Below are 57,671 nucleotides of genomic sequence, written 5' to 3' on the forward strand. Positions count from 1 at the left end.
GTAGTATTTTTTCATTATAAATTTTTAGTTTCACTCAATAATCATAAGATTTTCAGTGGCCTCCTTTAGGATTAGGAGCTTTTATTACAAATATCTCAAGAGTTTCATCATCTTTATTATTCACATTCATTAATGTTTTGTATGGAATATTAATAATACTACCTTTCTCATATTTATGCTCCTCTTGTTTGTCTAATTGTAGAGATAACACACCCCTTATCACAATCATATAAACATTTGAATTTGCATTATGTTGAGGTAGACCTTTATTCTTAGAAAATATCATATGATTCAAATGTAGATTTTTATCATTTATAATTTTTTCTATCTTTTTATCATTACCATTATCATATTCAAATAATTTTTCAATCATTAAAAATCCTCCTTTATATTTAGTTATACATCAATTATAATTATTTATATAAGTAATTTCTGTAACTATTGTTACGAAAGGATGATTTTTTATTATTAATAAAAATTTCTTAAATATTATTCAATCAAATCCATTATTTAATGATATTTCTAATGATAGACTAAAAAAACTATTTGAATCTAATGAACTTTCTACAAAAAAATATTCAAAGGATGAAATAATATACTTTCAAAATGAAGAATGTTCATCCTTCGATATATTAATCTCTGGAAAAGTTTCTATTCAAAAATTAGATGAAAATGGTAATATATTGACAATTACTAATTTCTATCCAGGAGATTCCTTTGGAGGACAGATGATATTTGCTGACAACAATTATTATCCAATGAATGTTATATCAAAGGATGAATCAATAATATTAAATATAAAAAAATCACTAGTTTTAGATTTATGTCAAAACAACAAACAATTTTTGTCTGAATTATTAAAGTCAATTTCTAACAAAACTCTTATAATAAGTAATAAAATCCATGATATATCTCTAAAAACTATTAGAGACTGTATTTTAGATTATTTAAAATACGAATATAAACTTCAAAATACTTTGACATTGAAAATGAAAATCACTAAAAAAGAATGGGCAGAAAAAATTGGTGTTCATCGTCCTTCCCTTTCTAGAGAATTAATGAAAATGAAACAGGAAGGACTAATTGATTACACAAGAAATACTATTACTATAAAAGATATTAAAATTTTATAATATTATTTTAATTCTTTTTGTTTATTCATATAATAATAAGCTTTTATTTTTGGATAACATATAAACGAAATTCCTAATATCATTTATTATTTATGCATAAGCACTTATAGAAATAGCCCTTATAATATATATATTATAAGGGCTATTTAAAATTAAATATCATTTTATCTTTTCAGCAAAATCTTTCCCAAAGTTTTTACATCTTTCTATTTGAACATCATCTGGATTCCATAATTCTCTTATGCCTTCATTTACAACATCATATTTGGCATCTTTTAATTCGTCATTTATTATCTTAATGCCTTCTCCACTCCAACCATAACTTCCAAAGGCTGCAAATTTTTTGTTTTTATATTTCATACCTTTCATCATTTCTAATAATCCTGAAATAGAATATAAAAGTCCATTATTCACGGTAGAAGACCCAATTAATACTGCTTTAGATTTAAATACTTCTGTTAATATATCATTCTTATCAGTTTTTGCTCCATTAAATAATTTTATTCTAGTATCTTTTTCTACATCTTTAATTCCTTCTGCTATTGCCTCAGCCATTCTTCTAGTTCCATGCCACATACTATCATATATTAAAGTTATCTGGTTTTCTTGATATCCATCAGCCCATTCTAAATACTTTTCAATTATTTGAACAGGATTATCTCTCCATATAACTCCATGACTTGTACATATCATATCTACAGGCAATTTAAAATCTAATACCTCTTTAATTTTTCTTGTAACTAGAGGAGAAAATGGTGTTAATATATTAGCATAATATTTAATAGCTTCTTGATATAATTCTTCTTCATTTACTAAATCATTAAACATTGGATCAGATACATAATGCTGTCCAAAAGCATCATTGCTAAATAACATATTATCTTTAGTCATATATGTAAACATACTATCAGGCCAATGTAACATTTTTGCTTCTATAAATACTAATTTACTTTTTCCTATATTAAGTTCATCTCCGGTTTTAACTTCAACAAAATTCCAGTCCTGATGATAATGACCTTTTATCGAATTTATCGCAGCTTTAGTACAATATATTGGAGTATTAGGAATTTCCCTCATGAGTTCTACCAAAGCACCACTATGATCAATTTCTCCATGGTTGGCTATAATATAATCAATCTCATCTAAATCAATCTCCTTTTTTAATCTTTCTATATATTCTTTAGCAAAAGGCATCCAAACTGTATCAATAAGTACAGTTTTTTCATCTCTGATTAAATATGAATTATATGTAGTTCCCCTATGAGTAGAATATTCATCTCCATGAAAATCTCTAAGTTCCCAATCCTTTATTCCTACCCATGTAACTTTATAATTTACTTTAAAACTCAAAATAATCCCTCCTATCTTTTTCTTATATGAAGTATACCCAATATATAGTTAAAATAAAAGTCTTAGTATTAATCTCTCATTACACATCTATATCCATATCCCCAAATTGTTTCTATATATGTAGGTTTAGAAGAATTATCTTCTATTCTATATAATATTATCTATAATTTAATATAAACCTTAATTCAAAACTTTACTCCAATACTCCAAATTCATAACCTTCGCTTTTAAGATAATCTATAACATCAGGTAACATCTCTACTGTAGATGTTTTTGTAGGTGCATCATGCATTAATATAACAGCTTTTTCTTTTCCCTCTACAGTATCCTTTATATTTTCAATCAATTCATTTACACTAAATCTCTTTTTTTCTGAATCTCTATTTAAAGCATTCCAATCTATATACTTATATCCATTATTTAATACTGCGGTTCTAAAGGGAGATTTTTTCTCTCCAAAAGAACCTCCTGGAAATCTAAATAATTTACTATTAAAATCTTCTCCTAATATTTCTTTTAATATATTATCCGTTCTATCTATTTCATTTAATAGAATATTAACATTCGAATATATTTTACTATAATTATGAGAATAAGTATGATTACCTATGCTATGTCCATTATCATATATATCTCGAATTATATTATCATTTTTTTCAGCCAATTGACCTAATACAAAAAAAGTTGCTTTAACATTTTTTTGATTAAGTATTTTTAAAATCTTTATGGTATTCTTACTAGGTCCATCATCAAACGTTAAAAAAGCCATTTTTCTACCATCTTTTAAATAAGCTTCTTCACTAGGTACTGAAACATGTGTACTATATGAAACTTTTTTAGATTCTTCATGATCTTTTGATTTATTTTTTTCAATTTTTTTATCTGAATTTTTTACTTGATTCTCCTCATCATCTTTATCTGACTTTTTCTCTTTTTCTGCTTTTTCTTTTATTATTTTTTCCTTAGCATATTCTTTTTCTTTACTATTCTCTTTTTCACTAATGGTTGTCCATTTCCCAAACAAGGTCAATATTCCTAATATAAATATTATACATAAAATAATAAACCTTATTCTTCGTAATCTTTTGTTCACTTTTTTACTCATTTCTTGTCCCCCTACAGTATAAAATGTCGAATTTTAATTCCTAGATATACAATTATTCTACACTATTTATTAGACTTTTGGGTTACAAATAGGTACAAAAAAGTTACAAAAATATTACAAAATTCCTAATATTATATTGTTTTTTATGACTATCTACAATACAAACATATATGACAACTAAAAAAGATAATTTCTATATTTTACAGAAATTATCTTTTTAACTTAATAATTAATTTTACTTATTCTATTATTTTAAATTCTTTACCTTTAATTGTCACTACTTTTATATCTTTTACATCTTCTATATCTTCTATTTTAATAATTTTATAAGGATAAGTTATTGCTTGAGTCACCATATCATCTGTTTTAGGCTTATATTCCATTATAGTTATTTTAGTAATATTATCATCTTTCTCAACCTTTTCTATGACAATATCATATCCACCAGTGTTTTTTTCTCCTAAGCCTATATATATGTACTTTCCATTTTCTTTAGATTCTATTACCTTATATCCTTGATTTTCTTTAATATCTTCTATACTATTTTCTATATTCCGAGGAACATTTTCTACAATCTCATACTCAATTCCTTTTAATTTATTCACTCCACTCACCTCTTTAGTTGATGATGAACATCCTAAAAAGATTATTGAAATAGCTAAAATTATTAGTCCAAAAGTTATTTTTTTCATATGTATCACTCCACCTATTTATATTTCATTTTTTTCAAATAATACTTTTTATTTAATATATACTCTCATCTTTATTATAACATAAAATAATACTAATATTTACCTTTCATCCCTTTAATTAGATCCCTTTTCATTCAAAAGTCTCCTTATATCATTATTGATTTTATCTATATCAATATTCTCAATTGTTTCATCCTTTAATTCATACTTACCTTTCAATTTCAATATTCTATATATACTCTTATCAATTCTTTCCTCTGATATTCTCCCATCTTTTACTGCGGTTCTTAATTCCTTTAATACATTTATTTGATTTTCATATCCATGACAGACTAAAATAATATCACTCCCAGCATCTACAGACTTAATGGCTGCATCTTCTATATTATAATTTTCTGTAATCGCTCCCATTGTCATATCATCTGTAACAACTAAACCATCAAATCCTAACTCTTTTCTTAAAAGATTATTAATAATTTCTTTTGACAAAGTAGCTACATTTTCTGCATCTATGTTCTCAAAAATAATATGAGCAATCATTATTGAATCTGTCTTATTATTTATAGCCTCTTTAAAGGGAACAAGTTCAAAATTCATTATCTCTTCTATATTTTTTTTAATAACAGGTAACCCTACATGAGAATCTATCGATGTATCTCCATGTCCAGGAAAATGTTTAACTACAGATATAACTCCCTCTGACTGAATTCCTTTCATTGTTTCAATACCTAATTCACTTACGATTTTTTCATTAGAACCAAAAGCCCTATCACCAATTACTGGATTATTAGGATTACTATCTATATCTAAGACTGGTGCAAAATTCATATTAAATCCCATAAGCTTTATTTCTTTTGCAATTAATTTGCCTACATTATAAGAAAAATCTTTATCTTCAATATGTCCTATTACTTTATTAGAAGGTATTTTTCTAATTTCATCTGGCATTCTACTTACTCTACCACCTTCCTCATCAACAGACATAAACAATGGAATATCATTATTATTAGAATTTATAATCTTTAAATTATTTGTCAATTTTAAAAGTTGATATGAATCTTTTATATTTTTACTAAATAAAATAAATCCTCCCACATAATACTCTTCTATCAATTTCTTTGTATTATCATCTAATGTATAATCATCAAATCCTACTATAACCATTTGTCCTATCTTCTCTTCTAAAGTCATTTCTTCAATTTTCTTAATTATAGGATCTTTTTCTTCATCTGGTTCTATTTTCTGTAATGGTGGAGTTTCTTCTATATATTCTTTTTTCATATTTAAATATCCTATAATAACCACAACTAGCACTATTAAACCTACAATAATAAATAAAATTTTTTTATTCATTAATTTTACAACCTTTCTCACTTATTATATATACTCTTATAAATATTAATCTAGATTTATTCAATAATGTTCCAATGCATTAGCATTTTAAGTTTGAACTTGAATGTTGATATTTATAATATATATTCCATTATCTACCTATTATACGCTATTAATACTATCTTTTAGACAAATATTGATACTTTTACAAAAATACTAAGAATTCTCAATTCTATAAATTTAAAATAGACATCCCAAATTTTTGAATGCCTATTTTAAATTTGTCTTATAAATATTTTTTTATTTCTTCTGGTTTTGCTACTTTCCCAACAATCTTTACATCTTCATCTATCACTAAAGCTGGAGTCTTCATTACGCCATAAGACATAATATCTTTAAAATCTGTAACTTTCTCAATCGTAGCATCAATACCTAACTCATCCACAGCCTTTTTAACATTTTTCTCTAATTTTGTACAATTAGCACAACCTGAACCTAAAATTTTAATAATCATAACACACGCTCCTTTTTATAATTAATATATTTATATTTAATTTAAATAAATAAATATCCAAAGGCATTAAAAATATATCCAATAATAATTATTCCAATCGTTACTATTCCAAAAAACATTCCTAATAACTTTGGTTTAACAACCTTTGAAAGCATAATCATGGACGGCATCGACAGAGCAGTTACCCCCATCATGAAAGATAATGCTGTTCCTAAGCCTACTCCTTTTGTTATCAAAGCTTCTGCAATAGGCAATGTTCCAAATATATCTGCATACATAGGTACTCCTACAAAAGTTGCTACAAGAACTGAATACCATTTATCTTTGCCCAATATTGCAGAAATAATGGATTCTGGAATATAATTATGAATAGCCGCTCCTATTCCAACACCTATTAATATATATAGCCATACTTTTTTAATAATATCTAATACTTGATTCTTTGCAAATTCTATTCTTTCATAGGAAGTTAACTCTTCTTCTTCACTTTCAATCATTTTATTATTATAAACAAAAGATTCAACATACTTATCAAGTTTTAACTTACTAATAATTCCTCCTCCTAAAACTGCTAATATTAAGCCTACAATAACATATGCTATAGATGTCTTCCAATTAAATATACTAGCAAGTAAAATAACCGATGCTAAATCTACCAAAGGTGAAGAAATCAAAAATGAAAATGTAGTACCTATTGGTAACCCTGCATTAGTAAATCCAATAAATAGTGGTATAGAAGAACATGAACAAAAAGGTGTCACAGTTCCAAGTAAAGCGGCTAAAATATTTGATGTAATTCCTCTAAACCTTCCTAATATTTTTTTAGTTCTCTCTGGTGGAAAGAAACTTTGAATATAAGATATTACAAATATAAGTACTGAAAGCAAAATAAATATTTTTATTACATCATAAATGAAAAAATGTATGCTTCCTCCTAATCTTTCCTCAATAGACAATCCAAACACTTTTTCCACTAAAAACTTAATAAGTTTATGAAGCCATGTCATTTTTAATAATTGATCATTAAGAGTACTAAATACACTTGATATTATATTCATCATAATCACCTGCCTTAAATATTTTGGGATTTGATTTTTTCATTAATACATTCCTCTGCTATAGGAAGTCTTTCTATATCTTTTTTTAAAACAGAATAATCATCAATACTTGAAATAATATTATCTAATATTCCTTTAAGCATTTGATTTTCATTATCTAAATAATAAAATATAAATTGCTCTTGTCTTTCATCTTTAACAAACCCTTTATCTTTTAACTTACTTAAATGCTTTGATATCTTAGGCTGACTCTCTTCTAATATTCCTTGCATTTGACATACACATAATTTTCTATGATAGAGTAAATTTAAAATTCGTATTCTTGTTTCATCTGATAAAACTTTGAATAAATTCACTAATTTATCCATACAATTACATCCTTTCATTAAAAATATAATACTTATATACTCATATGAGTATATAAGTATTATATTTTTATATTTATTATTTGTCAATGATTATATAAAAGATTTAAAAATATATAATTAATTCATTATATGAATTTTTTCTAGAAATTCTTTATATTCTAAAATGAAATGAAAATTTTCTTTATTCTTTAATTCATTTAATATTTCTGTAGCTTGTCCCTGTGTATAATCAATTTGCATTTCATTCTTTAAAAAATAAATCGGAATTTTAGTTTCCTTTAATACTTGGAGATTAATCAAATTTCCTTTTCCATAAGGAACATTTGTCACCAAAACATAATCTGATTGACGAATAAATTCTAAACTTTCAGATGCTTCCTTTGAAGTAAAATGTGAAAAAGGAGGTGCATCTACACAAGGAATCTTTAATATATTACATATCTCCCAATCACTATCCCCCTGATTAACTACTCCAGCTGATACTTGAAAGCCAAGAGAATTTAATTGTTCTAATATCTCTCCTCCAGTATCACCACCACATATTACATGAATCTTTATATGTTTTCTATTTATTTCTTTTTTAATAACTCGCAAAGGAAGAATCTCTTTTTTACCTAATATTTTATTATTCCGCACAATCATCTCCATATCATAAACCTTAGACAGATTTTCTTCCTTCACAACCTCTTCTGGATTACCCTGTGCAAGAACTTGTCCATTATGCAATAAAATTAATCTATCACTAAATCTAGCAGCCATATTAATATCATGCAAAACAGCCACAACTGTTATATCTCTTTTTTCTTTCAACATATAAATAAGTTCCATAATTTCTAATTGATGATGGATATCTAAATGAGAAGTAGGTTCATCTAATAGAATAATACTAGATTGTTGCGCAATTGCACGAGCTACAATTACCCTCTGTCTTTCACCACCACTTAATTCATTAAAAAATCTATCTTTAAATTTCCAAGTATTAGTCATAACCATGGCTTCCTTAACTACTTCATAATCCTTTTTTCCTAGTTTGTTTTTTCTAGCAATATGAGGATTCCTTCCCATCATCACAATATCAAAATTAGTAAAATCATACTCAATATTAAATTCCTGAGGTACAACTGCTACTAATTTTGCTAATTGACGTTTTGATAAATTTGTATGCTTATTTCCCTTAATAAAAATCGAACCATTCTCAGAATCAATAATACTAGTAATAGCTTTAATTAATGTAGACTTTCCTGTTCCATTAGGACCGATAATTCCTACAAATTCTCCTTTATAAATAGATGCATTCAATCCATCTATGATTTTTTTATTGCCATAAGCTACAACAAGATCCTCAATTTTTAATACTTCTTCCTTCATCTATATGCCTCCACGTTTTCTCTTTTTTAATAAATAAACAAAGAATGGTCCTCCAAATATAGAAGTAATCACTCCAACTGGTATCTCTTGCTTCATTAAAGATCGAGCAATAGTATCACAAAAAATAAGAAATACTCCACCTAACATAAAAGAATAAGGATACATTTTTTTATGTTTGGGTCCTACAAAAATTCTAACTATATGAGGAATAACTAACCCCACAAATCCGATAATACCAGTAACACTAACGGTTGCTGCCGTTACAAAAGTCGTAACTACTAAAACTATCAATTTTAATCTATCTGTATTTACTCCAAGCTGTGAAGCTGTATCTTCTCCTAAAAGCATAATATCCATTTGCCTATGCAATATATATAAAATAATAAATCCAATAATTGCATATGGAAAAATTAACATCATATCTTCCCAACTTTTCCCATTAAAGCTGCCCATAGTCCAATAAATAATTCTACTCATTTGATCTGAAAAAATCATCAAAATAGAATTCATTGCAGATAAAAATTGGGATAAAGCAATACCACTTAATAGCAAAGTAGAAACAGGTACCTTTTTTCCCACTCTCGAAATATTATATACTACTACCAAAGTAAGCATAGCAAAAATAAAAGCAAGTATAGAAATCATATCTACTCTTAGAAAAGAATTGTTCAATCCAAGAATTATTCCAATGCTTGCTCCTAAAGCTGCCCCTGATGACACACCTAATAGGAAAGGATCCGCCATTGAATTCTTAAATATGCCTTGATAAGAAACACCACACATAGATAGAGAGCCACCTACAAGTAAGGCTAGCAAGACTCTTGGAAATCTTAAATTCCATATAATTGATATAGTAGAATCTTTTACTCCTTCTATATTACCTATACCTGTAATCTTATGAAACAAAATTTGAATAGTTTGACTAACAGAAATATCTGCAACTCCAATAGTAGTACAAATAAATATAGTAATAAATGCAATAATTATAATAAAAAATAGAAAATATTTTTGAATAAATCTCTTCATGACATCTCCCTTTTCATTAAAAGGGACAACCCTAAAAGGTTGTCTCTTTTATATTTATTCTTCAAATACTTCAGGATAAATAGCCTTTGCATAAATCTCTAAACCATCTATTACTCTCGGTCCTGGACGCTGAATAATATCATTTTCTGGTGTCCCGGATGTGATTTCTACAATATCATCATTTTTAAATGCATCAATAGCCTGAATTCCCTCTAACTTTTTAATATCTTCTGCTGATGTAAATGTAGATATATAAATGTCTGGATTAGCCTCAATTACTTTTTCTAAACTCAATTGAGGATATGGAGTATCAGCATCTGATGCAATATTGCTTGCATTTATTTCCTGTAACATAGAATCAATAAAAGAATCTGGTCCTACAGAATAAAAATCACCAAGATCTATAAAGACTTTCTTACTTTTTACATCCTTTAATTTAGTAATAATTTCTTCTCTCTCATTCTTCATATTATCAATTACTTCATCAGATTTTTCTTTTACATTAGTTATCTGCCCAATAGTTTCAATACTCTTAAAAACATCATCAATACTAGATGAATTAAAAACTACTAACTTTATTTCAGAGGCCTCTAAAAGCTGTTTTATATCTTCTGGAATAGATCTAAAAGCAAAAACTACATTAGGGTCTAAATCAATGATTGCTTCCGTATTTGGTCCATCATAATCTCCAACAACTTCTATATCTTGTGCCTCCTCAGGATAATTACTATAATTATCTCTACCAATAACCTTATCCCCTAATCCTAAAGCAAATAATATTTCTGTATTACTAGGTGAAATAGATACAATTTTTTCTGGAGCCTTTTCAAATATAACTTCATTTCCTAAATCGTCAACAACAGTCAATGGATATACTGTTTCTGTTGATTCTATATTATTATCTCCATTATTAGATGTATTATCTTTACCATCACTATTAGAACAAGCTGTCCACGTAAAAACCATTAAGACAACCATAATTAAAATAAGTACTTTTTTTAATCCTTTCATCATTCTTCCTCCTATAATTATATTTAAAATAAAAAAAGCCCTCTACAATAAGAAGGTTTACGAATTTAAACTATATTTATTTACTCCTCCCCTCCGTAGGTAATTTATAATTCTCTAAGGCAGGTCTCCTGACTTGTGCTTCATTCTCTGCTCATCCTTCCCATTTTTAAAAAACAGTGGTTTTATGAGTTTGTCCACACTTACAGTAGCGGGGGCTGTCATGGCTTTTCACCACATTCCCTATTAAGTATAATACTACACCTTAAAAATTTATTTAATTTTCATATAATCATGTTTCCATATTACCATGCTTATCTTAAAAAATCAAGTAAAACAACAATCTATTAATACAATTTAACTTTCTAAATTTTTATTAAAAATAAGCATCTAATAGTAAAATTACTATCAGATGCTTACAAAATTCTTTCATCACAATACCTATATATACTTATTTTTTTCTTATTAATTTAAAAGCATTTTTTAACTTAATAGGATTGCCATACATAAGAGTAGCCATTCTATAAATTTTAGAAGCTAAGATTCCTATTAATACCGTAGATACAGTTAATATAACTAATGAAATAATTATCTCAATAGTTGATACAGTTCCCATTGATACTCTTACAAACATTGACATAAATGAACTAAAAGGAATAAAAGAAGTTACTTTTAATACCATACTTTCAGTATTATACATTCCCATCATAGCTGCACCAAACACACCAATAAATATTATAGTTATTGGTGTAGAACTAGAGCTCACATCTTCCGTTCTTGAAACTAATGCTCCTAAAGTTCCAAAAATAAATGTATAAAAAAGATAACCTAATATCCCAAAAATAGAAAAAGTAAGAAGTACTTCTGAAGGTATCTTAAATACAAAATCTAATTTATTATCCCAAGCATCGGCATTTAGATTATAGGTAGTCATAGATATTAAAATAACTAATCCAACCTGTATTATTCCAGCTAATGCTCCTCCTATAACTTTACCAAATATTAAATTACTACTATCTGTACTAGTAACTAAAACTTCCATAGTTCTATTACTCTTTTCACTAGCTACCGATGTTGCAACTAATTGACCATAAATGATTATCATAAAGTAAAGGACAAATACTAAAATATAGGTATAAAGATAATTACTACTACTATCTTTTCCTAAAATATCTGTATCATATTCCATATTAGGAGAAATTAATCCTTCTACTTCACTATATTCAATTCCCAATTGTTTAAAACCGCTCATCCTATATGCTCTCATTAATGCTTCTTCAAAGAATGTTCTATTAGAATCTAACATCTCATTATTTTTTATAATATATCGATATTTAGTAGGAGTTTCTATAATATATCCAGCTTCTATTTCTCCAGAATTTATATCCTTTTCTAATTTCTCTTGATTTTCATATTCTACTAATTTTCCTACAAAAAAGCTTTCTTCTAAATCTTTAATATTTATTAAAGATTCATCCCTATTTATATAACCATATATATCATCTGAATCAACGGAATCTTCCCCAGTATCCTTTTCAGAATCAAAAAATGTATCCTTTATAGTAGGTATGGATAATCCAACAATTAATAACACGCAAATAATTATCGTGGATATTAAAAAGGTCTTATTTTTCAAAAACCCCATAAGTTCAAATTTTAATACAGTGAAAAAATCTTTCATTAACTATCACCTACCTTTTTAACAAAAATATCTTCTAACGTCGGCTCATATACTGAAAAGTTCTCAATATCTAGATTTAATTTTACTACAGCATTAAATAAATCATTTTTCGTCTTATCTTCTAATAATTCTATTATTAAATAATCTTTCTTTCTATCCACCACTTTAGCAATATCTCTTAAATCATCTATAAAAATTTCCTCTAATTTATCAGGAGATAAATTTACTTCTTTTATAGTTAATCTATTCATACCATATTTTCTTTTTATCTCTTTTAAATTTCCTGTTAAAACTATTTCTCCTTTATTTATTAAAGCTATTTCTTCACAAAATTCTTCCACATAATTCATTTGATGACTAGAAAAAATTAATAACTTATTATCATTTATCAATTCTCTAATAATTTCCTTTAAAATTTGAGAATTCACTGGATCTAATCCACTAAAAGGTTCATCTAATATTATAATTTCTGGGTTGCATATGAATGTTTCTGCTAATTGAACTTTTTGTTGATTTCCTTTTGACAATGTTTCTAACTTCTTGTTTTTATATTCTTCTACTCCTAGCCTTTTTAACCAATATAATGTATTCTCCTTAGCCTCCTTATTACTTAACCCTCTAAGTTGGCCTAAATATATTAATTGCTCTAAAACTTTTTTCTTGGGATATAATCCTCTTTCTTCTGGTAAATATCCTATCTGATAATTTCCCGCTACAAATTTTTGTCCATCTAAAAGAATATCTCCACTATTTGCATTAAATAAATTCATAATTATTCTAATAGTAGTAGTTTTTCCCGCTCCATTTCTTCCTAATAAACCTAGAGCTTTACCACTTTCTACTGAGAAAGATATCCCATGTAGAATTTCTGTATATGAAAAACTTTTACGTACATTCTTTACTTCAAGTTTCATAATAACACCTCTTTTCATTAATTTCACCCGTTCCAATCATACTTCTACATAATCCCCCTTTATTCCTTCTTAATTTTTTATATTTTAAATATAAATCTCATTAATAAGTATATTACACATTGTAAAATAGAAAAGTCTATAAATGCATATGCATTTATAGGCCTTTCTATTAATATATTTATCAGTTAAACTCTAAATTTTTTAATAACCGACTGTAAATCCTGAGCTAAACTTGCCAAACTCTCACTTGCACCTGCAATCTCTTCGATAGAAGCAGTCTGTTCTTCCATTGATGCCGATGCCTGCTGAGTAGAAGCAGAGTTTTCTTCTGCAATAGCAGAAAGATTCTGAAGAGTATCAAGGATTTTATTTTTCATATTATTCATTTCATCACTTGAAATATTCAACTCTTCAACGGCTATTTCTGAATCTTTCATAGAATCTGCTATCATCTCATATTTATTTTTACTATTAATGACACTTTTTGTTTGTTGCTCAACTATAGTGGATATTCTTTTTATTGTATTAACAGCATCATGAGAATTATTTTGTAACTCTTTCACTATTTCATCAATAGCCTTTGTTGACACAGAAGATTCCTCAGCTAATTTTCTGATTTCTTCTGCCACTACCGCAAATCCTTTTCCAGCATCCCCTGCTCTTGCTGCCTCTATAGCTGCATTTAAAGCTAAAAGATTAGTCTGTTCTGCAATAGATGCAATCACATTACTTGCTTCACCAATTTTATTAGAACTTTCATTAGTCTTTAAAATTGCTTCATGAATCTCTTTTGATGCTCCATTACTTTCCTTTGTTATTTTATATAAATTCTCAATTTCTTCTAAACCATCATTAACTACTGTTACAACATTATTTGATGCTTTATTTAAGTTCTCCATGTGAGCCTGATTTTTTTCAATCGCATTTCCTAATTGTATAGCCTTATTAGAACCTCCTTCCGTATTTTGGGCCTGTTCAGAAGCTCCTCTTGCAATTTCTTCTACTGTTTTGGATACTTCTTCTGCCGCAGTAGCTGATTGTTGTGATGTAGCTGTCAACTCTTCTGAAGCAGCAGATACTTGTTCTGAAGAATTACCTATTTCCTTAATAATATCTCTAAAACTATTTGTTATATTTTGCAATGCCCTTGATAGATATCCAAGCTCATCTTTCTTTTTAAGATATTTTTCATCTACATCTTGTGTAATATCAAGCTTGGCTATTTTTTCTGAATAATCTACTGTTTTTATAATTGGTTTTGTCATTGAACTACCAATTATATAAACTATAAAAATACTCACTATTAAAATAATGATTGTAGCTATCATAATACTTCTTTGAAGTCCAGGAATTGCTTCTAATACTTCTTCTTGATCAGCAGTAATAATAAATATCCAATTCGTACCTTCAATAGGTGAATATCCAGCATATAGATTATTACCATTAAAAGAGTAATCACTTACTCCCTTTTTTTCTTTTAATATTTCATTAAATAATTCTGCTAATGATGTTAAGCTTTCATCTTTTTTTACTTCCTCCGTTGGATTAAATTCATTCATTACCTTATCTCTATCGGGATGAGCAACTACTGTTCCATTATTATTAATGATATATCCATATCCACTTTCTCCAAAACCTGTATCATCTACAATATCACTTAGAGCCTCCCCATTGCTACGACTAATTAATGCACCTACTACATTACCATCTCTTTCAATAGGTACTGCATACATTAAAACTAATTCATTTGTTACACGACTAATCAATAAATCTGATATACTAATTTCACCATTTAAGGCCTTTTTTATATAATCTCTATCACCTAGTTCATTGGTTGTACCATCTGAATACTGAGCAAAACCATTAAGATCAACAACAGCAATATCAATAAAATTTGTTTTCTCTACTTGTCTTTGTAATATAGGCTGTTGTACTTCCCAATCCATACTTTGTATTTCTTCCATTTGTGACATTGTTTCTAATGTTCGACTTTGAGTTTCAATTCGACTTTCTGTTAATCTTGATGCTTCATATGATAATGAGGCTAATGACTCTTCTGATTTTTTAGTAAGAGAATTAACAGCATTTCCTAGAGAAATAGCTCCTGATGCAATAGATGCAGCTAAAATTAATATAGAAAAATAAGCTATTAATTTTGCTCTAATACTTTTAAATTTAAATCCAAATTTAAATTTTCTTATATTTTTATCTTTAATTTTATATTTTGTTTTTTCCATTTTAGTTCCTCCATTAAATTTAATATTTAATTTACATTTTTTTCACCAATAAAAAGAAGTTCTGTCAAATCTAATAATATTATGACTTCTTCATCCATTCTACCTATCCCCATAATATATTTTTCATCAATATTCATAGCTATATCTGGTGAATCATCTATATATTTCTGATGTAGGTTTACAACTTCAGAAGCATCATCAACAACTATACCAATTTGCCTATTATCTATATTTATAATAATTATCCTACTATTTTCTTGAACCTCCCATTCTTTCATATTAAACTTCTTTTTTAGATTAATTACAGGAATAATATCTTCCCTCAAATTAATAATACCTTCAACAAAAACTGGTACATTAGGAATTTATGTGCTCTTTTCATATTCTGTAATTTCTTTTACTTTCATAATTTCTATTCCATATTTTTGATTCTCAAGTTTAAACAAACTATATTGCTTATTCAATTTTATGTCACCTCCTTTTAATTTTTATTTAAATTAAACCCCCTTTATGTTTACATAATGTAAGCAAAAAGGGGGTTAATCTACCGTATTCTGCAACCGGCTAACCTATTAATTTATAATTTAGACCCTTGGCTTTGCGTCCTTACCTTTCGATAAGTTTGCTCTTTTAATTCATATTAATCATTATTTTTTATTATAGAAATATTTGGATATATAAATCTTTATTTAAGAATATAATAAATAATTTAACATCACAATATTTTTCGACTAATTTTTACATAATAATCTATATCTATTCATTAAAAACCCCAAAATATTTATAAATATTCTGGGGTTTTTGTAACTTTTTATTTTAATATTTTAGAAATGTAATAATAAATTTTGTTCCTTCTCCTAATTGACTTTCAGCTTCAATTATTCCTCCATGTCCCCCAATTATAGCTTTAGATAGTGCTAATCCTATGCCCACAGAATCACTCTTTTGAGATCTCTTAGATTTATAAAATCGCCTAAATATATTAGGCAAATCCTCTTCACTAATTCCCTCACCCTGATCTTCAATAATGATTCTTTTATATATAGGATTTTCTAATATTTCTACATTTATCTTATCACCAGAATTACTATGTTCTATACTATTTATAAATATATTCATTAACGCTTCTTTTAACCAATAAATATCATGTTCTAAAAATACTTTTTCATCTTGACTAAAATCAATAGATACTTTCTTTTCTATCGCTTTACTTTCTATCATTTCAATTGATTCTTCAATAGTCGTATTTAAATCATTATTCTTTCTCTCAAACTTAATAGCATGTACATCTAGTCTAGCTAATCTGAGAAGACTTTTAATTAACCATTCCATTCGTTCTAATTGATTTTCATTATTTTTTAAAAATGTCAACTGTTGTTCTCTGGATAGATTTTTATTTAACATGATATCATTATAAACAATCATAGAAGATAAAGGAGTTTTTAATTGATGGGAAATATCTGATAATAAATCTACTAAAAATTGTTTTTCTCCATTAAGTTCCTCTAAATTATTTCTTATAATTCCTCCCATTGAATTAAATGCAGTCACTAATTTAGGGAAATCTCCTTCTTGATCCTCTTCTATAAAGGTATCATATTGACCTTCTACAATACTCTTAGCTCCAGAAGTAATCCTTCTAATTCTTTTATAAAAATATACCTGATAACAATAATTAAAAGTCAATAATAACAAAAGCATCATAATAAATATCGAAAAAAAGATTTCATTATTACTTCTATATGTTCTATTTATGTATGGAAATAAATTGTTTTCAAGCTCTCTACTTAGCCCATACTCTTTTAAAATTTCAACTCCTTTATCCCTTTGTTCTTGAGAAGTTTCTTTCACAAGTATAGGTATTATTTCCTGTGCTAATTCAGGATCTTTTTCTTTTATTTCTGACACTATTCCTCCAAAACTATTTATATAATCATCTTTTAATTGATTATATTGCATATTCAAAATTAAAAATATCGATATAAAAAATGTAATGATAATTATAGATAATATCATAGAACTTCTCTTCAATTGAGGATTTATAAAATAATTTCTCATTTTAAATTACTCCTTTATTACTTCTTTTTGCCACTTATACCCTAATCCCCTTTGAGTTATAATATATTGAGGTTCTTTAGGATTATACTCTATCTTTTCTCTTAACCTTCTAATATAAACTGATAATGTATTTTCATCAAAAAAGGCTTCTTCTCCTTCTGTTAAAGAACTAAGAATTTCTTCTCTTTTTAATAATTGCTGAGGCCTATTTATAAAAATCAACAATAATTTATATTCCAAAGCTGTTAAATTAATTTCTTTTCCATTTTTATCAATATATACAGTGGAAGTATTTATTTTTAAATCTCCACTTATATATGTAGTATCATTATCATTATTTTTAAAAGTTCTTCTCAATAAAGCTCTTATTCTAGATAAAAGTTCTCCCACTCTAAAAGGTTTAGTAATATAATCATCTCCACCTATATCTAATCCTAAAACTACATTTACTTCTTCATCTAAAGCCGTTAAAAATATAATCGGTATTTCACTAGATTCCCTTATATACCTACAAAAGTCATATCCACTTCCATCAGGAAGATTAATATCCAATATAATAAGGTCTAATGATTCCCCATTATGTATAATTTTTCCTTCCTTTAGAGTACTTGCAGTATATACTTCATATCCCTTTTCTTTAAGTGTAAACTCTATACCCATAGATAAAGCTTTATCATCTTCTACTAATAATATTTTAGACATTTCATCACCTCTTAAAGCATTATATATTCATTACTTTACAAGTATAATATCCTATATAAAACAAATCTTATCTTCTATTATAACAAATAAAGGAGAATAAAAATTCTCCTTTAGTAATCTCCTTTAATAGTTTCTATTAAATTATCCTTTTTAATACGAGCTAATGGATATAATACTGAAAGATATCCAATTATAAGAGTAGCTATTGCTGCAATACCAATAGTACTCCAAGGTATCCCCCAACTAAATTCTCTTGCTTCATTTATTCCTCCAGCTAAAATGAAGGATAATATACTTCCTATTATAGAACCATATATTATGCCCTTGATTCCATAAAGCATACCCTCTAATACAATCATCTTTCTTAATCCTTTATGAGTAAGACCAATAGATCTCAATGTAGCAAACTCTCTCTTTCTTAATAAAATATTAGTAGTTAAAGTGTTAATTATATTTACACTTCCTATTAAAGAAACAACAACTACAAATCCATAAAGAAGTATCTGTATCATTAATATACTAGATTTATTTTTCCTATTATTATCTATATGATTAATAATCTCTAAATCTGGATTTTCTTTAATTATATTTTCTATTTTTGCAATAGCCATCTTTTCACTTTCTATATCTTTTAAAACAATATTTAAATTTATAGGTGATAAAGATTCCTCTTTCGTAAATCTCTTAGCAACATTTTTAGATGTAATGAACCTTAGACCTTCTGGATTACCATTATAACTAAATACTTCATCTTCAACTATAGCTACTACCTTTAATTCTTCTCCTAATTTATCTGCTTTTTCTTCATCTTGATCCCAATACAATCTTTCAGAAACATTTATTTTGTCTCCTACTTTTATATCTGCTACAGGACCATAATAAGTGTTATTTGTGTCATAATTGAATATCCTATTTTTTCTTATTAATATTACTCCATTTTCTTCATCTAATTCTTCAGTATCAATATTTCCTGATTTTACATATTTTTTAGATGCATCTAAAACATTCTTATCATAAATATTAATACTTCCAGAAATCTCTGTCTTACCATTAGAAGATGACTCTCTGTAAATATCCTGTTCAAAACCTTGAAGTTCTTTAATTTCTTTATTCTTATCTATTTCCATATTAAATTCATATCCATCATATACTTTATAGACTTTTTTAACAGAAGAAATATCTTCAATTTCTTTAATAACATCTTCATCAATAGTTATCCCTTCTGATGTACCTTGTACTCCTCTTGTAATTGAAAAATGAACATTCTGTGATTCCTTTAAACCATCAGTCACAGTTAGTGACATATCTACAAAGGATTTAAATGTAATAAACAATATTACACTTATTATAATAGAAAAAACTGTAATTCTATATCTTTTTCTATTTCTCTTTATATTTTTATGAGCTAATTCTCCCTCAAATCCTAATAATTTTCCTGTAATCTTTACAGGTAGGCTTTTTCTTCGTTTTATCTTTTCCTTCTTTATAGACTTCCTACTGCTAATAGCAACCAATGGTGAAATCTTACTAGCAAATATTGATGGCATTAAAGCTGATAAATATATTGAAACCAAACCTATTGCTGCACTACATCCTAATATAGTGGGAGATATAACAGGTTTGAAAACTTCTAAATTTTCTCCACCAATTAATTTGAAAGCAAAACTAATAGAATAAATTGCTACAATACCAAAAAATAATCCTATAGGTATACCAATTAAAGATAATAATGTTGCTTCCCTTAAAATAATCTTTCTTATTTGTTTAGGCGTTGTACCCACTGCTCTTAAAAGTCCAAATTCTTTTATACGTTCCATTACACTGATTTGGAAGGAATTATATATTACTGCTATTGTTGAAATAACAACTATCAAAATAATAACTCCTACTGCAATATATAAACCTAAAAAAGCCTCATTATCTCTTTCTGATGCTCCTTGCACTCCAAGTAAAGCCTCATTCTTTTCAAAATCATCTTCTTCTCCTAGCTTACTTAATTCCTTTACTGCAGATTTTAAATTTGTCTTTGAACTAATCTCTACTAATAATACCGTTTCTTTTTCACCTGAATAGTTACCTTTCTTAAGAATATTACCTCTATTATTTATCTGTTCCATTATATTATTTTCTAAAATACCTACAAGTCTATATTCCTCATTATTTATTTCAATCTTTCCACCAATATCAGCATTGGAATCAATATATCTTAATAACCACCCTTCAAGAGCAACTTCTCCTTCATCTTCAGGAAATCTTCCTTCTTTCACTTGATAAGGAAGTAATTCTAAAGCTTGATTAGTAGCTGATATTTCACGTACATCTATTGAATCATTAATAGTAAATTCTTCTTCTACATTGAATGTCCCATTTCTTGCAACTTTAGGATTATTAGATATTTTTTCTATAAGTCCTTTATCTGGATTTGTATATTGTAAATGATGAGAACCATACGTATTTTTTGCCTTTTCAATTTGTACCTCTTGCATCCCTTTTAAAAATAATCCAATAGATGAGATTAAAGATACAGATAGAATAATTCCAATTATAGTCAACATAGATCTTTTCTTATTATTCTTTAAATATTTCTTAGTAAGTTGTTTATATCTCGTAATCACTTACTATTCACCTCCTATTCATTCCTTAAATATTTATCTGATATTATTTCTCCATCTTTTAATGTAATGATTCGATCAGCCAATGAAGCTATATTTAATTCATGAGTAATTAATATTAATGTTTGATTATATTTTTTTGCTGTGAATTTCAACAATTCTACTACTTCCTTTGATGTAACACTATCAAGATTTCCTGTAGGTTCATCTGCAAGAATAATAGAAGGCTTATTGAATAATGCCCTTCCAATTGCTACTCTTTGTTGTTGCCCCCCTGATAATTCTGAAGGAAGATGATCCTTTCTATCCTCCATACCTAAAATTTTAATCAATTCATCTAAATATTTTTTATCTATCTTATCATTATCCAGTAATGCTGGAAGAGCAATATTTTCTTTTACATTTAATATAGGTATTAGATTGAAAAATTGAAATATAAAACCTATCTTTCTTCTTCTAAAAATAGCAAGTCTTTCTTCCTTATAATCATAAATACTTTCACCATCTACAATTACCTTCCCATTTGTAGGTCTATCTAAACCTCCTAATAAATGAAGAAGAGTACTTTTCCCTGAACCTGATGATCCTACTATAGAAACAAATTCACCATTATTTACTGATAAATTTATATCCTTAAGTGCTTCCACTTTATTTATTTCACTGCCATAAGTCTTATTTAAATTCTCTACTTTTAGTATCTCCATTTTCATTCACTTCCTTTACTTGTTTTTCTCTACACCCATTATATTGTTTCCTAACACTCTACACCATAACTACTTCCTTACAATATTAAAGTCTATCTTACTATTTAGTAAGATAGACTTTAAATTAAAATTCTCTATTTTTATAAAAATATAAAGAAATCAAATAAGAAACTGATATAATAGCCAATGTAATTCCTATCAAACAAATTGATATTTGAAATTCTGTGTGATTTTGAAAAAATTTTAAAATAGAATTAACAGAAAAATACTTACTATCTTCTAAAAAAATATTTGATATTACTGATGCTCCAGAAAAAATGAAAACATATACAATCACATTAAAAATCTTAGATTTTACATATCCAAACTTAAAAAATATTGGCAAATAAATTCCACTAAATACACTTATATAAAATAAGGTCCACACTATTTCCATAATATTCATATAATGCACATTTACATTAATATTTAATGTACTGATTACAAATACAACAATGAAATATATTAATAAACTTATAATTGAATATATGAATGTTAATATATATTTTGAAAACACAATATTACTTCTTTTAATTGGCAAACTATTTAAAATAATATCAGAATGATTCATTTCTTCATATGCTAATGTTGTCATAAGAAGTATATATGTTAATGCAACAACAGCTGATATAAAAGCATCACTTCCTAGACTTTGAAATGCAAACACCAAAAATATCATATAAATAAATCCTAATAAGATTGTCCTTTTAATTAATAATATATCCTTTATAATTAAACTACTCATTCAAATTCCTCCCTGTAAAATATAACATGATATCTTCTAAATTAGGTTTTTCAGTAACAATATTTTGTTTAGAAAATTTATTGAAAATTTTTTCCTTTCTTATCAATCCTTCAAACCCAAATTTATTTTCTTTAATACTAATAAAATCTGTATCACTAATATTTTGAAGAGTTTTCTTATCACCTTTTATAATAGTATAATCATCTAAAATATCATCTTTAGTATCATTAAGAACTATTTCTCCCTTATTAAGTAATACTATACAGTCAGCTATTCTATCTAAATCTGAAGTTATATGAGTAGAAAAAAACACTCCTTTATTCTCATCCTGAATTATATAAGATAAGATATCTAGTAACTCACTTCTCACTATAGGATCAAGACCAGATGTTGGCTCATCCATAATAAATAATTCTGCTTGATGAGATAATGCAATTATTAATGAAAATTTCATCTTCATTCCTTTAGACAATTTTTTAATCTTCTTATTTGATGGTAAATTAAACTTTTCTAAGTATTTATTATAAATATCCTCTTCCCAATTCTCATATAATGGAGAAATTATTTTTTTCATTTCTGATATTGTTAATTCTCCATAAAAATGATTTTCATCATATACAAATCCAATTCTATTTTTGATATCAACTTCATTTTTCACATTATCTAAACCAAAAATTTTAATTTCTCCATTATCCTTTTTCAATAAATTCATTATCAACTTAATGGTCGTACTCTTACCAGCTCCATTTGGTCCTATAAATCCTGTTATAAATCCTTTTTCAACAGAAAAACTAATGTCTTTTAAAGAAAAATCTTTAAAATCTTTTCTTAAATTTTTTACCTCCAAAATTGTTCCCATATTATACCTCCTCATAAAAAAGTTTTAGCATTTCTTGTATTTCTTCTAATGTTAAATCAATACTTTTCCCAGCTATAACAGCTTCCTCTAATTTTTCTTCAATGAATTTAAGTTTAGTCTCCTTTACAAGTTCTTTATTCTTAGTAGAAACATAAGTTCCTTTACCTTGTACTGTGACAATATATCCCTCTTTTTCAAGTTCATCATAAGCTCTTTTGGTTGTTATTACACTAATTTGAAGTTCCTTAGCTAATACTCTTATAGAAGGAAGAATTTCTCCTTCAGTAAGTTCTCCATTTAATATTATTTGTTTAATTTGTCTAATAATCTGAGCATAAATAGGTTCCTGGGATGTATTAGAAATAATTATATTCACCCCTACAATCACCTCACCTTACATTTATAATTTATTCAACTGTTATCAACTGTATATATACATTATATACAGTTGATATAAAAAAATCAACAGATTATTAAAATAAATATTAAAACCTATCCTACTATTTTAGTAAGATAGGTTTATTTCTTCTCCCACGTTAATAAAATCTACTTAAAATAAAAATCGCTAAGATAAATCCTGCCGCAAAATAATTTAAATAACCTATATTATTTTTCTTAGATATTACTTTCTTGTGTCCCTAATAAAATCATCAATAATATTAAAAGTATCTGTTGTATACCTAGTATTCTGGCTGTTAACTCTCTGTTACTAATATTAACAAAATATACGAATCCAAAAATAATTATTAATAATCCAATAAATATTTTCCCAAATAAATATAATTTAGCTTTTTCATTTTTAAAATTCATTATATCCTCCTAATCACTTGAAAAATATCCTATTTACTTCTATATATTAATTTAATTCATTTTTATTACATCTTAATCAATCATTGAATTCAATCTCTATACAGATTCAGATATTTCATAACTGTAATTGGCTATTTTTTCTGAAATTTTTTATTGTCAAATATATTTTTATTCATTAAAGAAATTAAGATAGATATTAAATATCTAAAGCTTCCTACATTAATTCCAAGTAAATACAATCTTATAAAAAAAGAAAATGCCAGGCAAAAGTAAGTTTGACTGGCATTTAAGTTCTTCTTTAATCATGCTTTATTTTTATTCACTTTAGAATTATTGCTTTTCTGATTTACTGAACAGCAATCCATTCTTTCACTCCCAAAGCTATCTTTATTTATTTTTTCTAATTTTCTTAAAAAATTAGAAAACCACTTTTTCATTTATATTTCTTCTTGCTATTTCAATTCTCTATAAGATATGCACCTATATTTTAATATTAAAGTATGGGTACTTTCTTTTTTATTTTTCATTATATATCACTATTTTCTTTACAATATCACCAGTTAAATTTATTACATCTATATTTGCAAATCCTACTTTTTTAATATTTTCCTCAGTTCTTCTATTAATATTTGCACCATAAAAATTTACAATTAATGGATTAAATATATCCATTAATAAACCAAATACTTTTTTATCACTTCGTACATGCTCAATCATAATTATTTTCCCATTAGGTTTACATACTCGTCTTATTTCTTTTAAACCTTTTATTGGATCAGGAACAGAACAAAATACACAAGTAGTAAAGACGTAATCAAAAATATTATCTGGAAACTCCATACTTTGGACATCCATATGAATTAATTCCACTTTTTTATCCAACTGTTTTGCTTTCTCTATTGCCTTTAAAAGCATTTTTTCACTAAAATCGATAGCAGTTATATCAATATCATCTGGATAATAGGGTATATTTTTTCCTGTACCTACACCTACTCCAAGAACTTTTCCTCTTAATTCCTTAGTAACTTCTACTCGCCACTTCTTTAATGCCATGATTTCCATTGGCTGTTCTAAAAAATCATAAATTCTCGAAACCCTATTATATCTTTTTCGAATTTTTTCAGTTTGATTCATTATACCCTCTCCAAGTTAATTTATAATAAATCTTGCATCTCACTATTCCCTTAAATTTTTTTTCATTTGCTTATATTCTTCTTCTGAAATCTCTCCTTTTGAATATCTTTCATTTAATATATTAAGGGCTGTATCACTTTCATTCCTCATATTATTACTTCCATTATTATCTTTGACTAATTTAGTTACCACATAGGCAATTACTATTATTAAAATCAATGGTATAATCATTCCGAACCATCCCATCATTCCATATCCACCATAATGCATCAATTTTATCATTCCTTTCTATCTATTATTTTTGATATTATTGTAATAAAATATTACTCTTTAATTTATTATTTTTATTATAAAGAATAAATATGAAGAAAATTTGAAGATAGTAAATATTTTATAAAATAAAGCACATCGATAAAAAGTAATACTTTCTATTGATGTGCTTTATATTTCCTAATAATACAACCTTTTTTAAGATTGAATTTAAAACAAAATTCATAGTATTTTTTCAGATTTAATCTTATTTTTCCACCTTATTACAGAGTTCGCAACTTTATTACATGATTCGTGTATTTATTACATTTGGTCAACAACATATTTCCCAGGAAATACCCTTATTCTACAGTAACTGACTTAGCAAGGTTTCTTGGTTTATCTACATCTGCACCTCTTAAAGTTGCTACATGATATGCTAATATCTGCAATGGTACAACACTTAATATTGGTGATAAATCATCCACTACATCTGGTATATATATTACCCTATCTGATGACTTTGCTATTTCTGTATTCCCCATTTTTCCTAAAGATATTATTTTTGCTCCTCTTGCATGAACTTCTTTTATATTACTTACTGTCTTATCATATAATTTATCTTGAGTTGCTAGTGCTATAACAGGAGTGCCATCTTCTATTAATGCTATAGTTCCATGTTTAAGTTCTCCTGCTGCCATTGCTTCTGAATGAATATAAGACACTTCTTTAAGTTTTAATGAGCCTTCTCTAGCTACATCATAATCTATTCCTCTACCAATATAGAATATATGTTCACTTTCACATATTTCTTTAGCTAATTCTTTTATTGAATCATCCATTTTTAATATATCTTCTAATTTTTCTGGTATTAATCTAAGTTCTTCTATTAATTCATTATATTCTTCTTTTTGTATTGTTTCCTTTTTATTTGCCATATCTAAAGCTATTAGTGATAAAGATACTAATTGCGTTGTATATGCCTTTGTAGAAGCTACTGCTATTTCTGGTCCTGCCCAAGTATAGAATACATCATCAGCTTCTCTAGATATTGTACTTCCAACTACATTTGTTACTGCTAATGTTCTTGCTCCTTTTTCCTTTGCCATTCTTAATGCTGCTAATGTATCTGCTGTTTCTCCTGATTGACTTACTACTATCATCAATGATTTTTCATCAATAAATGGATCATTATATCTAAACTCTGACCCAATTTCTGCTATTACTGGTACATCAACATATTTCTGTATCAAACTCTTTCCTAATAATCCTGCATGATAAGCTGTACCACAAGCTATTATATATACTTGATTTATCTTCTCCAAATCTTCTTTTGTAAGACTTATATCATCTAATCTTATCTGATTTTCTTTATTCAATCTTGGAGATAATGTATCTTTTACTGCTTTAGGTTGCTCACATATCTCTTTAATCATGAAATGGTCATATCCGCCTTTTTCTGCTGCTTCTACATCCCAATTAACTGTATAAACTTCTTTTTCTACTGGAGTTCCATCACTTTTCATTAAGATAATATTATCTTCTTCTACAACTGCCATTTCTCCATCTTCCATTATAAATATATTTCTTGTATATTTTAGTACTGCTGGTATATCTGATGCTATGAAGTTTTCTCCTTCTCCAATACCAATGATCAAAGGACTATCTTTTCTTACTGCTATTAATTTATCAGGATTTTCTTTATTTATTACTCCTAATGCATACGCCCCTTCTAAATCTTTAACTACTTTACTTACTGCTTCAACTAAATCTCCTTCATAATACATGTCTACTAAATGTGCTACTACTTCTGTATCTGTTTCAGAAAGAAATTTATATCCCTTCATTATTAATTTTTCCTTTAATTCAATATAATTTTCTATTATCCCATTATGAACTACTGCAATATTTCCCGAACTATTAGCATGGGGATGACTATTAACATCTGATGGTTCTCCATGAGTTGCCCATCTTGTATGACCTATACCTACATTTCCTTTTGAAGGATTCTTATCTAAATTTTCTTTTAATACTGCTAATCTACCTTTATATTTTCTCACATCTAATTTATTGTCTTTTAATATCGCTATTCCTGCAGAGTCATATCCTCTATATTCTAGTTTAGATAATCCCTCTACTAATATATTTGATGCTTCTTGCTTTCCAATATATCCTACTATTCCACACATTTTACATTCCTCGCTTTCAATAATTAATCTTTACATGACAAATAGACTCACTAAATAGTGAGTTTATCTCCACTTAATAGGATTTGTACAAATAATTACTTATTTGTTTTGTCCTATATCTAAGGATGGTGGCTCACCCCGAGGTATCCGCCGATTAATTCGATAAACCTCGCCCTCGTCTGCACAGGTAGTGTCGTTCCTAGCCCATGCCCTGGCGCTTTCTTTGTTATTCAATTTTAATATATTCTCCTATAGACATCACTCCCTTCAATGTTTAAACAAAGGAGGATTAAAAATCCTCCTTATTATTGTAACCTATTTTCTATAAGTTTGGCTAGTTTTTCTGCTATTATTTTTATTTCTTTTTCATCTTTACCTTCTATCATTACTCTTACTAAAGGCTCTGTTCCTGATGGTCTTATTAAGATTCTTCCTTCTCCATGGAATCTTTCTTCCAAATTACTTATCTCTGCTTTAATAATCTCATCTTCTAGATAATTATTTTTCTTTGAATTATCTACTTTAGCATTTACTAATACTTGAGGCAATGATCTCATTATTCCAGCTAATTCGGATAAATTTTTATTATTTTCTTTCACTACTGTTGCTAATTGAAGAGCTGTTAATAGTCCATCACCCGTCGTATTATAATCTAAAAATATAATATGTCCTGACTGTTCTCCACCTAATTTATAATTCTTCTTAACCATTTCTTCTAATACATATCTATCTCCTACTTTTGTCTTAATAAGTTCGATATCTCTATCATTAAGACAAATATCAAGACCCATATTACTCATAACTGTTCCTACTACAGTATTATTTGTAAGTAAACCTTTGTTTTGAAGATTAACTCCACATATAGCCATTATATGATCTCCACTTACAATTTGACCCTTTTCATCTACAGCTATAAGTCTATCAGCATCTCCATCAAAAGAAAAGCCAATATCTGCACCTATTTCCTTTACTAATCTTTGAACTTCTTCAGGTTTAGTAGATCCACATTTTACATTTATATTTATACCATTAGGATTATTATGTATTACATGTACATCTGCTCCTAATTCTTTTAATAAAGCTGGTGCCGCTTCATAAACTGCTCCATTTCCACAATCTATTGCTATTTTCAATCCATCAAATCTTGTATTTATTGTAGTTTTTAAAAATTCAGTATAATCATTTAATGCATCTAATACTATAGTTTTTTTGCCTACTTTTTCTCCTATTGGATATTGAGATATATCTTTTTCATTTAAAATATAGTCCTCTATTTCATTTTCTATTTTATCAGTTAGCTTATATCCTTCTGAATTAAAAAACTTAATCCCATTGTACTCAACTGGATTATGAGAAGCTGATATCATAACACCTGCATCTGCATCATACTTTCTAGTTAAATGAGCTACCGCTGGCGTAGGAAGTACCCCTACTGATAACACATCAACTCCTACAGAGCACATGCCAGATACTAAAGCTGATTCAAGCATATCACCTGAAATTCTAGTATCCATACCTACTACTATTTTTGGCCTATTTTTACCTTTTGTTAATAAGTATCCTCCAATTCTTCCAAGCTTATATGCTAAGTCAACTGTTAAATCCTTATTCGCTATTCCTCTTACTCCATCAGTACCAAATAATTGTCTCATTCATTAAACCTCCCGAAACTTAGATACTTTACCATGATATCATAATTCAAAACTATACTCAACTATTCACTTAACCACCTTCATGGTAATTTTCACAAAATAATATACTCTATAGTTCTATTTATACTTCTAAGAAATAATTATTTTAATTATAGCATATTTATTTATTTTTTAATATTAGTAATATTTATAAGCTACTGTAAAGTAATCATTGGCAATTCTTTTTTCTTAAATTTAAATAATTCAATAATTATTAATTTTCTTTAACTTTTTTAATATTCCTTTATTATTTCTACTAACCCTATTTCTATCATGATTTTCTAAATATCCATCAATACTAAGATACAAAAAAGGAGATTCTTTCGAATCTCCCAACTAAAATTCTATATTTCTAAAGCCTCTACCCTTTACTTCTTTACTATCACTTATATTGATAAAGGCATCTTCATCTATTTCTTTAACTATTTCTTTTAATTTCCCTACTTGTGTGGATGTTACAGTGCAATATATTATCTTCTTATTATCACGGGTATAAGCTCCTTCTCCTTTTAAGAAAGTGGCTCCTCTACCTAATTTTGCAAATATTTCATCGGCTACTTTTTCAGGCTTATTTGATATTAACATTACTGATTGATTTGTATCTAATCCAGCTTGAACTTTATCTAATATCTTATAAGCTATATATAGCCCTATTAGCGTATACATTGCAGGTTTCATTCCAAATAATATTGAAGATAAGCCAATTATTACAATATTAACTCCCATTAAAGTCGCGCCAATATCTAAATTGAACTTTTTGTTTAGTATGGCTGCTATAATGTCTAGACCTCCTTGAGATGCCTTATTTCTGAACATTATACCCATACCTAATCCATTTAGTACTCCTCCAAAAATTGATTCCAATAATATATCGTTTATCTCTATAATACCACCTATGCTCTCAGTTATATTAAGCAATAAAGACATAGCAAACATTGATATAAAACTGTAAAAAACAAAATCTCTATTAACTATTTTAAAACCAACTACAAATATAGGAATATTAATTAAAAATACTAATAATCCTGTAGGTAGTCCTGTTAAATAGTGTGCCATTATTGCTATACCACTAGCTCCTCCACTTAATAATCGATTTGGTATGAAGAAACCATTAATAGCAATCGCACATAAAAGACCTCCTAAAATCACTGAAATCAATCTCATCGAGTGGGGCAAATCCTGTGAGTCAGATTTTGACTTACCTTTAAGATTTGCTTTTTTTGCAAGTAACACTTTTATGACCCCTTTTCTTATTCTAGGCGCTAACCTATTTTTCACCTTAATTATACATAGGTGATATACATAATTCAATCTAAATTTTCAATTATATTATTAAGAAAATGTAATTTTTTAGACTATTTTAAATATAGATATCCTCCATATATTATTATTCATTAAAGCATTATAATGATAAATATTTAATACCAATATGCAATATATAAATATCCCCTTTCATATTTTTAAAGTTACAATTCCATAACATTATTGACTATTGGTCATTTCTGTTTTATAATATGACCAATGGTCATAAATAGGAGGTGTTAAAAATATCTAAAATACAAAAAAATAAAATTCAAAAAGAAAATTCCCTTATGTCGTCTGCTTTTGAACTCTTCAGTACCAAAGGTATTAACGAAACATCTATTAGTAATATAGTTCATAAAGCCGGTGTAGCAAAAGGAACCTTTTATCTTTATTTTAAAGATAAATATGATATTTTGAACAAAATTATACTTAATAAAAGTAGTCATTTATTAATTGAGTCTATGAATGCTACTAAATCTAAAAATTTCGCTAGTTATGAAGAAGCTATTTTATATTTTATTAATTATATTATTGAATATTTCAATAAAAATAAACTCATGTTGAAATTGATTTATAAAAACTTATCCTGGGGAGTGATAAAAAGAGCATCCAATGAATATGAGGGAATTCATGAAATATATGATTTTTTTATGAATCTATATAAAGACTCTGATATAAGTGAACAGGATATAGAAAAAACATTATTCATTATTATTGATCTAGTAGGTTCAGTTTGCTATAGCTCAATAATTTTAAATGAACCGGATACTATTGATAAGATGAAACCAATATTATTTGATACTATTAAAAAAATAATTTAGGGGATGATTAGATGAATGTTTTTAGTAATCTTGTAGCTAAACATCGCAAATTAGTATTACTACTAGCTACATTATTATTACTACCTTCCTTATATGGAATGATTAAAACAAATATAAATTATGATATATTAGCTTATTTACCAGAAGATTTAGATTCTGTAAAAGGGCAAAATGTATTAAATGATACTTTTAAAAGTGCCTCCATGGGAATGTTAGTAATAGAAAATATGGAAGATAAAGATGTAATAGATGTAAAAGGAGAAATAGAAAAAGTAAAAGGAGTAGATTCAGTAACTTGGATAGATGATTTATTAGATATTAGCGTTCCTGAAGAAATACTTCCAGATGATATTAAAGACATATTCTATAGTGAGGATTCAACATTACTGATGATTAATTTTCAAGACAAATCATCATCTGATATAACTCAAGATGCTATAGAAGATATAAGAGGTATTGTAGACGATAAAAGCTTTTTAAGTGGTATGTCTGCTGTTATAAAAGACACAATAGATTTAGCTGATTCTCAAACTCCAATATATGTTGGCCTAGCTGTAGTATTAGCTATATTAATATTAATTTTAACTTTGGAATCAACTGTTGTACCTTTTATCATTCTAATTAGTATAGGCTATGCCATAGTGTACAATTTTGGAAGTAATATATTCTTAGGTGAAATATCATATATTACTAAATCATTAGCTGCTGTACTCCAACTAGGAGTCACATTAGATTATTCAATTTTTCTTCTTCATAGATTTCAAGAAGAATCAAAAAATACTGATGATAAAGAAACGGCTATGGCACATTCTATATCTAAGACTGCTTCTTCAGTAATAGGAAGTTCTTTAACAACCATTGCAGGCTTTTTATCAATAGCCTTTATGGAATTAACTATCGGAAAAGATATTGGTATAGTAATGGCTAAAGGTGTAATTTTAGGGGTTTTATCTGTATTGACTATACTTCCATCTTTAATACTTGTATTTGATAAACCTATTAATAGATTCAAACATAAAACCCTATTACCTGAATTTAATAAATTATCAGATCTAGTCACTAGAAAATATAAATTTTTTATTATAGTAGGTTTAATTTTATTTTTACCTACTCTATATGGACAATTAAATAATGACGTGTACTATAATTTAGATGAATCACTGCCAGATGACCTAGATTCAATAGTTTCTTTAGAAAAACTCAAAACTAATTTTAATATGACCACAACTCATATGGCAATAGTATCTGATAAAGTACCTGACTATGAAATATATAAAATGATTGACAAAATAAAAAATGTAAAAGGAATAGAAAATGTGCTAACATATCAAACTTTCATCGGACCAGGTATTCCTGAAAATTTTATTCCAGAAAAAGCTAAATCTAAATTTCAAAAAGATGGCTATAAACAATTAATCATAAATTCTAAATATAGAGCAGCAACTGATGAAGAAAATATTCAAATCAAAAAAGTAGACAAAATAATCAAAAACTATGATGAAAAGGCTATGTTGACTGGAGAAGGTGTCTTAACAAAAGATTTAATTGACATTGCGGATAGAGATTTTAAAAGAGTTAATTTAATTTCTTATTTCTCAGTATTTATTATAATAATGCTAATATTTATATCTTTTTCCATACCACTATTACTTATATTAGTAATAATGCTAGCAATATTTATCAATATGAGTGTACCATTCTATCTAAATCACTCTATACCTTTCATTGCTAGTATAGTTATTGGATCTATACAATTAGGGGCTACAGTTGATTATGCTATTTTGTTAACTACTAGGTTTAAAGAAGAACTAAAAAATAATACGGATAAATTTAAATCTATGCAAATAGCAGTAAGAGAATCATCAAAATCTATTATAACTAGTGGATTAACCTTTTTTGCTTCTACAATTGGTGTAGCAATAATATCAAATATGGAATTTATAAGTAGTTTATCCACTATGATTGCAAGAGGAGCATTGATAAGTACAGCAGTTATACTATTTATTTTACCAGGATTATTATTAGCTGCTGAATCAATAATTAATAAAACAACAAAAAATTGGGTTTCTAATACTAAAAGGAAAGGAAGTAATGTAAATGAAAAATAATAAAACTTTAAAAGTTTTTATTAGCATTTTAATTATATCATTTTTATTTACAAATTTTGCAACAGCTGCAAGTCCCGTTGTTAAAGATGAAACAGTTTATATAACTTTAGATCATGATGGTAAAGAATTGGAAAAAACTTCAAGCATATGGTTACATTCAGATAATGTCTTAAAAAATATAGAAGATAAATCTAGTCTAGACAATATCAAGAATATTAAAGGAAATGAAGAACCTGAAAAAAAAGGTGATAATCTTATATGGAATACAGATGATAAGGAAATATTTTATCAAGGTACAACAGAAAAATCATTACCTATAAGCTTTGATATTAATTATTTTCTAGATAGTAAAAAAGTTAATCCTGAAGATATTTTAGGAGAATCTGGAGATTTAAAAATTAAAATAAAAGTTACTAACAATGATAAAGTGGATGATTTATATGTACCTTATGTAGTTGCATCCATAGTTACTCTTCCTACTAATAAATTTACTAATATAAAAACTAATACTGGTAAAGTTTTATCAGAAGGAAATAATAATGTCGTATCTTTTGTATCTATACCTGGTTTAAAAGAAAGTTTAGATTTAGATAATGATATGATTGATCTTCCTAACTCTATAGAAATAAATGCTGAAGTTAAAGACTTTGAAATGAATTCTATATATTCAACAATTCTCACAAAATTGCCTGAAATAGAAGAAATGGATAAAGAAAATGATATAGATAGTTTATTAGACGGTATTGATAAAATTAAAGACTCTAGTGATAAATTAACTGATGCTAGCGAAAAACTATATCAAGGTCAAAACGATTTAAATGATGGATTAAATACTTTTATGAATGGTATAATGGATTTAAGTTCTGGCAGTAACACCTTAAAAGATGGATTGAATAAATTAGAAAATGGAATGGGTTCAGCAAAAGATGGAAGTGAAAAAATTAGTGAAGGAGCTAATAAGCTATCAGATAGTAGCAATGAATTGGGGAAAGGTATAGACGCTTTAGGTAAAGGTACATCTGAGTTTGGTAAAAAAGCTATGAAATTTTCTAGTTCAGCTCAAGAAATATCAAAAGGACTTAAAAATATACCTGAAAATACCAAAAAACTAAATTCGGGAATGGATTTAATAATAGAAAATACAGAAAAAATACATGATACTCAAACTCAACTTACTTCTGGTTTAAAACAAAGTACAAAGGCTTCCAAAGACTTAATATCTGCTAAAAAAGCAGAAAATGAAGGGGTTAAACAATTAAAATTAACTATAAATAAATTAAATGAAGTTATTAAATCTTTAGAAGGAACTCCAGGGCAGGAAGCTACTATTGAGGCTCTTACAACAATAATGAATACTCAACAAGCAACACTAGATCAATTAGAAGCCGGTGGTAATGATATTTTAACAGGACTTAATCAGTTAAACGCAGGCTTAAATAAATCAAAAAATGGCTCTAGTGAATTATCTACTGGTTTAAATACTATTAATGAAAAACAAGGTGATGTTAATGCAGGTATATCTCAATTAAAAGAAGGAACTAAATCATTAGGAACATATTCTGATAAACTTATTGAAGCAAGTAGACAGTTAAATAATGGTGCTAAATCAATATATGACAATAGTCAGTTATTACTAGAAGGATTCTATAAATTTGAAAAAGGAAGTAATGATTTGGCTATTTCAACAAATACCTTATCTACAGCATTAGGCACTTTAAAAGGTGGTACACAAGAGTTAGTTAATGGTAGTGAACAACTATCTAATGGTGGAAGTTTATTAGCTGTAAACAGTGGAAAATTAATATCTGGAAGTGAAAAATTAGTTAAAAATAGTAATAAATTTAAAGATAGTATGAATGAATTCAATGAAGAAGGAATAGATAAAATGTCCTCTGAAATAGAACCTCTAACTATAGACGCTGAAAAAATATTAGATAATAAAGATAAACTTGTTGAATTGTCAAAAGAAAATACTAGTTTTTCAGGTATAAATAAAGATATGGAAGGTGAACTTAAATTTATATTAAAAACTCCTGAACTAAGGCAAGAAGATAAATCAAATGATGAAAATGTTGAAACAAAAAATGAAGATGAATCAAAAGGATTTAAAGAATGGCTAAAAAACCTTTTTAAAAAGTAAATATATAATAGATTTTAAAAAGTATATATCCTTTTCAACTCACATTGTGAAATAAATAATGAAAATAATAAAAATAGTGTCAATCAATTAATTGATTGACACTATTTTTCTCTTAACCAGTTATCTCCTTTACAATATAAAGAACTAAATCCGAATAAATAGTCTATTATTCGGATTTAGTTTAAACTTATATTTAGATACATGAAAATGACATATACCTTTAAATATCTATATTATCTTACTGCTTCTGCTCCTTTTTCTAAAGCTTCTTTGTTTATTGCTACTAAATTAGCTTTTGACTCACCAAATACTTTCTTAAATGCTTCTATTATTGACTCAGTTTTTACTGCTTTTGTTAATTCCAAATATGCTCCTAACATCACCATATTAGCTACTTTCGAATTTCCTAATTCATCGGCTAATTCATTTGCGGGAATATAATGTATATTCAAATCATCCCTTTCAGATTTTATATCTATAAGAGAACTATTAATTAATAAATTTCCTTCTGGTAATACATCTGATTCAAATTTATCTAATGAAGGTCTATTCATAACTATTGCTACTGTAGCTTCTGTAACTATAGGCGACCCTATAGGTTCATCTGAAACCATAACATTACAATTTGCGGTACCTCCACGCATTTCTGGACCATAAGAAGGTAACCATGAAACATTCTTGTTCTCTATCATTCCAGCATAAGTTAAAAGCTGTCCCATAGACATAACTCCCTGTCCACCGAATCCTGCTATTATAACTCTTTCTTGCATATTATTTTACCCCCTCAGGTGTACATAAATTTCCTAACGGATAGTACGGAATCATATTATCTTCCAACCACTTAAGTGCCTCTACTGGTGTTAAGCCCCAGTTTGTAGGACAAGTTGACAACACTTCAACTATTCCAAAACCTTCTCCTTTTAATTGCATTTCAAAGGCTTTCTTTATAGCTTTTTTAGCTTTTCTTACTTCGGCTGCATTGTGAACAGAAACTCTCTCTACAAATTTTGCTCCATCAAGTGTAGCAAGCATTTCTGATACTCTTATTGGATTACCTGCATGGGATGCATCTCTACCATAAGGTGCTGTAGTAGCCTTTTGTCCTACTAATGTTGTAGGTGCCATTTGTCCACCAGTCATACCATATATAGCATTATTTACGAAAATCGTAGTTATTTTTTCTCCTCTTGCTGCTGCATGAACTATTTCTGCTGCTCCTATAGATGCAAGGTCTCCATCCCCTTGATAAGTAAATACTACTTTATCAGGATGAACTCTCTTTATTCCAGTAGCAACTGCTGGTGCTCTACCATGAGCTGCTTCTTGCATATCACAATTAAAATAATCATATGCAAATACAGAACATCCAACTGGTGCTACTCCTATAGATTCTCCTAAAACATCAAGCTCTTCTAATACTTCTGCAACTAATCTATGGATTATACCATGGGTACATCCTGGGCAGTAATGAAAAGGCTTATCTGTCAATCCTTTAGTTTTTTCAAATACCTTAGTCATTATTTTACACCCCCTGAAATCTTTTTAATTTCCTCTACAATAGCATCTGGAATTGGAACCATTCCTCCTGTTCTTCCATAAAAATGAACAGGTTTTCTTCCATTAATAGCTATCTTAACATCATCTATCATCTGACCAGTACTCATTTCTACTGTAAGTATTCCCTTAGTCCTATCAGTTATTTCCTCAAAAGCTTTATCAGGGAATGGCCATAAGGTAATAGGTCTAATAAGTCCAATTTTTATACCTTCTTCTTCACATTTAGCTATAGCATTTTTAACTACTCTTGAAGTTGTACCATAAGCAACTACTACAACATCAGCATCTTTTACATTGTAGTTTTCATATCTTGTTTCATTTTCTTTCATTTCAGCATATTTATTTTCAAGTCTTATTACGTGATCCTCTAATTCTTGTGGATCTATATATAAAGAATTAATTATATTAGGTTTTCTTTCTCCTTTTGTACCATCTGTCGACCATGTTTTAGGTGCAATTGGTCTTTTCTTAGGTTCTTTAAATTCTACAGGTTCCATCATTTGACCAATCATACCATCTCCAATTACCATAACTGGATTTCTATATTGTTCAGCAACATCAAAAGCTTCCATAAGCAAGTCTACTGTTTCTTGAATAGTAGCAGGTGCATATACTAAATGTCTATAATCTCCATTTCCTCCACCTCTAGTTGCTTGATAATAATCAGATTGAGCAGGTTGTATTCCCCCTAATCCTGGACCACCTCTAACTATGTTAACAATAACACATGGAAGCTCAGCTCCAGCAATATAAGATATACCTTCTTGCTTTAATGCAATACCAGGACTTGAAGATGATGTCATAACTCTTGCTCCAGCTCCAGCTGCTCCATATACCATATTTATCGCAGCAACCTCACTTTCAGCTTGCAAAAATACTCCCCCTATATTAGGAAGCTCTCTTGCCATATACTCTGGTAATTCATTTTGTGGTGTTATTGGGTAACCAAAGAAGTATTTACATCCTGCTTTAATAGCAGCTGCTCCTATGGCTTCATTTCCTTTCATCAATACTTTAGCCATTTAATTCCCCTCCTATTATTTCTCTATTATTCTTTCAACTTCAATTACAGTATCAGGACAGATTGTAGCACAATTTGCACATCCAATACATTTGTCCATATCTGATACAGTAGCTGGATGATATCCTTTTACATTAATCTTTTCTCTGTTCATAACTACAATATCTACAGGACAAACAGTTGTACATAACTCACAACCTTTACATCTATCCTCATTAAAAGTAACAGCACCTTTTGACTTTGCCATTCATAACCCTCCCTCTTATAATTAATTCTTTATATTAAGCTTTAATCAAAGCCTATTAACTCATCCAATCTTCCCTCATATACATTTTAATGGGGAAGATTTCACCTTCTATATCTTTAGGCAATTCTTTTGCAACATTCTCTATACAAGATACATATCTAATAGGAACATTTAATTCCTCTGATACTTCTTTGCAAAGTTCTTGACCTCTTAATACATCCTCTATTGTGGTACTTCTTAATAAATGGGTATTATTTATTAACCCAGTAACTTTAGCCCTAGATTGAACCTCTATATTTTTCAAATAGGCAATAGTCTTCTCCTTCGTTTGAGTTTCAAATCTATTAGCATTTATCACGAATAACATATCATATTTTCCTTTTTGGAAATATTCATGATATCTTCCTAAGGATCTAGCTCCTATTGGATCTCCTCCTACATCTAAAACTGCCTCAAAAGTTTCATCTTGTAATGGAGTCAATACTTCTCCTGAAATAGCAGGCAAATCAGAGCTTGCCCCTTTTATTGAACTACCTATTACTCTAATACCTAGATCACTTAAGAATCCTTCTTTTTCTCTACTTCTAAAATAAGGATTTACTACATCTAAATCCACTATTGCTACCTTTTTATTAACCCCAGCTAACTTAACTGCATAATTTACTGCAAATTCAGTCTTCCCACTTCCATAATGTCCAGTTATTACCCTTATTCTATTGTCTTTTAACATAAAACCACCCTTAAGTGTTTATTTGTATTTTTTTGCTTTTTCTTCTCCTCTTAATACTCTAAGTCCACCTTGAGCTAGGGCAATCATCTCATCTTCTCCTGGATATATAAACATTTTTCCAATAAATTCTACATTCTCTTTTATCCAAGATATAAACTCTTTGTCATATGCTATGCCACCTGTTATAATGATTCCATCAACTTCTCCTTTTAATACTGCAGCACAAGCACCTATTTCTTTAGATATTTGATAAGCCATAGCTTTATATACTAATTCAGATTTTTCATTTCCTTCTTCAATCATTTTTGAAACTTCTCTAGCATCATTAGTTCCTAGATATGCAACTAATCCACCTTTTCCTTTTATCATTTTCTTTATATCTTTTAATTCATATTTTCCTGAATAACAAAGTTTAGCTAAGTCTCCAGCTGGAACTCCTCCAGATCTTTCAGGAGAAAAAGGTCCATCTCCATCTAATGCATTATTTACATCTATAACTCTTCCATTTCTATGAGCACCTACAGATACTCCACCACCAAGATGTGCAACTATAAAGTTTAATTCTTCATATTTTTTTCCTAGTTCATCTGCTGCCCTTCTTGCTACAGCCTTTTGATTCAATGCATGAAATATACTTATTCTTTCTAATTCAGGCATTCCTGATACTCTTGCCACATCATCTAACTCATCTACAACAACAGGATCAACTATAAAAGATGGAATATTTAATTGAGAGGCTATTTCTTCGGCAATTATTCCTCCAATATTTGATGCATGTTCTCCTAATACTCCTGTCTTTAAATCTTCTAACATTTTTTCATTAACTTCATATGTTCCACCAGGTATAGGCTTCAAAAGACCTCCTCTACCTATTATTGCTTGAAATTTTCTGATATTTATACCTTTCTCATTTAGGGTTTCAAGAATTATATTCTTTCTAAACTCATATTGATCATAAATCTTATCAAAATTTTTTAATTCACCTGAAGAATGTCTTAATGTTTCTTCTAATACTACCTTCTCGTTATCATAAACCGCAATTTTTGTCGAAGTAGATCCTGGATTTATTACTAATAATCTATAAGAATTGGTCATTTTTGTTGTTCCTCCTTATTTTTTGATGCCATTAATGCTCCTAGAGCTATAGAATTTAATTTTGCAGATTCACTATCTGCCCTTGATGTTAATACTACAGGTGCCTTTGCACCAACTATTACTCCAGCATTTTCAGCTCCAGCTAAAAATACTAAAGCTTTATATAAAATATTTCCTGCTTCTATATCAGGCATTAATAATATGTCTGCATCTCCAGCTACAGGATGATTTATTCCTTTATGCTTTGCTGCTTCCATTGATATCGCATTATCTAAAGCAAATGGCCCCTTAACAACACAATTTTTTATTTCTCCATTTTCATTCATTTCAGTAAGTTTAGATGCATCTACTGTATCTGGCATCTTAAGATTAACTTTCTCTTTTGCACATATAACTGCAACTTTAGGTTCTTCTATACCCAAGGATTGAGCTACAAAATTAGCATTTTCTAGTATTTCTTTTTTAGCTTCTAATGATGGTGCAATATTCATAGCCGCATCAGTTACAAATAATACCTTTTCATAAGTAAGTATATCAAAAACTGCAACATGACTCAATATTTTACCTGTTTTAAGTCCTACATCATCATTTAACACGACCTTAAGAATTATTGATGTATCAACTAATCCTTTCATAATCATATGAGCCTTTCCTGTACTTACTAATTCAACAGCCTTTAAAGATGCCTCTTTTACATCTTTAATATCTACTATTCCAAACTTATCTATATCAAGTCCGATACTTTTTCCAATTTCTATTATCTTTTCCTTATCGCCTACCAATATGGCATCTGCTATTTCTCTTTCTTTAGCTTCTTTAACAGCTAGCAAAACTTCTTTATCTTGAGCTACTGCAACAGATAGAATTTTTGATCCTTTTTCCCTCGCTAAATTTAGCACATCATCAAAATTTCTAATCATTTAAATCCACCTTTTCATCATAAAGTTTTACTTCTTCTCTTCCTTCTAATACTCTTAATGCCCCTTCATTTAACGCCTCCAATTCATCCTCTCCTGGATAAATTCTTATGGGCCCTATGAATTGAACCATATCCTCAATATAAAATGTAAGCATATTAGAATAAGCTAGTCCTCCAGTGAGGATAATATAATCCACTTTTCCCCTTAATGTTGATGCCATTTTACCTATCTCTTTTCCTATTTGATAAGCCATAGCATTAAATATCAATTTAGCTTCTTCATCTCCTGAATTAATTCTTTCTACTACTTCCTTAGCATTATTTGTTCCCAAATAACCAACTAATCCAGCTTTTCCTCTTAATTTCTTTTTTATTTCTCCAAGAGTATATTTATCAGAAAAACAGAGTTTAGCTAATTGTCCTACCGGTACTTCTCCAGCTCTTTCTGGAGAAAATGGTCCCATTTCATTTGCATTGTTTACATCTATTATTTTACCTTTTTCAATGGCAGCTACAGATATTCCTCCACCTAAATGAGCAATTACTAAATTAAGTGAGTCATATTTCCTATTGATTTCATCAGCTAATCTATAAGCTACTGCTCTAATATTTAAGGCATGTAGTAAGGATTTTCTAGGAATTTCAGGTATTCCAGAAATTCTAGCTATATCATGAAATTCATCTACGGCCACAGGATCTACTATAAAAGAAGGTATATTAACTCTATCTCCCAACCCTCTTGCTATCAATCCTCCAAGATTCGATGCATGTTCTCCTTGTATACCTACCTTTAAATCCTCAATCATTTGTTCACTTATCTTATAAGTTCCTGCTGGCATTGGCCTTAACATACCTCCGCGACCCACTACTGCCCTAAGTTGTTCTAGATCAATATTATCTTCTGATAATACTTCTAATATCAAATCCATCCTATACTCATATTGATCCGTAATTTTTTCGAATTTCTCTAATTGTGTTGAATCATGTTCTAACTTCTTTTCTAAAACCTTTTCCTTATCTTTAAAAATAGCAATTTTAGTAGAAGTAGAACCAGGGTTTATGGTTAAAATAAATTCTTTATTCATTCCTTCACTCCCGTTATTTTTTCTATTATATTAATAGTGCAAAATACATGCCAAATTAAAAACTCTTATTTGTTAGTCTTATTAAAATAATTATATTAATTGTATAATGATTAAAACATAAATAATACTCACTATTTGTCATATCAATCTAATAAAAAAATATGAAGTATTATAATTCTTCATATTTATGTTCTGCAATTTGTTGCATGCATATTTTTTCAGTAATATAAACCCAACTGCAATTTGTTGCACGTTATTCTATTTTATATTTATCTATTTTATAATATAAACTTCTTACAGAAATACCTAATACCTTAGCTGTATCAGTTCTATTACCATTATATTTTTTTAAAATTTTAACTATGTGATTCTTCTCTGCCAACTCTACAACATCACTTAAACCTTCTATTTTTTCTTCATCTGATGATTTATATTCTATTTTTTCCAGTATATCTATATAATTTTCTATAATCTTAGGAAGATGTTTCTTTTCAATTTTCGTTTTATTTAATTTCATATTAATTATTGCTCTACCTATAATATTTTCTAATTCTCTAATATTTCCCGGCCAATCATGTTCTTTAAGCAATTCTAATGCTTCTTCTGAAATATCAGTTATTGCTCTTCCATATTCTTGATTAAGTTTTCTAATAGAATTAAATACTAATGCTGGTAAATCATCCTTTCTATATCTCAAAGGAGGTATTTCTATAGGAATTACATTCAATCTATAATATAAATCCTTTCTAAATCTACCTTCTTTTACTGCATTTTCTAAATTCATATTAGTAGCACCTATTATCCTCACATTAACACTTATAGACTTAGAACCACCTACTCTTACAACTTCTTTTTCTTGTAGTACCCTTAATAATTTTACTTGGGTACTTAAACTTATTTCTCCTATTTCATCCAAGAAAATCGTTCCTCTGGAGGCCTGTTCAAAAAGTCCCTTTTTCCCACCTTTTTTAGCTCCAGTAAAAGCTCCTTCTTCATAGCCAAATAATTCACTTTCTAATAAGCTTTCACTCAAGGCAGTACAATTAACTCGAATAAACTGATTAAATTTTCTATTACTCGCATTATGAATTGCGTGAGCAAAAAGTTCTTTACCAGTTCCACTTTCTCCCCTCAAAAGGACTGTTGCTGGAATTCTAGCAGCTTTTTTAGCCTTTTCTATAGCTTCCTTTATTTTAATATTTTCTCCTACAATATCTTCAAATGTATATTTAGCTTCTAACTTTCTTATTATTTCCTTCGCTAAATCAAGCTCATCTGTAAGCTTCATTAAATCAGATACATCATGAAGAATACCTACACTGCCTCTTAATTCTCCATCAACTATCATCGGAGCAGCTGTAGCTATTACTTCCTTTTTATTGGGTCCTACTTTCATCCTTGCATTCTTTACAGGTTTCTTATTTTTTAATACCTTTAAATGTATACTCTCACCTTCAGCTATATCCGCTGTTGCAATTTTTCCTATAACATCTTTTTTACTCAATCCTGTAAGTTTAGTATAAGCAGGATTAATCATTAAATTTATTCCATCCTGATCTACCACTGATATTGCATCCTGAGTTGAATTAAAAACTGCTTCCAACATACTCTGAATTTCTTTTAAATTAGTAACTTGAGAAAATAGTTCTTTAACTTCCGTGATATCTCTGAAAACAGCTACAGCTCCTATTATTTCGTCATTTTCATTTTTTACAGGCATTCTATTTGTGATTATCTTTATGTTTCCTAAATCTTGTTGCCTGTTTAATTCATAATCTCCTGTTCTTAATATATACATTAATCTAGTATTCAAAATTACTTTCTCTACTTCTTTCTTTAAAGCATATTCCTTATTTATACCAGTTAATTTCTCTGCAGCTCTATTAAACAATGTAATTATACCATCTTTATTTACTGCTATCATTGCATCATGGGTTGAATTTAATATTATCTCTAAATCTTTCCTCAATTTATACCACTCCTAGAATGATATTTAATTCTATGTCGAGTCAGTCTCTTCTTCGGGTTCCTCTTCATTTTCTTCAATAGTGTTTTCTTCTATTATTATATCTAATGTATCAGGATTAATTTCCTCGATTTCTATATCATCTGGAAATTCTACTTCAATGCCTACAGCATGATTTCCTACAGATAAATCTTTTAAATCCATATATACTTTTAAATCCTCTTTTTCTATATCTTTAATTTGATTTTTTTGTCCTATTATAGTTATTTTTATTTTATCTTTCCCATTTTCTGATTCATTTAATTTAAATTCATAATCTTCATTAATATTTCTTCCTTCTATTTCTTCCTTATCAAATTCAAATGTTTTTCTTTCTTCTTTAGAAATATTAACAGTAACTTTCGGTTTAACATCACTGGCTAAATATACTCCTTCTGGCAATTCTAGTTCAACTTCATTTTCTACACTATTATTTTCTTGGCTAATATTGATTGGTTTTGTTTTAACTACATCAATATCTTTAACCACATCTTCTGAACCTTTTATAGTTATTTTCTTAGGACTCACTTCAATATCTTCTAATTGATAATTATCCGATGGAGCCCCTTCAATAACAGGTTCAATTTCTACATCCTTAAGTTTTAAAATAGACACTTCTACATTTACTGTATTAGGTTCTTTCTCTAACCTAGTTATTTCTTCATTGTCTGAATTTAATAATTTCATCGGAACTGAAGTACTTATATCTTTTTCTATTTCATCTATATTGACTGTAGCCATAACTTTATTCACTTTATTAACTATACTCCTTGGTCCTCTAACCAATACTTCATCAGGAGATATATTAATCTCTCCATCTGCATATCCTTCCTTAGGTTCTCCAGATAAATTTACAGATATAGGCATTTGCTTTTCTATCAATTTGTCAATATTGACTTCTATAGTTTTAGGATAATAATTTACTATTTCCCCATTTGATGTCCCAGTAATTTCGATTGGAACTTTATTTACTCCTTCTCTATAACCTCTTAAATCTATTCGGGCTGTTATATCATCTCTACCTATTCCTAATATATTATTTCTTCTTCCTTTAACTTCTACCGTTATTGATTTTTCTCCTAATTCCATAAGCATGAGATTATCTCGTTCCAAACTAGACTCATTCAATATCTCAACATCTACATTTGATATTGTTTTTACTATTTCAGGATTAACTTCACTCATAACATAAGCCCACATTATAAATGCAAAAAATACAGCTACTATCTTCATTGTAAAATTTCTATCTGTCAGATCAATCTTTTTCATTCTTATTCCTCCATTTAAATAGAAGTCCTTGTTTCTTTTTAATGTTACGACTATATACATTTTGAAGAATTTGTCTTAGAGTTTTTACATCCACATACCTAGAAAGCTTACCTTTATCTGCAATCGAGATAGCTCCGGTTTCTTCTGATACAACTATAGCCAGTGCATCCGATCTTTCAGATATACCCAAAGCTGCTCTATGTCTTGTTCCTAATTCTTTATTTATATTCATATTTTCACTTAAAGGCAATACACATCCTGCTGCTCTTATTTTATCATCTTTTATTATCACTGCTCCATCATGTAAAGGAGTATTTGGTATAAATATATTAATAAGTAATCCACTAGATACAGTACCATTTATATCATTTCCTGTATCAACTATCTCTCCTAAACCTGTTTCTCTCTCAAACACAATAAGTGCACCTATCTTTTGTCTTGAAAGAGAAGCCGATGCTTCCACTATCTCTTCAATGACATCAGTAATATCTTCTTCTCTTATTTCTATAAAAGATTTAGTAAAAAACCTACTCCTACCAATATATTCTAGACCTCTTCTAAGCTCGGGCTGAAATACTATCAATAATGCAATAACCCCTACTGTCATTGTGTTTTGTAAAATCCAGTGAGTAGTAAATAATCTTAACCATTCACTTGCTTTAGTAGCTACTAATAAAACAATAATTCCTTTAATAAGTTGCTCTGCTCTAGTTTCTCTGACTAAAGTATAAATCTTATAAAAAGCAAAAGCTACTATAATCATATCTATTATATCTCTTATTGTTATATTTAAAAATAGTCCTTTAAAATATTCCAAATCCAACACCTCTGTATTATAAATTATATTATATATATTTCTATTTTTATTTAATTAATCCTCTAGAAAAATTATATAATATTATTGACTTTTTTAAAACATAAATAATAATTAAATATACAAAAATTGAGATACCTATTAGATACCTCAATTTTTACACTATTCTACTATTTCTATTTCTTCCATTAATTCCATAGTATTACTATAAGAATTTTTTAATTTATCTTTCACAGTTTCTGATAATTCATTACTATCTACATAATCCGAAACTGGTAGTATTTTAAACTTGTCTTTTCCATTATTAGAATATTTATATACCCAAGTAGGAATATAGTTTATTCCATCAATAACAACTTCATCAGTATTTAAATTTTTCTTAAAATCAATATTCACTATTACTCCATCCTCGGTATAAATATTGTTTTGTGTTGAAGGTAATGTTTCCCTTCTTTGATTTGATATGAAATTTCCCATGGAATAAATAATAAATTTATCTTCTCCGTTCTTCTTTATAATTTCAGATCTTTGAATCACATGAGGATGACTACCTAATATAATATCAGCACCCCATTCAAACATTTTATCTGCTAATTCCAATTGCCTTTCATTAGGTTCTCTATTATACTCATTCCCCCAATGCATAGATACTATTACCTTATCAGATACATTTTTAGCTTGCGTTATATCCTCTTTAATTTTTTCCTCATCTATTAAATTTATCATATATGATAGTTCTTCTTCACTTAACCTTACATCATTGCCATTTAATCCATAAGTATATGCTAGAAATGATAATACTATTCCATTTTCTTCTCTAAGCAAAAATCTTGAACCTTCTTCCTTACTAGTACCTATATATTCTAGCCCTTTACTTTTTATATTGTCTATAGTATTTATTATCCCTTTCTTACCTGTATCTAATGAATGATTATTAGCAGTAGATAATACATCATATCCAGCATATTTCATGGTTTTCATGGTAGACATAGGGCTATTAAACGATGGATAACTACTTACATCATATTCATCCCCTGCTGTAGTAGTCTCAAAATTTCCTATAGCTATATCTGACTGCTCTAAATATTTTTTTACAGGTTCAAAAACTTCATCAAAATTATATTCACCAGTGTTCGAATCATAAGCAGCTTTAAGTTGACTATTATGGAACATAATATCCCCTGTAGCTGATAATGAAAGATACGAATATTCCGGTTTTTCTTCTTCAACTAAATCTTTTTCATCCCCATCGATATCTTCTACAATATCTCCCTTATCTAATCTATTTTCTAAATAGGAATATCCCAAAAATACTCCCACTATTACAATACCCATTATTATAATAAGTACAATTAATTTTTTCAAAACAAAACCTCACTTTATTATTTTTATTATATTATGTCATATATATTAAACAAAGAAAAGAATATTATACAAAAGAAGATAGAGTCTAGACTCTATTTTCTTTTGTATCTATTATAAACATCGTTATATCATCTTCTATTTCAGAGTTTCCTCTAAATCTATTTATATCATTAGTTACATTATTTAATATTTCTCTTGATATTAAATGATTTTTTTTCTTAACTAGGCTTATTAATCTTTCAGAACCATACAAAATATTTTCTTCATTTTGAACCTCTATAACTCCATCAGTATAAAATAAAATTCTATCTCCATCATCTAATTTAATTATCTCATTTCTAAATTCCGGTTGATAAATATCTCCTAATTTACAAATAGGAAATCCATCTATTAATTCAAGAATATTAATATCACCATTTTCTTTAATATGAATAGGACTACAATTATGCCCTGCTGAAGAATAAATGAATTCATTGGTATCTAAATTTAACAATCCATATAACATTACTACATGAGTTTCATCTGGAAAATCAGAATCATTAAACACCTCATAAAAGTTCTTTAATACATTAGCTGGATTTAAATAAAACTCTTTATCTTCTTCATCATCAAAAGGTGTTAATACTCTATCCGAAAATATCGTTAGCATTGCTGAAGATACTCCATGTCCTGATACATCTATAAGAAACATTCCTATATGACTATCATCAATTTTGAAGTATTTATAAAAATCTCCACTTAATTTACCACAAGGAATATAATCTGACTGAAATTCTATACCTAAATATTTTTCTGTTTTTTTAGGAATCAATGCCATCTGAATTTGTTTAGCTGACTCCAATTCATTTATCATCTGACTATTCATATCTTTTAGTTTATAATTAGCTATTGTCATTTCATCTGTTTTTTCTTTTACAACATCTTCCAACTTGTCCACATATTCTTTAAGCTCTTCTTTCATTTTAGATACCTTCATATATGGAACTTTTATGTTCTCTATGAATAATACCTTGAATATAATGAAATAAGACATAACCTTAAAAACATGACCTAAAAAATTTATTCCATCATGAACATCATTATATAAAGTAAATATACTCTCAGAAAATATACTTAACATTAAAGCTGAAAACATGGAAACTTTCAAATTATTAGAAACAAATTTATTATCTTTAAACATAAGTGCTATAATAGATAAAATAAATAATGATATAATCAAATACTCCAATCCTATTTTAGTTGAAGTGAGACCTAAACCTTCAATAAATAAATCCGGTACAATAGCAGTATCATATGCTATGACAAAAACAAGTATTATTGTCACTACTGCACTTACAACAGTAAAAATTTTTTTGTTTATTTTAGTTTTAGTATCTTCAGAAATTAAATTAGCAACCAATATTCCTAATGCCAATAAAAGCCTAGAAAATATCCAATAAGCTGTCGGTTTTTGAACTGTATTTGGTGTTATAAAATCTGGCATACCATTATAAGATAATAAATGAAATATATCCAATAAACCAACTATAAAAAAAGTATTAGCATATATAATATTCTTTAATTTATCATTAAAATCATATATATTATATAAAGCTAAAAAGATAGAAAGAGCTACTAATACACTAAGTATCTCCAATAATGTATGAAATACAAGAAATAATTCTTCATTTAATACTAGATCAAAAATATCTGTATATATTATTACTACCATGCTTAATATTCCTAGTACTATAGTATTTAATAGAGGTATATAATCCTTATCAAATTCAAAGCTTAATTCTTTCTTCCTAATCATGATCCACCTCCATTTTAAAACACCATAAAATTAATGTATCAAAATTTGTATAATTATGTATCATTATACCAAAAAAGGATACAAAATAATAGCTTTTTAAAACTAATAAATCTTATTTATTTTAAATTATCGACATTTTTAATACTTAAATCTATCATAATTTTAACCTTCAATAAATCTCTTTATATAATTAATTATTTAATCACAATTACCATAACAAATATTGAATCTTATTCTTCTATTCTCTATTTTTTAATAATTATTAAATCTCTATATTTCATAATTAGACCTTTAATGGTATAATTATCTTATAATCTACACATTTTTCCAACATAATATATGTTCTATCAACATTATATCATCAATTATATAGCAACTGGACTAAGGGGGAGAATTAAAATGAAAAATAATATTTTAATAGCGTCTAAATTTGCTAAGGATTTAACCCAGATATCTTCTATAATTAATTCTACAATGGAAGATATTTTTATTTTTAAAGCTTGTGACGGTATCGAGACCCTAGAAACAATTTATTCTAACAATATTGATTTGATTATTGTTGATTTAAATTTACCTAAGAAAGACGGATTAAAAGTTATAGAAACAATAAAATATAGTTCTATCTATAAAGATATACCAGTTATCATATATACTTCAAATACTAACAAAGAGATTATTAATAAAACATTAGACTTAGACGTAATGGGTTGCTATTTTAAACCATTAAGTTCAGAAGATATAAACTATTTTTTACCTATAAAAATTAAAACTGCTTTGAAATTCTATAGTCACAGAAAATATCTTTTAAAAGTAATTGAATCAAATAAAGAGGATTTAAAATTAGCAAAAATACTACAAAATTCTTTAATGTTCAATTATAAAAATGATATTAATGTTGAAATGATTGGAAAATACTTGCCTTCCGATGGATTAGGAGGAGATTGCTATGACTCTATCATTATTAATGACAAAACATGGTTTATGATTGCTGATGTAATGGGACATGGAGTAACTTCTGCCATGGTATCTTTTATGGTTAAGGCGTTATTCAACCAATTAGTAACTTATGATTTATCTCCAAAAGAATTATTAAAAGCAATGAATACTACGTATTGCAATATGATAGGTGTTGACCATAATATTATATTTTCTATATTTATTGGAACTATTTCTAATAATGAATTTACATTTTCTTCTGCAGGACATCCTTATCCAATAGTATACAATAATGAGAAAAGTAAAATTTCTTTTCTAGAAAATACTAATATGCTGATGGGCATAACACCAGAAACAACTTTCGATGAGTGTAAACAAAATATTAATTCAAAAGATTTAGTATTTCTATATACAGATGGACTTTATGAAAGAAATAACTCTACCCAAGGTTTAGATACATTAATAAACTATGCTAAAGTTCATCAAAATCTATTATCTGAAAATCCAGAACTATTCTTAAATGATATATTAAATGAATTTACTATAAACAACTCTATAGATGATGATATAGCTTTATTAATGATAAAAAAGAAGTAAAGGAAAAATTCCCTTTACTTCTTTTCGTATACTAAATTATTTTGTAAAAGCTGTAAACTTATTTCTTCTTGCACCACAAATTGGACAAACATCTGGTGCACCATCGATAGCAGTATATCCACATACATCACATATGTATATATCCTCTACATTATAATCTTCTCCCTTATCTACTGCTTTTTTAGCTTCAAGATATAATTTTTCATGTATTTTTTCTGCTTCAATAGCATAATGCATAGATTGTATAGCAGACTTTTCGCCTTGCATCTTAGCAACTTCTAAATATGCTGGATACATTTGATGTATTTCAAAGTGTTCTCCATCTGCAGCCCATTGAAGATGAGATGAAGTATTATCCACACCAAACCCTGCGTTTGATGCCACTAAAAATTCTCCTTCTTCATTTCCTAATGCATTAAAATGATTTGATGCATGTACTTCCTCTGCATAAGCTATTGCAGTAAATAATCTAGCTACATTTGGAAATCCCTCTTTTTCTGCCTTATCCGACCATACTTTATATCTCATATGAGCCTGTGATTCTCCTCCAAATGCTGATCTAAGATTTGCAGCTGTCATATCATTCATATTTAACATCCTCCTTGTAATTTATATATAATATCTTGCCAATAAATAATATACCCAATAAATTCTAAATAAAACAATTTATTGGGTATATATTTTTATTATTTAATGTCTTAACTCCATATTATATAAACAAATTAACATTTGATTCTTCTGCTGCTCCTAGATAATTTGCAACTCCACTAATCTCTACTCCATCGATTAACTCTTCTTTTGTAATTCCCATTACATCCATACTCATAGCACAAGCTACTATTCTTACTCCATTTTCTTGGGCTTTCTTCATTAATTCTTCTAATGAATCTATATTTTTATCATTCATCACTTTTCTTATCATTTTAGAACCCATACCTGCCATATTCATCCTAGATAATCCTAATTTTTTACTACCCCTAGGCATCATTTTGCTAAACATTTTATCCATAAATCCCTTATTTACATTTACTTTTTCAGGTTTTCTTAAAACATTTAATCCCCAAAAAGTAAAGAACATAGTAACCTTTCTTCCCATTGCTGCTGCTCCATTTGCTATTATAAATGAAGCTATGGCTTTGTCTAAATCTCCACTAAAAACTACCATGCTTTTATCATTTCTTTGTGATGCAGTTAGAACAGATTGTGTTTTAGTAACTTGTTTTCCTAATCCTTTTTTAATTATAGCAGCAAAGGATCTATCTCTTTTTTCTGTCTTAATAAGAATATTTCCCGTAGTTTTACACCATGTCTTAATATCTGACATAAATCCTGGATCTGTAGCTTCTACTTCTAATATATCTCCATTTTTCAATTCCTTCATTTTATTAAAAACTTGCATTATTGGTCCAGGACATTGTAATCCACAGGCATTAAGTTTCACCGTTTCACCCATTTCATCATTATTAATCTCTTCCACATGCTCAGGATTTCCTGCCTCATCATATTCAATCCCTGAATCACATATTTGTCCTCTACATTTATCTCCATCATCTTGACAGAACATGCAACTATAAGTCGTATATCCACCACTTAAATTCTTAACATTCTTAAAACCTTTTTGTTTTAATATTCTAGTAGCAATATACCCTCTAACACCAATAGCACAATATAATACTATAAGTTTATTTTTATCTAACTCATCATATCTATTTCTTAATTCATCTACACTTATATTTATAGATCCTTCAATATATCCCAATTCTCTTTCTATTTCTTCTCTTACATCTAAAATGATAGTATTATTTGTGTCTAAATCTTCTAATTCATTCCAATGAATAATATCCATATCCCCTTTAAGAATATTCTCAGCAGTAAATCCTGCCATGTTTACCGGATCCTTAGCTGATGAATAAGGTGGTGCATAAGCTAATTCAAGCTCCTTTAAATCATAAATAGTACTATTAAATCTAATGGCAGTAGCTATTACATCTACCCGTTTATCAACTCCATCATATCCTACAATTTGAGCCCCTAATACTTTACCTTCTTTATCAAATATAAGTTTTATAGTCATAGGTATTGCTCCGGGATAATATCCAGCATTTGATTTTGAATGAATTATTGAAGTAAAGTAATCATCTTTATCTTTTTTACCATTTCTCTTCAATGTTTTTTCATTAATACCTGTATTACCTACTGTTAAATCAAACACTTTTGCAATTGATGTTCCTTGAGTTCCATTGTATCCTTCTTCTCTACCAACTATATTATTAGCAACTATTCTTCCTTGCTTATTTGCAGGTCCAGCTAAGGGAACCATTGTTTTATCCTTAGTATTAAAATCAATGACTTCTATAGCATCCCCTAATGCATAAATACTTTTATCAGAAGTCCTTAAATATTTATCAACTACTATTCCTCCCCTTTGATTCATCTCAAGATCAGATTCTTTAGCTAAAGAAGAATTTGGTCTAACTCCTATTGAAAGAAGAACAATATCTGATACTATTTCTTTTCCACTTTGTAATACGACAGTAGTACTTCCATTACTATTATTTTTAAACTCTTTAACTCCATCTTCTAATATCAAGTTTACATCCTTACTTCTAATATGATTATGAACTATCTGAGCCATTTCATAATCAACTGGTGCCATAACTTGATCTGCCATCTCTACTATTGATACATCTAATCCACTATCATGTAAATTTTCTGCCATTTCCAAACCAATAAATCCACCACCGATTACAGTTGCTCTCTTGGGCTTTTTCTCATCTATATAATCTTTTATCTTATCAGTATCTGGTATATTCCATAATGTAAAAATATTATCTGAATCTATTCCTTTTATAGGTGGCCTTAACGGAGTAGAACCAGGTGAAAGAACCAATATATCATATGACTCTCTATATTTCTTGTCTTCATCAAGCTTCTTAACTACAACTTCCTTGTTTTCTCTATCTATACTTAACACTTCATTTTTCACTCTAACATCTATATTGAATCTTTTATTCATATCTTCTGGAGTCTGAAGTAATAAGGCATCTCTCTCTTCAATAGTTCCTCCAATATAATAAGGTAATCCACAGTTTGCAAAGGAAATATATTCTCCCCTTTCAAACATAATTATTTCCATATTTTCATCCATTCTTCTAAGCCTTGCAGCAGTACTAGCTCCACCAGCAACTCCCCCAACTATAAGAACCTTCCTTGACATTAATAATCCCTCCATTAACATTATATTTGTATATATTGATATTACGATTCATTTGTTAAAATAAACACATGTTTAAACATATAAAAATTTACAAGATAGAAGTAACTATTTTTTTAGCATCTTCATTTATTACATAATAATTAATTTCCGTACCATTTCTTCTACCCTCTATAATACCTGCAGCTTTAAGTTTACTTAAATGTTGAGAAACAGTAGATTGAGGAGCATTCAAACAACTTTGCATAGTGGTAACATTTCTACCTTCTTTCTCTATTAATCCCTGTACAATACACAATCTAATGGGATGTGCTAATGCTTTTAATATTTCCGATTTATCATTAAACAAATCTAATTTATCAGTATTCATATTAATCTCTCCTAATATCATTATATTATGATTTTACGATATAATTTACACTTTTGCAAGTTCTTTAATCATTTATTATAAAATAAGTAATTTTTGTGTTATTACATTATATTTTTATCACAGTAATATATGATTCTACGTAATATATAAGGAAAAGAAACTTTAGAGTATAAGGAGGGTTTATATGGATAATAAAATGTGCCCCAATGATGAATATGATATCGATAGTCGTCATTACAAATTAGCTCATGCTTATATACCTTACCAAAATATGTGTAAAATATATGATTTAAAAGAAGCCTTATGTAAAGGAACTCTTTTTCCTGAGTTATATATGCCATATAAAAAATATGATAGAAGAAAAAAATATTAAATTGCTGGAGGTGTTTTAATGGACTATAATCAAGTAAAACTATTACAAGAGATTATGGAAGTAGGATTTGCATTAATAGAAACTAATCTTTATTTAGATACACATCCTACTGATGAAAGAGCATTAATGCTTCACAACACACACTCAAGAAAATATAATGATTTATACAATCGTTATAGTAGTAAATATGGACCATTAACATATACTGGTATGTCAAGGTGTCCATGGGAATATATACAAGGACCATGGCCTTGGGAAATAGAATATGAAAAATGCCATTGGGATTAAAGGAGGTTAATATATGTGGATTTATGAAAAAAAACTAGAATATCCTGTCAGAGTAGACTCCTGCAATCCTACTCTGGCATCATTAATAATAGAACAATTTGGAGGAGCTGATGGCGAACTATCTGCAGGAATTAGATATTTAACTCAAAGATGGACTATGCCTACAAATGAAGCTAAAGGAATTTTAACAGATATTGGTACTGAAGAACTTGCTCACTGGGAAATGATTGGTACTCTTGTATATAAGCTAACAAAAAATGCTCCAGTAGATAAGATTAAAGATACACCTTTTGCAGCTAGTTATGCTAACCATGGTAAAAGTCCTTTCCCACATAATGCTGCTGGAGTTCCTTGGACTGCTACATTCATAAACTCCAAAGATGACCCTGTTGCTGATATCCATGAAGATATGGCAGCAGAACAAAAGGCTAGAGCTACTTATGAACATCTTATCAATCTAAGTGATGATCCAGGAGTTAATGATACCCTTAGATTCCTAAGAGAAAGAGAAGTTGTACACTACCAAAGATTTGGAGAAACCTTAAGAATAGTTGAAGAATACAAAGATTCCAAAAAATATTATTAAACATAAGACCTTGTGATTTTTTTGAAATTGCAAGGTCTTTACTTTATTATAACTATTACCTAATATAATTTTAACTCAATAAATAAAACATTTCTCAATTATAATTTATCATAAATAACCCTAAAATAATGATTAAAGCTACTTTGCTTTAGTTAGAATACTATAATAATTATAAAATTATAATCATATATTAATATAAGAATAAATACACGAAATGAGGTTTAAAAATGACAGATAAAAAAGACAGTATGAAATTTTTAAAAAAGTATAGATATACTACATATAATATTTTAAGACTATTTATACTTACAATAATTCTCTTAGTATTCCTCGAGAAAATAGAAATGAATACAATATTAGCAGTTATAATAATTAGTATAAGTATGTTCATAATTATATCAAGCATATACAGAATGATAACTTTTAAAGATTGAAATAAACAAATATAGCTATTACATTTAATAATAGAGTATATTTTTCTCTAAGATTGATATTGTCTGTCTTTTTAACCTCTAAATCTTTAAATAATGACAATAATTTATTTACATCCTCCGTTTTTTCATTTCTTTTATAATTTTCATCATATTCTAAAGTAATCTCATCTATAATAACTTTATGAAAATTATACTCTTTAATTTCATATGATTTTATTCCTTATAGGTACTATATCAATTAAGAAAAAGAGTTTAAAAATAATCCTTGACATTGATGTTTCAATTCCTTATAGGTACTATATCAATGTTATATTAAAAGATTTTGATTTAAATGTAGCTTTCAAGTTTCAATTCCTTATAGGTACTATATCAATTGTGTTTTCAACTATTAACATTTTTTCACCACTGAAGTTTCAATTCCTTATAGGTACTATATCAATTTAGCACTCTTTAAGTCCACTTTATTAAATATAGAATTGTTTCAATTCCTTATAGGTACTATATCAATGATAAACATGAAAACTTGTACAGTAGAAGGATGCAAGTTTCAATTCCTTATAGGTACTATATCAATGAAATAGCAGGTCTTACATGGTCTGATATAGATTATAGTTTCAATTCCTTATAGGTACTATATCAATCTTCCTTGAGATTCTGCTAAAGGAATTAATTTATTCAGTTTCAATTCCTTATAGGTACTATATCAATTTAAACTTTCAAAAGCTGGAGGGATAGCATGAGTAAAAGTTTCAATTCCTTATAGGTACTATATCAATCCTGCTACCGTTCTCCATAACCACTTTAAATTATCTTGTTTCAATTCCTTATAGGTACTATATCAATGGTCTACAAATGTAGACTTTCCTACATAACTATCTGCAGTTTCAATTCCTTATAGGTACTATATCAATGATGAATGGTATCAAGAATATGGTTTATATTTTGCATTGTTTCAATTCCTTATAGGTACTATATCAATTGTATGAAGTGGTTAGGTTTTATGGAAGAGAATGAAAGTT

54 protein-coding genes, 1 CRISPR repeat array and 2 riboswitches (1 of these 57 running past the window's edge) are annotated in these 57,671 nt (G+C 27.9%); of the genes, 9 read left to right on the top strand and 45 right to left on the bottom strand.

The annotated features are described in order from the left end of the window. Nucleotides 1-52: 52 nt before the first annotated feature. A complete protein-coding gene (locus GOQ29_RS00495) occupies nt 53-373 on the bottom strand; it encodes a cupin domain-containing protein (protein WP_203370396.1) in 321 nt (106 codons plus the stop codon). A 145-nt stretch (nt 374-518) separates the two neighbouring features. Here GOQ29_RS00495 and GOQ29_RS14910 point away from each other — a divergent pair, with 145 nt between their 5' ends. Next, nucleotides 519-1,133, top strand: coding sequence for a Crp/Fnr family transcriptional regulator (locus tag GOQ29_RS14910; RefSeq protein WP_350445947.1), 615 nt, complete (start codon nt 519-521; stop codon nt 1,131-1,133). Nucleotides 1,134-1,292: 159 nt separating this feature from the next. On the opposite strand, the gene GOQ29_RS00505 is transcribed toward GOQ29_RS14910, so the two are convergent. From GOQ29_RS00505 to GOQ29_RS00635, 28 genes are all read right to left on the bottom strand, one after another. Next, nucleotides 1,293-2,483, bottom strand: coding sequence for an anaerobic nitric oxide reductase flavorubredoxin (locus GOQ29_RS00505; protein WP_203370398.1), 1,191 nt, complete (start codon nt 2,481-2,483; stop codon nt 1,293-1,295). Between the two features lie 193 nt (nt 2,484-2,676). Beyond that, a complete protein-coding gene (locus GOQ29_RS00510) occupies nt 2,677-3,588 on the bottom strand; it encodes a polysaccharide deacetylase family protein (RefSeq protein WP_203370399.1) in 912 nt (303 codons plus the stop codon). Nucleotides 3,589-3,827: 239 nt separating this feature from the next. Continuing rightward, the gene (locus GOQ29_RS00515) at nt 3,828-4,280 is read right to left on the bottom strand and encodes a protease complex subunit PrcB family protein (RefSeq protein ID WP_203370400.1); all 453 of its coding nucleotides are present in this window, start codon (nt 4,278-4,280) and stop codon (nt 3,828-3,830) included. A gap of 114 nt (nt 4,281-4,394) precedes the next feature. Next, entirely contained in the window at nt 4,395-5,633 is a 1,239-nt protein-coding gene (nagZ, locus tag GOQ29_RS00520; RefSeq protein WP_203370401.1) for a beta-N-acetylhexosaminidase, read from the bottom strand. A 265-nt stretch (nt 5,634-5,898) separates the two neighbouring features. Beyond that, nucleotides 5,899-6,126: a thioredoxin family protein gene (locus GOQ29_RS00525; protein ID WP_203370402.1), complete on the bottom strand. Its 228-nt coding sequence runs from the start codon at nt 6,124-6,126 to the stop codon at nt 5,899-5,901. A gap of 41 nt (nt 6,127-6,167) precedes the next feature. After that, nucleotides 6,168-7,184, bottom strand: coding sequence for a permease (locus GOQ29_RS00530; protein WP_203370403.1), 1,017 nt, complete (start codon nt 7,182-7,184; stop codon nt 6,168-6,170). Nucleotides 7,185-7,198: 14 nt separating this feature from the next. Next, entirely contained in the window at nt 7,199-7,552 is a 354-nt protein-coding gene (locus GOQ29_RS00535) for an ArsR/SmtB family transcription factor (protein WP_203370404.1), read from the bottom strand. A gap of 117 nt (nt 7,553-7,669) precedes the next feature. Next, on the bottom strand, nt 7,670-8,920 hold the full coding sequence (locus tag GOQ29_RS00540) for an ABC transporter ATP-binding protein (RefSeq protein ID WP_203370405.1): 1,251 nt from the start codon (nt 8,918-8,920) through the stop codon (nt 7,670-7,672). Beyond that, nucleotides 8,921-9,946, bottom strand: coding sequence for a FecCD family ABC transporter permease (locus GOQ29_RS00545; RefSeq protein ID WP_203370406.1), 1,026 nt, complete (start codon nt 9,944-9,946; stop codon nt 8,921-8,923). A 54-nt stretch (nt 9,947-10,000) separates the two neighbouring features. Further along, nucleotides 10,001-10,957 (bottom strand): ABC transporter substrate-binding protein, encoded by a 957-nt coding sequence (locus tag GOQ29_RS00550; RefSeq protein ID WP_203370407.1) that lies wholly within the window; start codon nt 10,955-10,957, stop codon nt 10,001-10,003. 101 nt (nt 10,958-11,058) lie between these two features. After that, nucleotides 11,059-11,237: riboswitch (cobalamin riboswitch) on the bottom strand. A gap of 168 nt (nt 11,238-11,405) precedes the next feature. Beyond that, the gene (locus GOQ29_RS00555; RefSeq protein WP_203370408.1) at nt 11,406-12,635 is read right to left on the bottom strand and encodes an ABC transporter permease; all 1,230 of its coding nucleotides are present in this window, start codon (nt 12,633-12,635) and stop codon (nt 11,406-11,408) included. Next, the gene (locus GOQ29_RS00560) at nt 12,635-13,549 is read right to left on the bottom strand and encodes an ABC transporter ATP-binding protein (protein WP_203370409.1); all 915 of its coding nucleotides are present in this window, start codon (nt 13,547-13,549) and stop codon (nt 12,635-12,637) included. Before GOQ29_RS00560 ends, GOQ29_RS00555 begins: the two co-directional genes overlap by 1 nt. A 185-nt stretch (nt 13,550-13,734) precedes the next feature. Continuing rightward, complete coding sequence (locus GOQ29_RS00565) at nt 13,735-15,786, bottom strand: methyl-accepting chemotaxis protein (RefSeq protein WP_203370410.1); 2,052 nt, start codon at nt 15,784-15,786, stop codon at nt 13,735-13,737. A 26-nt stretch (nt 15,787-15,812) separates the two neighbouring features. Beyond that, the gene (locus GOQ29_RS00570) at nt 15,813-16,151 is read right to left on the bottom strand and encodes a chemotaxis protein CheW (RefSeq protein WP_350445948.1); all 339 of its coding nucleotides are present in this window, start codon (nt 16,149-16,151) and stop codon (nt 15,813-15,815) included. A 187-nt stretch (nt 16,152-16,338) separates the two neighbouring features. Further along, a riboswitch (cyclic di-GMP riboswitch) is annotated at nt 16,339-16,423 on the bottom strand. Between the two features lie 179 nt (nt 16,424-16,602). Then, complete coding sequence (locus GOQ29_RS00575; protein WP_203370411.1) at nt 16,603-17,844, bottom strand: sensor histidine kinase; 1,242 nt, start codon at nt 17,842-17,844, stop codon at nt 16,603-16,605. 6 nt (nt 17,845-17,850) lie between these two features. Continuing rightward, on the bottom strand, nt 17,851-18,546 hold the full coding sequence (locus GOQ29_RS00580; RefSeq protein WP_203370412.1) for a response regulator transcription factor: 696 nt from the start codon (nt 18,544-18,546) through the stop codon (nt 17,851-17,853). Nucleotides 18,547-18,656: 110 nt separating this feature from the next. Further along, a complete protein-coding gene (locus GOQ29_RS00585; RefSeq protein ID WP_203370413.1) occupies nt 18,657-21,161 on the bottom strand; it encodes an ABC transporter permease in 2,505 nt (834 codons plus the stop codon). Between the two features lie 14 nt (nt 21,162-21,175). Beyond that, nucleotides 21,176-21,862, bottom strand: coding sequence for an ABC transporter ATP-binding protein (locus GOQ29_RS00590; protein ID WP_203370414.1), 687 nt, complete (start codon nt 21,860-21,862; stop codon nt 21,176-21,178). Nucleotides 21,863-21,986: 124 nt separating this feature from the next. Further along, nucleotides 21,987-22,646 (bottom strand): ABC-2 transporter permease, encoded by a 660-nt coding sequence (locus tag GOQ29_RS00595; RefSeq protein ID WP_203370415.1) that lies wholly within the window; start codon nt 22,644-22,646, stop codon nt 21,987-21,989. Then, nucleotides 22,639-23,505, bottom strand: a complete 867-nt coding sequence (locus GOQ29_RS00600) for an ABC transporter ATP-binding protein (protein ID WP_203370416.1) — start codon at nt 23,503-23,505, stop codon at nt 22,639-22,641. Before GOQ29_RS00600 ends, GOQ29_RS00595 begins: the two co-directional genes overlap by 8 nt. A gap of 1 nt (nt 23,506) precedes the next feature. Then, complete coding sequence (locus GOQ29_RS00605) at nt 23,507-23,881, bottom strand: GntR family transcriptional regulator (RefSeq protein WP_203370417.1); 375 nt, start codon at nt 23,879-23,881, stop codon at nt 23,507-23,509. Nucleotides 23,882-24,120: 239 nt separating this feature from the next. After that, nucleotides 24,121-24,315 (bottom strand): hypothetical protein, encoded by a 195-nt coding sequence (locus GOQ29_RS00610; RefSeq protein WP_203370418.1) that lies wholly within the window; start codon nt 24,313-24,315, stop codon nt 24,121-24,123. 302 nt (nt 24,316-24,617) lie between these two features. After that, nucleotides 24,618-24,752 (bottom strand): LDCC motif putative metal-binding protein, encoded by a 135-nt coding sequence (locus tag GOQ29_RS14505; RefSeq protein ID WP_252187466.1) that lies wholly within the window; start codon nt 24,750-24,752, stop codon nt 24,618-24,620. A gap of 79 nt (nt 24,753-24,831) precedes the next feature. After that, the gene (locus GOQ29_RS00615) at nt 24,832-25,449 is read right to left on the bottom strand and encodes a class I SAM-dependent methyltransferase (protein WP_203370419.1); all 618 of its coding nucleotides are present in this window, start codon (nt 25,447-25,449) and stop codon (nt 24,832-24,834) included. A gap of 42 nt (nt 25,450-25,491) precedes the next feature. Next, the gene (locus GOQ29_RS00620; RefSeq protein ID WP_203370420.1) at nt 25,492-25,731 is read right to left on the bottom strand and encodes an SHOCT domain-containing protein; all 240 of its coding nucleotides are present in this window, start codon (nt 25,729-25,731) and stop codon (nt 25,492-25,494) included. 329 nt (nt 25,732-26,060) lie between these two features. Next, nucleotides 26,061-27,887 carry a glutamine--fructose-6-phosphate transaminase (isomerizing) gene (gene glmS, locus GOQ29_RS00625; RefSeq protein ID WP_203370421.1) on the bottom strand — a complete coding sequence of 609 codons (1,827 nt, stop codon included), beginning with the start codon at nt 27,885-27,887 and terminating at the stop codon, nt 26,061-26,063. 305 nt (nt 27,888-28,192) lie between these two features. Next, nucleotides 28,193-29,539 carry a phosphoglucosamine mutase gene (gene glmM, locus GOQ29_RS00630; RefSeq protein WP_203370422.1) on the bottom strand — a complete coding sequence of 449 codons (1,347 nt, stop codon included), beginning with the start codon at nt 29,537-29,539 and terminating at the stop codon, nt 28,193-28,195. A gap of 375 nt (nt 29,540-29,914) precedes the next feature. Next, nucleotides 29,915-30,811, bottom strand: coding sequence for a YitT family protein (locus GOQ29_RS00635; RefSeq protein ID WP_350445946.1), 897 nt, complete (start codon nt 30,809-30,811; stop codon nt 29,915-29,917). Nucleotides 30,812-31,170: 359 nt separating this feature from the next. Here GOQ29_RS00635 and GOQ29_RS00640 point away from each other — a divergent pair, with 359 nt between their 5' ends. The 3 genes from GOQ29_RS00640 to GOQ29_RS00650 are packed head-to-tail and all read left to right on the top strand — an operon-like array spanning nt 31,171 to nt 35,952. After that, a complete protein-coding gene (locus GOQ29_RS00640) occupies nt 31,171-31,704 on the top strand; it encodes a TetR/AcrR family transcriptional regulator (RefSeq protein WP_203370423.1) in 534 nt (177 codons plus the stop codon). 11 nt (nt 31,705-31,715) lie between these two features. Then, nucleotides 31,716-33,812 carry an efflux RND transporter permease subunit gene (locus tag GOQ29_RS00645; protein ID WP_203370424.1) on the top strand — a complete coding sequence of 699 codons (2,097 nt, stop codon included), beginning with the start codon at nt 31,716-31,718 and terminating at the stop codon, nt 33,810-33,812. Continuing rightward, nucleotides 33,802-35,952: a YhgE/Pip domain-containing protein gene (locus GOQ29_RS00650; RefSeq protein ID WP_203370425.1), complete on the top strand. Its 2,151-nt coding sequence runs from the start codon at nt 33,802-33,804 to the stop codon at nt 35,950-35,952. The genes GOQ29_RS00645 and GOQ29_RS00650 overlap by 11 nt, the downstream gene beginning before the upstream one ends. Nucleotides 35,953-36,185: 233 nt before the next feature. On the opposite strand, the gene GOQ29_RS00655 is transcribed toward GOQ29_RS00650, so the two are convergent. From GOQ29_RS00655 to GOQ29_RS00715, 13 genes are all read right to left on the bottom strand, one after another. Further along, nucleotides 36,186-36,722, bottom strand: coding sequence for a 2-oxoacid:ferredoxin oxidoreductase subunit gamma family protein (locus GOQ29_RS00655; protein WP_203370426.1), 537 nt, complete (start codon nt 36,720-36,722; stop codon nt 36,186-36,188). A gap of 1 nt (nt 36,723) precedes the next feature. Then, on the bottom strand, nt 36,724-37,470 hold the full coding sequence (locus GOQ29_RS00660; protein WP_203370427.1) for a thiamine pyrophosphate-dependent enzyme: 747 nt from the start codon (nt 37,468-37,470) through the stop codon (nt 36,724-36,726). Then, complete coding sequence (locus GOQ29_RS00665) at nt 37,470-38,531, bottom strand: 3-methyl-2-oxobutanoate dehydrogenase subunit VorB (RefSeq protein WP_203370428.1); 1,062 nt, start codon at nt 38,529-38,531, stop codon at nt 37,470-37,472. Before GOQ29_RS00665 ends, GOQ29_RS00660 begins: the two co-directional genes overlap by 1 nt. 15 nt (nt 38,532-38,546) lie before the next feature. After that, nucleotides 38,547-38,777 carry a 4Fe-4S dicluster domain-containing protein gene (locus GOQ29_RS00670; RefSeq protein WP_203370429.1) on the bottom strand — a complete coding sequence of 77 codons (231 nt, stop codon included), beginning with the start codon at nt 38,775-38,777 and terminating at the stop codon, nt 38,547-38,549. A gap of 55 nt (nt 38,778-38,832) precedes the next feature. Then, on the bottom strand, nt 38,833-39,507 hold the full coding sequence (locus tag GOQ29_RS00675) for a nucleotide-binding protein (protein WP_203370430.1): 675 nt from the start codon (nt 39,505-39,507) through the stop codon (nt 38,833-38,835). A gap of 18 nt (nt 39,508-39,525) precedes the next feature. Continuing rightward, a complete protein-coding gene (buk, locus tag GOQ29_RS00680) occupies nt 39,526-40,602 on the bottom strand; it encodes a butyrate kinase (protein WP_203370431.1) in 1,077 nt (358 codons plus the stop codon). Continuing rightward, nucleotides 40,599-41,522 carry a phosphate butyryltransferase gene (gene ptb, locus GOQ29_RS00685; protein ID WP_203370432.1) on the bottom strand — a complete coding sequence of 308 codons (924 nt, stop codon included), beginning with the start codon at nt 41,520-41,522 and terminating at the stop codon, nt 40,599-40,601. Before ptb ends, buk (GOQ29_RS00680) begins: the two co-directional genes overlap by 4 nt. After that, a complete protein-coding gene (gene buk, locus GOQ29_RS00690; RefSeq protein ID WP_203370433.1) occupies nt 41,515-42,606 on the bottom strand; it encodes a butyrate kinase in 1,092 nt (363 codons plus the stop codon). The genes ptb and buk (GOQ29_RS00690) overlap by 8 nt, the downstream gene beginning before the upstream one ends. 253 nt (nt 42,607-42,859) lie before the next feature. After that, nucleotides 42,860-44,575 (bottom strand): sigma-54 interaction domain-containing protein, encoded by a 1,716-nt coding sequence (locus tag GOQ29_RS00695; RefSeq protein WP_203370434.1) that lies wholly within the window; start codon nt 44,573-44,575, stop codon nt 42,860-42,862. A gap of 30 nt (nt 44,576-44,605) precedes the next feature. Beyond that, nucleotides 44,606-45,880: a CdaR family protein gene (locus GOQ29_RS00700; protein WP_203370435.1), complete on the bottom strand. Its 1,275-nt coding sequence runs from the start codon at nt 45,878-45,880 to the stop codon at nt 44,606-44,608. Then, complete coding sequence (gene cdaA, locus GOQ29_RS00705) at nt 45,867-46,697, bottom strand: diadenylate cyclase CdaA (RefSeq protein WP_203370437.1); 831 nt, start codon at nt 46,695-46,697, stop codon at nt 45,867-45,869. The genes GOQ29_RS00700 and cdaA overlap by 14 nt, the downstream gene beginning before the upstream one ends. Before the next feature lie 159 nt (nt 46,698-46,856). Further along, nucleotides 46,857-48,059 carry a CapA family protein gene (locus tag GOQ29_RS00710; RefSeq protein ID WP_203370439.1) on the bottom strand — a complete coding sequence of 401 codons (1,203 nt, stop codon included), beginning with the start codon at nt 48,057-48,059 and terminating at the stop codon, nt 46,857-46,859. A gap of 85 nt (nt 48,060-48,144) precedes the next feature. Further along, nucleotides 48,145-49,854: an MASE3 domain-containing protein gene (locus GOQ29_RS00715; protein ID WP_203370441.1), complete on the bottom strand. Its 1,710-nt coding sequence runs from the start codon at nt 49,852-49,854 to the stop codon at nt 48,145-48,147. Between the two features lie 399 nt (nt 49,855-50,253). Here GOQ29_RS00715 and GOQ29_RS00720 point away from each other — a divergent pair, with 399 nt between their 5' ends. Then, nucleotides 50,254-51,387, top strand: coding sequence for a fused response regulator/phosphatase (locus GOQ29_RS00720; RefSeq protein ID WP_203370443.1), 1,134 nt, complete (start codon nt 50,254-50,256; stop codon nt 51,385-51,387). A gap of 36 nt (nt 51,388-51,423) precedes the next feature. Here GOQ29_RS00720 and GOQ29_RS00725 read toward each other — a convergent pair whose 3' ends face one another. The 3 genes from GOQ29_RS00725 to GOQ29_RS00735 form a co-directional block, all read right to left on the bottom strand. After that, nucleotides 51,424-51,975: a rubrerythrin family protein gene (locus GOQ29_RS00725; protein WP_484477045.1), complete on the bottom strand. Its 552-nt coding sequence runs from the start codon at nt 51,973-51,975 to the stop codon at nt 51,424-51,426. Nucleotides 51,976-52,096: 121 nt separating this feature from the next. Continuing rightward, nucleotides 52,097-54,604 carry a DsrE/DsrF/DrsH-like family protein gene (locus GOQ29_RS00730; protein WP_203370447.1) on the bottom strand — a complete coding sequence of 836 codons (2,508 nt, stop codon included), beginning with the start codon at nt 54,602-54,604 and terminating at the stop codon, nt 52,097-52,099. Nucleotides 54,605-54,692: 88 nt separating this feature from the next. Further along, complete coding sequence (locus tag GOQ29_RS00735; protein WP_203370448.1) at nt 54,693-54,971, bottom strand: ArsR/SmtB family transcription factor; 279 nt, start codon at nt 54,969-54,971, stop codon at nt 54,693-54,695. 184 nt (nt 54,972-55,155) lie between these two features. Here GOQ29_RS00735 and GOQ29_RS00740 point away from each other — a divergent pair, with 184 nt between their 5' ends. The 4 genes from GOQ29_RS00740 to GOQ29_RS00755 all read left to right on the top strand — a co-directional run bounded on the left by GOQ29_RS00740 (nt 55,156) and on the right by GOQ29_RS00755 (nt 56,652). After that, nucleotides 55,156-55,344 carry a spore coat associated protein CotJA gene (locus GOQ29_RS00740; RefSeq protein ID WP_203370450.1) on the top strand — a complete coding sequence of 63 codons (189 nt, stop codon included), beginning with the start codon at nt 55,156-55,158 and terminating at the stop codon, nt 55,342-55,344. A gap of 18 nt (nt 55,345-55,362) precedes the next feature. After that, a complete protein-coding gene (locus tag GOQ29_RS00745) occupies nt 55,363-55,632 on the top strand; it encodes a spore coat protein CotJB (protein WP_203370452.1) in 270 nt (89 codons plus the stop codon). Nucleotides 55,633-55,645: 13 nt separating this feature from the next. Beyond that, nucleotides 55,646-56,218, top strand: a complete 573-nt coding sequence (locus tag GOQ29_RS00750; RefSeq protein ID WP_203370453.1) for a manganese catalase family protein — start codon at nt 55,646-55,648, stop codon at nt 56,216-56,218. A 227-nt stretch (nt 56,219-56,445) separates the two neighbouring features. Then, on the top strand, nt 56,446-56,652 hold the full coding sequence (locus tag GOQ29_RS00755) for a hypothetical protein (RefSeq protein WP_203370454.1): 207 nt from the start codon (nt 56,446-56,448) through the stop codon (nt 56,650-56,652). Nucleotides 56,653-56,861: 209 nt separating this feature from the next. Beyond that, a CRISPR array of direct repeats spans nt 56,862-57,671; the repeat unit is 30 nt; unit sequence GTTTCAATTCCTTATAGGTACTATATCAAT (it continues 2,838 nt past the right edge of the window).

Origin of the sequence: Anaeromonas gelatinilytica (assembly GCF_016820635.1) — a bacterium.
GTDB lineage: Bacteria > Bacillota > Clostridia > Tissierellales > SIT17 > Anaeromonas > Anaeromonas gelatinilytica.

What these genes read in the sequence shown, in the direction of transcription:
- GOQ29_RS00530 (WP_203370403.1), bottom strand. Translation starts at nt 7,184, where the DNA reads ATGAATATAATATCAAGTGTATTTAGTACTCTTAATGATCAATTATTA.
- nagZ (WP_203370401.1), bottom strand. Translation starts at nt 5,633, where the DNA reads ATGAATAAAAAAATTTTATTTATTATTGTAGGTTTAATAGTGCTAGTT.
- GOQ29_RS00595 (WP_203370415.1), bottom strand. Translation starts at nt 22,646, where the DNA reads ATGAGTAGTTTAATTATAAAGGATATATTATTAATTAAAAGGACAATC.
- GOQ29_RS00670 (WP_203370429.1), bottom strand. Translation starts at nt 38,777, where the DNA reads ATGGCAAAGTCAAAAGGTGCTGTTACTTTTAATGAGGATAGATGTAAA.
- GOQ29_RS00660 (WP_203370427.1), bottom strand. Translation starts at nt 37,470, where the DNA reads ATGACTAAGGTATTTGAAAAAACTAAAGGATTGACAGATAAGCCTTTT.
- GOQ29_RS00620 (WP_203370420.1), bottom strand. Translation starts at nt 25,731, where the DNA reads ATGATAAAATTGATGCATTATGGTGGATATGGAATGATGGGATGGTTC.
- GOQ29_RS14505 (WP_252187466.1), bottom strand. Translation starts at nt 24,752, where the DNA reads ATGAAAAAGTGGTTTTCTAATTTTTTAAGAAAATTAGAAAAAATAAAT.
- GOQ29_RS00720 (WP_203370443.1), top strand. Translation starts at nt 50,254, where the DNA reads ATGAAAAATAATATTTTAATAGCGTCTAAATTTGCTAAGGATTTAACC.
- GOQ29_RS00545 (WP_203370406.1), bottom strand. Translation starts at nt 9,946, where the DNA reads ATGAAGAGATTTATTCAAAAATATTTTCTATTTTTTATTATAATTATT.
- GOQ29_RS00755 (WP_203370454.1), top strand. Translation starts at nt 56,446, where the DNA reads ATGACAGATAAAAAAGACAGTATGAAATTTTTAAAAAAGTATAGATAT.
- GOQ29_RS00565 (WP_203370410.1), bottom strand. Translation starts at nt 15,786, where the DNA reads ATGGAAAAAACAAAATATAAAATTAAAGATAAAAATATAAGAAAATTT.
- GOQ29_RS00745 (WP_203370452.1), top strand. Translation starts at nt 55,363, where the DNA reads ATGGACTATAATCAAGTAAAACTATTACAAGAGATTATGGAAGTAGGA.
- GOQ29_RS00560 (WP_203370409.1), bottom strand. Translation starts at nt 13,549, where the DNA reads ATGAAACTTGAAGTAAAGAATGTACGTAAAAGTTTTTCATATACAGAA.
- GOQ29_RS00495 (WP_203370396.1), bottom strand. Translation starts at nt 373, where the DNA reads ATGATTGAAAAATTATTTGAATATGATAATGGTAATGATAAAAAGATA.
- glmS (WP_203370421.1), bottom strand. Translation starts at nt 27,887, where the DNA reads ATGTGTGGAATAGTAGGATATATTGGAAAGCAAGAAGCATCAAATATA.
- GOQ29_RS00650 (WP_203370425.1), top strand. Translation starts at nt 33,802, where the DNA reads ATGAAAAATAATAAAACTTTAAAAGTTTTTATTAGCATTTTAATTATA.
- GOQ29_RS00615 (WP_203370419.1), bottom strand. Translation starts at nt 25,449, where the DNA reads ATGAATCAAACTGAAAAAATTCGAAAAAGATATAATAGGGTTTCGAGA.
- GOQ29_RS00600 (WP_203370416.1), bottom strand. Translation starts at nt 23,505, where the DNA reads ATGGGAACAATTTTGGAGGTAAAAAATTTAAGAAAAGATTTTAAAGAT.
- glmM (WP_203370422.1), bottom strand. Translation starts at nt 29,539, where the DNA reads ATGAGACAATTATTTGGTACTGATGGAGTAAGAGGAATAGCGAATAAG.
- GOQ29_RS00555 (WP_203370408.1), bottom strand. Translation starts at nt 12,635, where the DNA reads ATGAAAGATTTTTTCACTGTATTAAAATTTGAACTTATGGGGTTTTTG.
- buk (WP_203370431.1), bottom strand. Translation starts at nt 40,602, where the DNA reads ATGACCAATTCTTATAGATTATTAGTAATAAATCCAGGATCTACTTCG.
- GOQ29_RS00525 (WP_203370402.1), bottom strand. Translation starts at nt 6,126, where the DNA reads ATGATTATTAAAATTTTAGGTTCAGGTTGTGCTAATTGTACAAAATTA.
- GOQ29_RS00645 (WP_203370424.1), top strand. Translation starts at nt 31,716, where the DNA reads ATGAATGTTTTTAGTAATCTTGTAGCTAAACATCGCAAATTAGTATTA.
- GOQ29_RS00750 (WP_203370453.1), top strand. Translation starts at nt 55,646, where the DNA reads ATGTGGATTTATGAAAAAAAACTAGAATATCCTGTCAGAGTAGACTCC.
- GOQ29_RS00590 (WP_203370414.1), bottom strand. Translation starts at nt 21,862, where the DNA reads ATGGAGATACTAAAAGTAGAGAATTTAAATAAGACTTATGGCAGTGAA.
- GOQ29_RS00640 (WP_203370423.1), top strand. Translation starts at nt 31,171, where the DNA reads ATGTCGTCTGCTTTTGAACTCTTCAGTACCAAAGGTATTAACGAAACA.
- ptb (WP_203370432.1), bottom strand. Translation starts at nt 41,522, where the DNA reads ATGATTAGAAATTTTGATGATGTGCTAAATTTAGCGAGGGAAAAAGGA.
- GOQ29_RS00535 (WP_203370404.1), bottom strand. Translation starts at nt 7,552, where the DNA reads ATGGATAAATTAGTGAATTTATTCAAAGTTTTATCAGATGAAACAAGA.
- GOQ29_RS00715 (WP_203370441.1), bottom strand. Translation starts at nt 49,854, where the DNA reads ATGATTAGGAAGAAAGAATTAAGCTTTGAATTTGATAAGGATTATATA.
- GOQ29_RS00575 (WP_203370411.1), bottom strand. Translation starts at nt 17,844, where the DNA reads ATGAGAAATTATTTTATAAATCCTCAATTGAAGAGAAGTTCTATGATA.
- GOQ29_RS00510 (WP_203370399.1), bottom strand. Translation starts at nt 3,588, where the DNA reads ATGAGTAAAAAAGTGAACAAAAGATTACGAAGAATAAGGTTTATTATT.
- GOQ29_RS00540 (WP_203370405.1), bottom strand. Translation starts at nt 8,920, where the DNA reads ATGAAGGAAGAAGTATTAAAAATTGAGGATCTTGTTGTAGCTTATGGC.
- GOQ29_RS00700 (WP_203370435.1), bottom strand. Translation starts at nt 45,880, where the DNA reads ATGAAAAAGATTGATCTGACAGATAGAAATTTTACAATGAAGATAGTA.
- GOQ29_RS00515 (WP_203370400.1), bottom strand. Translation starts at nt 4,280, where the DNA reads ATGAAAAAAATAACTTTTGGACTAATAATTTTAGCTATTTCAATAATC.
- GOQ29_RS00725 (WP_484477045.1), bottom strand. Translation starts at nt 51,975, where the DNA reads ATGAATGATATGACAGCTGCAAATCTTAGATCAGCATTTGGAGGAGAA.
- GOQ29_RS00740 (WP_203370450.1), top strand. Translation starts at nt 55,156, where the DNA reads ATGGATAATAAAATGTGCCCCAATGATGAATATGATATCGATAGTCGT.
- GOQ29_RS00580 (WP_203370412.1), bottom strand. Translation starts at nt 18,546, where the DNA reads ATGTCTAAAATATTATTAGTAGAAGATGATAAAGCTTTATCTATGGGT.
- GOQ29_RS00730 (WP_203370447.1), bottom strand. Translation starts at nt 54,604, where the DNA reads ATGTCAAGGAAGGTTCTTATAGTTGGGGGAGTTGCTGGTGGAGCTAGT.
- GOQ29_RS00610 (WP_203370418.1), bottom strand. Translation starts at nt 24,315, where the DNA reads ATGAATTTTAAAAATGAAAAAGCTAAATTATATTTATTTGGGAAAATA.
- GOQ29_RS00665 (WP_203370428.1), bottom strand. Translation starts at nt 38,531, where the DNA reads ATGGCTAAAGTATTGATGAAAGGAAATGAAGCCATAGGAGCAGCTGCT.
- GOQ29_RS00735 (WP_203370448.1), bottom strand. Translation starts at nt 54,971, where the DNA reads ATGAATACTGATAAATTAGATTTGTTTAATGATAAATCGGAAATATTA.
- GOQ29_RS00655 (WP_203370426.1), bottom strand. Translation starts at nt 36,722, where the DNA reads ATGCAAGAAAGAGTTATAATAGCAGGATTCGGTGGACAGGGAGTTATG.
- GOQ29_RS00675 (WP_203370430.1), bottom strand. Translation starts at nt 39,507, where the DNA reads ATGTTAAAAGACAATAGAATAAGGGTAATAACTGGACATTATGGAAGT.
- buk (WP_203370433.1), bottom strand. Translation starts at nt 42,606, where the DNA reads ATGAATAAAGAATTTATTTTAACCATAAACCCTGGTTCTACTTCTACT.
- GOQ29_RS00550 (WP_203370407.1), bottom strand. Translation starts at nt 10,957, where the DNA reads ATGAAAGGATTAAAAAAAGTACTTATTTTAATTATGGTTGTCTTAATG.